Below are 43892 nucleotides of genomic sequence, written 5' to 3' on the forward strand. Positions count from 1 at the left end.
AGCGTTTTGCTATGTTAGGTGCTTCTGCTGCTTTGATAGGTTTTATGTTTTCTCAGACTATTAAATCCATTAGGGAATATAAGAAGATAGCTGCGGAAAAGGCTAATTTCTTTGAGAAGGGTAAAGCAGAAGGCAATATTATGAATGATGGTGGAAATAATATTATGAATGATGGTGGAAATAATATTATGAATGATGGTGGAAATAATATTATGAATGATGGTGGAAATAATATTAAGATTGAGAGTACAAATGATATTGTGAATGATTTTGGTGGTAATGAGCCGAATTTGTTAATAGAAGAAAATGAGATTAGTGATAATTTCAACGATATGAATAATTATTATAATGATATTATCGGGGAAAAGTCTGATGCTAGTATCATATCTGATGTTCAAAGTGAAGGTGGGGATCTTGTACGGCCTGTTGGAAAACCAAAGCCATCTTTTGGAAAATATACTGACTATGATATATCCAATAATAACATTGGGCAGATTGCTGTAGGACCAGAATCTACTAAAATATATACTATAGATGGAAAGGTTATCGACCAGGTTAAGTTTGAAGATGCAAAATTTAATGCTTATACAGCAGATGGTGAAAAAATTTATGACGGGATGACCCTATATGATGCTGATGGAGCTCCAATAAAATTTAATGAGAAAAACTTTTGTTCTCAAGAAAGAAGTGATATTGTCTCTCATATATTTACTGATAAAAACAATGTTCTTTATGATAGCTGTGGTAATCCATTTTATGCACATAGAAGCAATGTAAAAATTAAATATGTGGAAGGCAATGACTATTTTACTCAAACTGGAAAAAAAGTTGATCCTAAAGAGATTGTGCTTAATGATGATGGTGTCCCTTATGATATGAAGGGTAATCCACTCTATAGGGTTCGTATTGGAACAAAAAATTATGATGTTGGTAGATTAAGAAGTATAGAGTTAATTAATTATAAGGGTGAAACTGTACAATCTTTTAAAAGCGACGTTCATGGCTATGTGCATGATAATGCAGGTAATCTTCTCTTAGATCCTAATGAAATTAATCGTCTCTTAAAGGTTATTGATAGTAAATATAAGCCAACATTTAAGGATATATTTTGGCCTTGGTATCTTCCAGATGTGTCTTCAAATCCGGATGATAATTATAAAGGTAATTATAGTGGAGATTTAGGTTTGGATATTGATTTGGAGGATGGTGCTTTTGCAAAGTATGTTTCTCCAAATGATGAGCAAGAAGCAATTGTATATCCAATATTATAGGATGTAAGTATCCTATTTTATCATCTCCTTATCATCCTATAATCCTATTTCATTAAGTTTTGTTAATATTTTAGTTTACTGCCTTATTTTTTTTTTTTTTTTTTTTTATTTTGTTTTGGTTTTGTTAATATTTTTAGTGCATTGTCTTTTTTTTTTTATTTTGTTTTGGTTTTGTTAATATTTTTAGTTTATTGCCTTTTTTTATTCTTTTTTATAGTTTTGATAATATTCTATTTTATTTCTATCTCATCACCTATTTTCAAACAGTCATCGAATTCCTTCTTGTCAAATTCCACTATATATTTAGCTGGTCTTTTAGGTACATAATAATTCCAAGGCTTTAAATCTGCTATTTCATAGACAATATTGTTCTTATCAATAAAAACAATAACTATCTCAAATCTCATAAAGAAGCTATGAATCGAAGATCTTTCCTTTTTGCTAAGTTTATTGGGAATTTCAAGCAATAAGGGATTTTTTGCATTTTTTCTAAACATAAGTCCCATTAAACGACTGAAATAATCATTGGCTATTTTTATCTCTACAATTTTTTCATTTGATTTTTTAATATGCAGTGAATACAAATTTTTATTCTTTTTATTTTTCCTATTTTTCAATTTAATATCCATAACTATCTTATTTTCTATATATTTTTGATATTTATAAATATTTTTATTTTTAAAAACTTTTTTACACTTTAAAATCAATTTAACAAGCAAATTATAATTTTTTAATTTCCTCATAATATTATATTTATATAAAAATATTATCGTTATAAAGATTAATAATAATAAAGTTTATTTATATTCAAAATAAGAAATATAAATCATAATAATTTATATTTTCTATTTTGTTTCAATTCATTAAAATCAAATTATTTTCATTCATCTCTATGAATCTATAATTTATTTAATGCATTTATCTAAAATATTGAAGATAATTTTTATTTAATCATTAAAGATTTTAAATCACATTTATTAGGAGAATCGATATGCCGTTAATAGAGGCAGAGAAAAGCTATGACTTTAAGAAAATAGAGGAAAAGGTTCAAAATTTTTGGGCTGATTCTGACATTTATGAAAAAACAAATAAATTGCGAGCTAATGGTCCACAATATTCATTTTTAGACGGACCGCCATATTGTAGTGGAAAAATCCATTTAGGTACTACCTGGAATAAGGTCATTAAAGATACCTTGCTCCGTTATAAGTCTATGAATGGGTTTAAGTTAAGAAGACAAGCTGGTTGGGATACTCATGGATTGCCTATTGAACATAAGGTAGAGCAATTGTTGGGAATTGAATCCAAACAGGAAATTGAAGAGAAGTATGGTATAGACAACTTTATCAAGCAATGTAAAGAATTTGCTATGGAAAATAAGGTTGCCATGACTGAACAATTCAAAAGCTTAGGGGTTTGGTTTGATTGGGATAACCCTTACATGACCTTAGACCCTAAATATATGGAATCAGCTTGGTGGACATTGAAGAGAACTCATGAAAAGAATTTGCTTACCCGTGACCAAAGGGTAATCAGCTGGTGTCCACATTGTCAAACTGCACTTGCTGCAGCTGAAATTGATTATACTGATGGAGATGACCCTTCAATTTATGTACGTTTCCCATTGAAGGAAAAATTGATTACCGATGGGGATTACGCTGATTTGAAACAGTCTTTCCTTGTATGGACAACCACACCTTGGACCCTACCTGGAAACTTAGCCATTTGTTTAAATGAGGATTTCGACTATTCCTTTGTAAAGGTAGATGAAAGATTGAATGATGGCGAAGATGAAATCCTTATCATTGCAAAAGAGTTGTTGGAAACTGTTTTAGGTCCAATTGAAGTCATTCACAAAAACAAATTGCCAAATCCTAAATATGATCCTGAAGATGAAGAGTCAAAGGAAAAGAAATACATCATAGAGGAAGAAAAGGAAGTGATGTATGAAATCATCAAAACCGTAAAGGGATCTGAACTTTTAGGTTTGTCTTATGTTTATCCTTTAGCTGAACAAGTTCCTAAGCAAATGGAAATCGAAGCTGAAAATGAATTGGTTCACACCACTTTCCATGGAGACCATGTAGAATTAGGTGAAGGTACCGGTTTTGTACACACAGCTCCTGGACATGGTCCTGAGGATTTTGAAATCGGTCAAAAAGTGGGACTTCCTATACATTGCCCGGTAGATGAAGTAGGATGTTTCACTGAAGATGGTGGAATCTATGCGGAAGGGTTCACCAAAGACATGAATGACACCATTATTGCTGATTTAATTGCTCAACATTTAATGTATAAACATGATACAATTAATCACAGATATGGTGTATGTTGGAGATGTAAAACTCCTATCATCTACTTAGCTACAGAACAATGGTTTATCAAAGTACCTGAAATCAAAGATAAAATGCTTTCTGAAATTGATAGAGTTGAATGGGTACCTAAATGGGCTGGTGAAGGAAGATTCCATGATTGGGTAGCTAATGCTAAGGATTGGACCATTTCAAGACAAAGATACTGGGGTATTCCTATACCTATTTGGATCTGTCCGGACTGTGGTGAAATCAAGGTAATCGGTTCAGTTGAAGAGCTTAAAAATGAATCAATCAATGAAATCACTGCAAGTGATGAGGATTTGGTTCACAGACCTTATGTTGATGACGTATTGATTAAATGTGATTGCGGAGGCTCAATGGAACGTATTCCTGATGTATTGGATGTATGGATTGACTCAGGAGTTGCAGGTTGGGCAGCACTTTACTATCCTCGTGAAGAGGAAATGTTTAATGAATGGTATCCTTATGACTTTATTTGTGAAGGGCATGACCAAACAAGAGGATGGTTCTATTCTCAATTAGGTACTGGTGTAATTGCTTTAGACCAAGCTCCATACAATAAGGTTTTAATGCACGGATTTGTATTGGATGAAGAGGGCAAAAAGATGAGTAAGTCTTTAGGCAATGTAGTCCAGCCTGAAGAGGTCATTGAAAAATATGGTGCAGATGTACTTAGATTTTACCTCTTATGGGCTTGCAAGCCATGGGATGACCTTAAGTTCGTTTGGGATGAATTGAACAATGTCAAAAAGATGTTCAATATCCTTTGGAATGTATATGTATTCTCAACAACCTATATGGTTCTTGATGAATTTGACCCTGCAAAATGCGTATTGGATGGCCCTGATGCAAATGTGACATTGCGTAATGAGGATAAATGGATATTGTCCCGTGTAAATTCACTTGCTAAGGAAGCAGGAGATGCAATCAACGATGTGCATTTCCACTTGGCTACAAGGGCAATCAATAATTTCATCCTTGAAGACTTAAGCAGATGGTATGTAAGATTAATCAGAGGAAGAACCTGGGTGGAAAGCGATGACCCAGATAAGTTAGGTGCATACTATTCACTTTACACAACACTCAATACCTTAATTCATTTGATGGCTCCAATCACTCCTCATTTATCTGAAGAGATATATGAAAACCTTGTCAAAAACTTAGATGATAATGCTGTTGAAAGTATTCATATGGACGATTGGATGTATGATGAAGCTTTAATCGATGAAGAGCTTGAGGCAAAAATGGATAATGTAAGGGAAATCATCGAAGCAGTTGCAAGGGCAAGGGATATAGCAAGATACAAGCTCAGATGGCCTGTAAGTGACATCACTGTTGTATCTCAAGATGATGAGGTATTGGAAAGTGTATCATCTCTTACAGATGTAATTAAAGATCAATCCAATACTAAAGAGGTTCTTACAGCTACTGAATTTGAAAACCTTACCTTTATTGCAAAACCTAATCTTAAGACTTTAGGTCCAAGGCTTAAAGGAGATATGGGCATTGTGCAAAAGTTCTTTGGACAGGCAAAAGCAGAAGGATTAGGTAATTCCATTAAGGAAGAGCTTGATTCCAATGGCAAATACATTGTCATAGGTGAAGACAGAGAAGGAAATAAAAAGGAAATTGAACTTTCTCAAGATGATGTCCTTTATGAAACTGAACTTCCAGATGATGTTGTAAGTGCAGAATTTGCTGGAGGAAACGTATTTGTAAATACTAAAATAACTCCAGAAATCTTATCTGAAGCTATGGCTCGTGAACTTATCAGAAGAATCCAAGAAATGAGAAAAGAGATGGACTTGGATGTTGAAGCCAATATTGGCGCTATGGTCAATACTGACGGTGAATTCAAAGAGCTTGTAGAAAAGCAATCTGATGTGATAAGTGAAGAGGTCAGAGCAAATTCACTTGTAATATTTGATGGTGATGCTTGTGAAGTTTGTACCGATAAAGGTTTAGGCAGAGAGTATGAGGACATTTCTGTAGAATACTCTAAAGAATGGGAAATTGAAGATCATAAAGTGATTATTTCTGTAGTGAAACTTGAATAATCTATGGATTTAAGATTGTTTGAAAAGATGTGAATAATCATTTAAAATTAAAAAAATTATATATTTATGTTAAATCTATGCTAAGGTGTTAAAATGACTTTAACAGATTCTGAAGTAAAATATATTGAAGGAATTCTTGGTAGAGAAATGAACGAACTGGAGGAGGGCATGTTGGATGTAATGTTCTCTGAGCATTGTTCATATAAGAGTAGTAGGCCAATCTTAAGATTGTTCCCTACTGAAGGTGAAAATATTGTTTTAGGGCCTGGAGATGATGCAGGTTTAGTATCCATTACAGATGAATATGCTCTTGCTGTTGGTATGGAAAGTCATAATCACCCTTCAGCGATTGAACCTTACGGAGGAGCAGGTACCGGTATTGGAGGAATTCTAAGAGACATTATCTCTATGGGTGCAATGCCAATTGCTCTTCTTGACAGTCTTCGTTTTTGTCCACTTGAAGACCAGAAATCAAGATACTTGTTTGAGCATGTTGTAGAAGGTATCTCTGACTATGGTAACAGAGTAGGAGTTCCTACCGTTGGTGGGGAAATCGAGTTTGATGAGTCATTCAGGGCAAACCCTCTTGTAAATGTATTATGTGCAGGGCTTGTTAAAAAGGATGAAATCGTTATGGCTGTTGCTCCAAACATTGGGGATGTTTTCCTCCTTATGGGTGGAACAACTGGACGTGACGGAATTCATGGAGTAACCTTTGCATCTGAAGAATTGACTTCCGATTCTGAAAAGGAAGACCGTCCTGCTGTACAGGTAGCTGATCCATTTACCAAAAAGAGAGTTCTTGAAGCTTCACTTGAAATCCTTGAGAAAATCGATTGTTCCGGTGTAAAGGATTTAGGTGGGGGAGGCCTTACCTGTTGTATATCTGAACTTGTAGACAAGTCAGGAAATGGTGCAGTTGTAGACCTTAGGTCCATTCCTTTAAGAGAAGAAGGTATGACTCCTTATGAAATTATGCTTTCAGAATCCCAGGAACGTATGGTTTTTGTCATCAATCCAAAAGATGTGGAATTGGCACAGGCTATTTGTGACAAGCACGAAATTCCATCTGCGGTTATCGGTGAAGTCACTGATGGAAATCATATGGTAGTTAAAGACTTTGATGCTGAAGTGGAATTGCAGACATTATGTGATGTTCCAACCATTCTATTGGCAGATCCTCCTTCACTCAACAGAGAAATGAGAGAACCTGCTAAATCAGATGATTTAGTTGAAGTGGAAGATGGACCAATTGACGAATCATTAATTAAGGTATTGTCATCACCTAATATTGCAAGCAAATCTTGGGTTTACAAGCAATATGACCATGAAGTTCAAACCAGAACTGTTGTAAAACCTGGTGACGATGCTGCAGTATTGCAAATAGATGATGAAACAGCTGTTGCCTTAACTGCTGACTCAAATACAATCCACACTAAACTCTCTCCATATGATGGTGGAGCAGGAAGTGTAGCTGAAGCCATTCGTAATGTGGTTTCAATGGGTGCAAAACCTTATGCAGTTGTAGACTGTCTTAACTTCGGTAATCCGGAAATTCCTGAAATCCTCTGGCAATTCAAGGAGTGCATTAAAGGAATGTCTGATATTGCAGAGAAATTCGAATCTCCAGTCATCAGTGGAAATGTAAGTTTCTATAATGAGACTGAAGGTATCAAAATCAACCCAACTCCTGCTGTAGGTGTCATTGGGGTTGAAAAGTTAGGAAATATCAGGACACTTCCATTTAAGAAAGAGGGAGATAAGATTATTATCATCGGTAAGACCTATGATGAGGTTGAAGGTTCCGAATATCACAGAGCAGTTCATAACTTGGAGCAAGGTGACGCTCCTAAGATTAGAATTGATGATGAATTGGCTGTTGCAAACACAATTCTTGACTTGATTGAAAATGATGGAGACTACACTAAATTCCTCGAAGGAGAAGAAGAACTTGGCATAACCGCTACCCATGACATATCTGCTGGAGGTATAGCTATTGCATTATCTGAAATGGCTATGTCTGGTAAAATAGGTTGTGAAGTGGACATTAGCAAAGTTCCTGCTGAAGATGGAATCAGTGACAATAACTTATTGTTCTCTGAATCTCATGCAAGATTCATAATAACTGTAAAAGCTGATAAGGCAGATGAAATCATAAATGCCATTGATGTGGATGCTGCAATTATTGGTGAAGTCAAAGGGGATTCATTAGTCATTAAGAATGCAGATGAAACCATCGTAGATTTAGCTGTAGCAGACTTAGATGATGCTTATCATGGCGTTATTGAGAAATATATGGCTTAATCACGTTAATATAAGAATTTAAGTAAGAAAATAAATATTAGAGTTTTTCTCTATATTTTATTTTCAAATTTTTATTTAATCTAATTTAATTATTCTTTCTTATTTTTAGTTAATTATTTAATAAATTGTTGGAGTAATTTATTAAATAATTAATTGATTTTGTTGATTAATTATTGATTGATTGATTATTGATTAATTTATATGATGATTTATGTAGATAATTTGTTGATTGATTATTGATTAATTTATATGATGATTTATTAGATAATTTATTGATTATTTTGATTATCTTAATTGATTTATTAAAATTTATTAAATATTTATGGTATGAGATAATAAGGACGATAATATGAAGTTTATATCAAATTTAATTCCATTGGAAGACGCTTTAGCTAAAATTGATGAGAATCAAAAGATTATGGATATAGAAAAGATACATGTAAGAGATTCTCAAGGAAGAGTTTTAGCTCATTCTATCTCTTCTTATCATAACTCTCCTCCATTTGACAAGTCTGCTATGGATGGATATGCAGTTATTGCAGAAGATACCTTTGGCGCTTCCAATAATGTTATAAAAGAATTAAAGATCATTGATAGAATTGGAGCAGGTGACTTTTCAGATAAAACCTTATCAAATGGCGAAGCTATTGTAATAGCAACTGGTGCACCGATTCCAAATGGTGCAAATGCAGTTTTAATGAAGGAATTCACATATGAGGAAGGAGACAATTTAGAGATTCATTCACAAGTGACTCCTGGTGAAAACATTTCACCAAAGGCTGAAGACATAGCTGAAGGAGATGAAATATTAGGTGCAAATGTTTTAATAAGGCCTCAGGAAATGGGTTTGATTGCTTCAGCAGGTCATAGTGAAGTTGAAGTCTATAAAATACCAAGAGTCAAGTTGATTATCACTGGTAATGAACTTGTTGAACCTTCTCCAAAGCTTGATAAGGCTAAAATAATCAATTCTAATCAATACACCATTGCAGCATTGATTAGAAGTGCTGGTGCCATTGTAGATATAGATCATGGTCCAGATGACTTTGAATCTGTAAAAGATGCAATAGATAAGGCAACAAAGGAATATGATGTTGTAATAACAACTGGAGGGACAGCTATCAGTAAAGGGGATGTAGTTGTTGATGCAGTTGAGGAATTAGGGGATGTATTATTCCATGGTGTAGCAATGAGACCTGGAAAACCTGTTGGTGCAGGAATTGTAAATGGCACTGCCGTATTCATGCTTACAGGTCAGCCTGTAGCTGCGATGGGTCAGTTTGATATAATTGCAAGACGCTACATCTTTAGGATGCAGGGAATCGATTATACCCACAATGTAATTAAAAGGGGTTCCGATACAAAGATTCCATCATCTCTTGGAAGAACTGACTATATTAGAGCAGTAGCAGATGATGAAAAGGTGCATCATGTATTGAATAGAGGTTCTGGAATCATACGTTCTATGGTTGAAGCTAATTGCTATATAATTATTGATGAAAACCATGAAGGTATTGAAAAGGGAGATGAAGTTGATTTAATCTTCTTTAATGATATGGCATGGCCTACACTTTAAATATTTTTTTAAAACAGCTTTTTTTTATATTTAAAAATTTTATAATATTATTATATTTTTTTTTAAAACATCTTTTTTTTATATTTAAAAATTTTATAATATTATTATATTTTTTTTAAAACATCTTTTTTGGCTTTGTTGAAATCATATAAATTTGTATAAAAATTTTTAAAGATAACTGTAAAAAAGCTTTTCAACAGACCTTTTTTTTTAAATTTAAAAAGTTTATAACAATATTATATTTTTTTCAAAATGAGTGTCTGCCAAAACTATAAAAATTATTTCAAAATCATTCTTAAAATCCTTTTATTTAAAAATAAAGAAACAAATTTTTAAAAAAATCTATTTTTAGTGAATACTCAATTAAAAATAGTACATAAAAATTTATCATTTTATAAATTTTGTGTAGTTTATATAATATGTAAATATAAAACTTAATATATAATAATAAATATATTTAAATACACAATAATATGGGGAAAATGAATAATTAGGCAAAACATAGAAATGATATAAAGAAGTAATTTGGGGATTATAAAAAACTTATATATCATATCCAATTAATCACTTGCTTATTTTAAAATATTATTGGAATTAATAATTATAGGATTATATACAAATAATCTGGGGGACTTGTTAAATGAAATTAAAAATACCTGTTGCGCTGGTATTTTTATTGGTTTTATTCTCCATCAGTTTTGTTGGAGCATCTGATTTAAATAGCGATTTTAGGGGTATCGATTCTGATCAAATTCAAATATCAGACAGCAGCAATATAGAAGAATCTATTGATGATGGCATAATTGGTTCTCAGGAGCATTTAGATGACCTTAACAATCAGGAATCTGTGGATGAGGTTTATTCTGATGGCGCTCCATCTACTTTTTTAGACCTTGAAAATCAAGTGAATGCTACTGAAGAAGGAGGAGTATTATGTTTAACCAGTGACTATGTAGCCACTGGCAAAAATTTTGTAGCGGTAAATAAGGTCATTACCATTGACGGGCAAGGTCATACAATTGACTGTGCTAATAACAATGCTTATGCCTTTTGTTCTGAAAAAGGTGAAGTCACATTAAAGAATCTGATTATTAAAAATTCGGCAAACAATTTTACAAAAAATGGAGGGGCTCTATTTATTGCATGGACTGCTGAATGGACATTAATTAATTGTACTTTTGAAAACAATTTAGCTCAGGAGTATGATGGGGCAATTTATCATATGTCCTCTGGAACACTTACCATTATAAATTCTACTTTTAAAAATAACAAGGCTCAAGAAGAGGATGGAGGTGCTATTTTCTCTAAAGGGGACCTTGTTATAGAGGGGTCTTATTTTGAAGGCAACAGTGCTCTTGTTGATGGAGGTGCTATTTATTGTACAAAAACTCTTGAAGTAACTGACACTGAGTTTGTTAACAATAAGGCTTTCGGTGCAAAAGTGCATAAATGTTATGGTGGTGCCATTTGCGCTAAAGATTATATAATGGTGGATTCTTGCAATTTCTCAAATAATATTGCTGAAAACTATGGTGGAGCGATCTATGCTCATAAGGAATTGAATCTTATTGCTTCTAATTTCACCCAAAATTCCGCTAAAGAGGGTGGAGCCATTTATGGAGGTGGCTCTCGTGTAATCGTCGAGGGTTGCAGTTTTATAAAAAACTCTGCAAATTCCAGTCGTGCTGGAGCAATTTATGCTAACGAGTGGTTATATGTAGGCAGGTCTATCTTTGAGAACAACACTTCTCAAGGTAAATGTGGTGCCATTTATTCAGATTATATTCAATTTGATGGTGAGAGTAAGTTTATTGCTAATTCTGCTAAAAGCCATGGTGGTGCCATTTACACTTGTAAAATTGCAAATAAAGTAACTAACTTAATATTCGATGGCAATCATGCCAATGATGATTTTGGTGGTGCCATTTACATTAATGATGTGTGCCATAATGTAAGTTTCCATTCATGTGTATTTAAGAATAATTATGCACAAGCTGGAGATGGTGGTGCTATTCATAGTGACAGCAGTTCCACTGATTTAACTTTATATGATTGTACTTTTATTAATAATCATGCTACTGGAGGAGTTAAAAAGAGATATGGTGGTGCGATTTGTTCCTTTGGAACTGTTAATGTTAACAATTGTACTTTTAATGATAATTGGGCTCAAAATTATGGTGGAGCAATATATTCCTATAATACAGTAAACTGTTATAACTCTCATTTCAAGGCTAATAAGGTCTATGTCGATGGTGGAGGATCAATTTACACAGAAAAGTTAGGTGTAGTTAAAGATTCAACATTTGAGTCTGGATATTCAGAAGGTGATGGTGGAGCTATTTATGTTAATGGTTATGCAGACAAGCATTTCCAAATTCATCATTCCTATTTTAAGAATAATCATGCCAAAGGTCGTGGAGGGGCCATTTATACTGATCAATCTGCATCCCATTTAGATTTATATAATAATGCTTTCATAGGTAATATTGCTGATGATCAAGGAGATGATGTTTTTGTTTCAGGGGAATATTCCAAATTGCAAAACAATTGGTGGGGAACTAACAATCCTTCATTTAATAGTCAAAAATTAATGGAATATAAAGTCTTTGGAAGCAATAAAAAGCATTCTGACAGCAATTATATATCAAGCAGTTTGTCTGGTAAAAGTGATGGTGTCAATTATCTTCCTGTCCATTTAAAAATTAGTTTCACATATGATGTGCCTAGTTATTTGGCTAATGATGTTTTATTTAGCAGTGATAAGGATGGAGCTTTCAGTATCACTGCAGTAAACAGCAAATCATTTGAATTTGATTATATTCCTAATGATGCAGGTTCTCATAAGATTACTGTAAAGATTAACTCTCAAGTCTTAACTTATAATTTAAATATTCAAAAGACCAGTGTTTTTGGTGAGGATTTTGTTAAGATATATGGAAAAGGGGATGTTTATTCTGCGGTATTTTTAGATTCTGAAGATAATTTCTTGCCGATTGGAACAATTGTCCAGTTCGATTTGAATGGCACAAAATACTTATCTCATGTTAAGGATAATGGTGTTGCTAAGTTGTATGCTAATTTAGAACCTGGAGAATACACGGTTAAAGCAATTAACACTGTCACAGGTGAATCCTTTAGCAATCAGATAACCGTACTTTCAGCTGTGTCAAATGCTACTTTTAATATCAATGACACTTATAAAATCAAATTTTTAGTCAGTGATAATGAATCTGCAAAGGGCATAGTCACTTTCAGTATCGATGGCAAAAATCACACCTCTAATATTACTGAACATGGATGGGCTTTATTAAGACTTGATGTGGCTCCTGGAAATTATACTGTCACTGCAAGTTATCAAAATATAAGCGTCAAGGATAAAATTACTGTAATCAATCAATATTCAAAACTGATAGATCATCTAAATGGTACCAGTTATGGTTCATTATTGCCTATTTATAATAATGAGTCATTTATGGAATTAGAAAATGTCACTTATAGTGTTATAGGTGAAAATACTTATCGTTATATTTTGCCTTCCCTTCAATCATTTATTTTATATAATGTAACAGTTTCCAATAGCACTGAACTTACAAATGTTTTAAGGAAAATGTCAAAAAGGGATTATAATGTTGATGTCACTGTCATAAATCTTAAAAAGGGAACTTATACAATTTCTGAAAGCTTTTGGCATGATAGGGATTGGGATTACCTTATCCATTTAAGCCATGGTAAATTATTCATAAATGGTAATGGAGCTACAATTGATGATGGGTATAAGCATAACTTTATTTATGGCAATCCGAATACCGTGATTTCAATTAGTAACCTCACTTTAAAGAAATTCGCACGTTGTTTTGTAAACTATGGTGAGTTGTATTGTGCCAATTCAACATTTGTTAGCAATAATGCTAAGAAATGGTCTACTGAAACTTTAGGTGCTGTGGCTTATAACTTAAACAAGGCTACATTTGATCATTGTATTTTTGACAATAATGATAATTTCCAAGCATATGTCTCTGCATTTGGCTATCAAAGTGAAGAGGGTACAAAGGCTGGTGTTTTATATGCTGAAACCAATTCATTAACTAATTTCATACTTTGTAAATTTTTATCAAAAACCGATAACATTTATGCTTCCAACAAGTCTATGGTTGTTTTCTATGATGATGATTTTCAACTTTATCAGTCCATTGTAAAGAACAGTTTCTTAAGCATTGAATCATCAGTTAGCATGAGGGGCATCAATAGCTTAAATGGGAATAACACATTCGTTTTGTATTATCCTGATGCCAAATCCTTTTCAACTGTCTTTAATGATATTCATATGATTAATGATGCTTCAGGATATATTATTAAATTAGAAAACAAGGTTTATAATTTCAGTGAAAGCGATTATAAGCAAATGACTACTAATCTTAATGAATGGCGTACTCCACTTATTGATCCTGGAATTTATTATGTTGCACATAAGGATAAGGGAATGTTGGATATGGATTCTAGAGCCATTGTAGTTAATGGAAATGGTGCTACCATTGACCTTAGTGGAAATAGTCTGGACAATGATTATCATTTTGCCATTGTTCCTAAGCACGGCAGTTTGACTTTAGTGAATTGACCTTATCTGGTTTCAATAGTGCAATTTTAAATTATGGTACTCTTTTCATTATCAATTGTACATTTGTAAACAATTGCTATCACACTCTTATGGATGTTGATTATGGTGGAGCCATAAAGAATTATGGTGGTGTATATTGTTATAACTCAACTTTCACTTCAAATAAGGCCTCTAAAGGTGCAGCAATCTATAGTGAAGGTGTTTCTGCACAGGGATTATTTGTCAACTGTGATTTTTCAAAAAATCAGCGTATAGATGTGATGGGGAAGATGATTTATTTAGAGAGCAACTTCCATATAACTCGAAATTCTGTTATAAAATTAGTTAATTGCAGTGGTGTTTATGCATCTACTATCCATACGGAAAAGGATGGCTTATGCTTGATAAGGGATACAGTAAGTCCTACCATTTATAATGTGGTTATTGATAGTGTCAGCTCTTTAATGAGGCTTTCTAATTTAGTTAATAATAATGATGAGTATGATATTATAAATGTCACATTTGAAAAGGGAGATTATATGGTTTTCCCTGATTCAAAGGTTTTGTTTGAAATGGATTACGGTAAATTGATCATTAATGGTAATGATGCTCGTGTGTTTGTTCTCAATCCAAATTGTAAGGATGAGACTCAATTTTTAACTACAACTCTTCGTTCTTATGTTGTTATTAATGGTTTGGTCATTGAAGGTTTCAATATTGCAATTGAGAATTCTGGATATTTGGAGATATATAACTCAATTTTTTACAAGAATGAGGTTGATTATCTTGTTAAGGATGATTATGGTGGCGCTATTGTTAATGATGGTTCTTTATATGTTTTCAATTCAACTTTTAAGAGTAATTGGGCTAAATATGGTGGTGCGATTTATAATACTGGCTATGCTTGTATCATAGATTCCAGTTTCATTAGTAATGTTGGCTATAATAACTATTCTGATACCCATCTTGATATTTATAATCATGAAGGTAATATTGAAATCATTTCTTTAGGTGGAGCATATCCTAAAACCATTGAACACTTCCCTATTGCTCAATGGAAAGAGAATTTGTACCTGTCAATTACTTATGCAGTTTCTTCAGCGATTCTTACAGCAACAGGTGCTGGTTTGAAAGTATATGGAGTTCCGCACTGGGCTATAAGCATAATTGGAGGTATAATTGGCGGATCCTTTGGTACCGTTACTGGTGCAATCTACTCTGAAGATCATCAGGATTATAGTAGCTTTTGGACTTCAGTATTTGCAGGTGTTACACAAGGTATGGATATGACTGCATTTGGTGAGGATTATGTTGATTATCGTAGAGTTTAGCACATTGGGACATCAATCAAAGAGAGGATTGGAAGGAAGTTTATGACTGGTTTGTTCGTGTCTCATTCCTTGGTAATTTATATGAGTTGTCTTCAGATTGGATTAAGGAGAATATTTTTGGTGATACTGTATTTGGTTCAAATGATGAGGATATTAATGTAATCTAATGTTCCTAATATAATTTAGATAATTTTTGCAAGATAATATAATGGGGTTAATTAAGGATACTTGAAATTTGGGGAAGTGAGAAAATGAAATTCAAATATATTTTTTTGGTTCTAATATTTTTATTCCTATTAGGTTCAATCGCTTCTGTCTCAGCGAGTTGTTATGAGGATATTAGTACTGTAAGTATTGATGATTCTGTTTTGAATGATGTGGATGCTGTTGGTACATTTGATGAGGATTTGTATGATGTGTCAGATAGTTCCAATTCTAAATTAAAAGATGATGGTGATGCGGAAAAACTTTCGCTGATTTGGTAAATGAAATAGAAAATGCTAATGAGGGGGATGAAATTAATATAACTCATGATTATTATATTGAGAATGAAACATTTGGTATAAATGTTTATGCAAATAATCTAACCATAAATGGTAATAATTATGCATTTTATGGTGGCGAAAATCTCATTAACTTCAATTTAATCACTGTGTATGGCTCAAATCTTGTCTTAAAGACTCTCATTTAATTCTATGGTGTTCAATGAGTCTCACAATGCAATTCAGTGTTATGGAGGGAAAGGAACAATGTCTTCCTGTATCTTCTCCAATAACGCTGCCTATAATGGGGGTGCTATTGATTGGTCCGGTTCAGATGGATTAATAGAAAAAAGTGAATTTTCATATAATTATGCCCTTTTTGATGCTGGTGCCATATATGTTAGTGGAAGGAATTTAACTATCAATGAGACCTATTTTGGAGTCAATTTAGCTGAAAATAATGGTGGGGCTCTTTATATGGATAATAGGGACTATATAATAGACTCCTGTACATTTGAATACAATATCGCTAAGGAAGGTGGAGCCGTTTATGCTTCCGATAACGATGGTACTGTCATCAACAGCTTTTTCTCATATAATAATGCTAATGAGGGAGGAGCCATTAAATGGACAGGTAACTATGGTAAAATATCCAGTAGCCTATTTGAAAACAATAATGCTACTGAAGCAGGTGCCATCTCCATATTAGGTTCTGATGTGATAGTGGATAATGTCATATTTATCAACAACACCGCTGATGATGGAGGAGCCATCTCAAGTAGGGACAATCATAATTTAACTATCATGAATTCAAGTTTTAATGATAATCGCGCTCAGCTTGGTGGTGCAATTTCCAGTGATTCAGATATTATTCTCTTTTCAGTTTTCGACAACAATCAAGCTGATTTTGGTGGCGCTGTCTATTCAACAGAGGAATTCCAAGCTGCAAATTCCACATTTAAAAACAATAATGCAAGCACATATGGGGGAGCACTTTACCTTGATGAATGCGGTGAAATTCTTTTATGTGAGTTTTTCAACAATTCTGCAGATCTTGCCGGTGCAATTTTTGTTGTTAGAGACCTAAATGTAACAGATTCAGTATTTAAGGATAATGTTGGAAAATTATACTCTTCAAATAATGTTATTTCCTATGATGGTACCGTTACATTAGATAATGTAAGTTCTGATACTCCAATTTCTTTAAAACTAGTTCAAATGAGTTTCATATCCATTAAAAACAACACTTATGGCTATAATACTGTCATTAGTTTTAATGTAACCGATTCACAGGGATTATCTGCAAACCCTAATGCTACTGTATTGCTTACAATCAATGGCAAAACATACTCTGCTAATGCAAGCAGTGGAATTGCAGTTTTCAAAATTTCCAATTTAAATGCAGGTAAGTATAAGTATACCGCTATTTATAAGTGCAATGGCTTTATGGAATATTGCGAGAATGGAAACTTTACTATCAATCCTTTAAGTGCAAGCATAAGCGCTAAAGCAGCTAGATATGTCATAAATTATGGAGGCAATTATAGAATTACTCTAAAAGATAAAAATGGCAAATTAGTTCCATCTCAAAAGGTAACCTTCATTTTAAATGGCAAAACCATTGGTTCTGCAAAAACCAATTCTAAAGGTGTTGCAACTATTAAATTAACTGCAAAAATTTTAAGAGTTGCAAAAGCAGGTACTAAAAAGCTTGTTATTAAAGTAAATAGCAATAATTATAAGGTCAGCAGCAAAACTGTGAAAATAAAGATTTATAAGGAAAAAACAAAAATAATTGCTAAAAAGAAAACATTTAAAAGATCTACAAAAGTTAAAAAATACACAGTAACTTTTAGAAACAGTAAAAACAAAGCAATCAGAAATGTTAAACTTACTTTAAGGGTTTATGGTAAAACTTACAGGGCCAAAACCAATAGAAAAGGTCAAGCAACCTTTAAAATCAAAAACTTGAAGAAAAAAGGAAAATACACAGCAGCAATCAAATTTGCAGGAAGCAGGTACTATATAAAATCAACTAGAAAAGTAAGAATAACTGTAAAAAGGTAGGATATTTAATCTACTTTTTCTTTGTTTTATTTTATCTATTTTATTTTTATATTTTTTTCCTTTTTTTTATTTCATTTTTTTTTATTTAGAACTTTTCTATTATATTCTTTTTTTAACGACTTCTTCTACCTAATCTATAGAACATATAGTATGCAAAGTAGTCATCATGATTGTTTCTGCTGTTTATGCTTCCTTGAGTGTATCCATTGTTATACCCTCTATCATAGGCATAATCTTCTTCATATTCTTTTTGCTCTTCAATATAGTCCTCTTGCATCTTATTTAATTTTTTATCAAATTTTTCCTTTGAAAATTTGGATTTAGGACTGTATGAAACAATCTTTTTAATTGTATCGTTAACATCATTTCCATCATAGGACAATGCATATATTGTCTTGTTTGATTCAAAGTAGAGATAGGTTACATCATGTTCACAAATTGATCTATGGCTATAGTATGCAACTGCATGATGTCCGTCAATTTCCATCTCTTCAGCATCGTAATTTTCATCCAATGTAGACTCATAGCCATAATTGTGTTTAAGTGACTTGTCATCTTCCAAAGCTACAAGTCCGAAGGTAAATACATTTGTCTTAACGTAATTTCCTCCTGAGTCACTTCCCCCTCCATGCTCTGGCGGAATCTGGAAATTGGTGTTATATACAGTTATATTCACCCAATCTGAAGTGTCCACATCACTTCCTGCGCTTGCTATGCTAATTGATATAAGTGCTATAATCCCCATTGCACATGCTAAAAAAATTATTTTTTTATTCATGATTTATTCTATTTTCTTAATCTTTTTTAAAAATTTCTTTTTTTATTTTAAAATTTTATTAAATCATCATCAAATAAAATTATCAATCAACTTTAAAATGGCGGTCATGACTTAAAATACTTTATATATAAATTAAATAATTAGTTTTTTATACTATAAAAACTTAATAATATTATTCATTACTTAATGTATTTTTTTCAACTAAATGTTTTATTTTAAAGGATAATTCATTGGTTGATGGTATTTTCCTATTATGTTTTATTTTAAAGGATAATTCATTGGTTGATGGTATTTTCCTATTATGTTTTATTTAAAAAAGAATAATGTGTTATTATGAATGGTATATGGTATTATGTAATAACCTTCTTTATTATTTGGACTATTGCACTTGTATTTAAGGATAAGCTTACAGAATATGGAGTTCAAGTGAACTTTCCTCTTTTGATGTGGAAAACTCAAAGATTAAGAGGTTTCATTGATAGAATCGCAAAAAGGGCTCCTAGATTTTGGAAATGGTATATGAATGTGGGAATTGTAATATCCACTGGATTTATGATTCTTATGGCGGTTGCCCTAATCTATTCCCTAAAGACACTTATGGATGCTCCTTCAGTAAGTTTGGTAGTTCCAGGAGTTGAAGTTCCAGGGTCTCCAATATTCATTCCATTCTTAAGCGGTCTGATTGCACTTGCAACAGTTTTGATTGTTCACGAATTCAGTCACGGAATATTGGCTAGAGTTGAAAACATAAGCTTAAAGTCTATAGGGCTTCTCTTGTTTGCAATTCTACCAGGTGCTTTTGTAGAGCCTGATGAAGAGGAAATGAATGAATTGAATCGTCCTGCTAAAATGAGGATTTATGTTGCAGGGTCTATGGCCAATTTGACATTGGCCGTTATTGCACTGATTCTTATGATGCTCATATCATCCTTTGTCATGCCTGCTGTATTTCATGAAGATGGTGTTCAAGTCAGCAGATTGACTGAAGATGGAAATGCCATAAAGTACTTGTCACCGGGAATGATCATTAAGGAAATAAATAATGTAAGTTTAAATGACTCTAAAGCCTATCAAAAAGTGGTCACTACCTTAAAGCCAAATGAAACGGTTGATATTAAGACGGATAAGGGGGACTATAGTTTCAAATTGAAAACAAATCCTCAAAACAAGTCTTTAGGTTATATGGGAATACAAGCAAAATCAAACAATGTCATTGCAGAGCCTTTTGACAATCAGTTCTACACTCCATTATTGTGGATTTTCATGCCATTAAGTGAATTGCTGTTTTGGATATATTTCCTTAACTTTGCAATAGGAACCTTTAACCTGCTTCCTATGAAGCCATTGGATGGTGGCCATCTCCTTGAAAACTTATTGTCTTATGTAATGCCTGAAAGTGCTTATAGGCCAATAGTATTGTTCTTGTCATTCTTTATGGCAATAATTATTGTAGTTAGTCTTGTTGTTGGATTACTCGGCTTTCCCGCTTAAATAATTATTTCCTATATTTTTTTCACAATAAAATTTGTTCGTATTTCATAAAACCAAAACTTTATATATATTAAAAACCATATACATAAATGTTTAAGCATTTACGAACTAATAATACTATTATTGGGAAAGATGCTAAAATGCAATACGAAAAATACTGATTTTTTTAAAATTGATGTATTTAAAATATTTAGAGGTTATAAAATGAAAGCAAAAGCTGAAAAAATAGGTGATGGAGTATACTGGATTGGTGTACTTGACTGGGACTTAAGATCTTACCACGGTTACACTTTAGATGGAACCACTTATAATGCATACATTGTATTTGGTGAAAAGGTAGCTATTATCGATAACGCTTATCCTGGAAAAACTGAAGAAATGATGGCTCGTATCGAAGATGCATTTGAACAAGAAGGCAGAGAAGTAAAAGTTGACTACATTGTTCAAAACCACGTAGAAAAAGACCACAGTGGTGTTTTATACGACTTATGGAAAAGATTCGATGCACCAATCTACTGCAGTAAAATCGCTCAAGGCGGATTAGTCAGACACTACCCTAAATTAGAAGGTGCAGACTTTAATATCGTTGGAACTGGCGACGCTCTTGACTTAGGTGGAAAAACCTTAGCATTCTTAGATGCATTCTTGCTTCACTGGCCTGACAGCATGTTCACCTTACTTGCAGAAGATGGAATCCTATTCCCTAACGACGCATTCGGTCAACACTTATGTTACGCAAAAAGATTAGACACTGACATTCCAGAATACGTTCTTATGGATGCAGCACAAAAGTTCTACGGTAACTTAATCACCCCATTATCCAAAAAGGTACTTAATAAATTTGATGAAATCATTGAATTAGGCTTATTGGAACAAGTTAAAATGATTGCTCCTTCCCACGGTCAAATCTGGACTGACCCAATGAAAATCATTGGCGCTTACAGTGACTGGGCAACCGGTAAAAGAGCTGAAGACAAAGTGACCATTGTTTACGATACTATGCACTACTCTACCCAAAAAATGGCTCACGAAGTTGCTGAAGGAATCATTGCAGAAGGATACGATGTGGAAATGTACTTCTTGCACGAAGATGAAAGAAGTGAAATCGTAAAAAGCATATTGACCAGTAAGGCTGTTGCTTTCGGTATTCCTACAATCAACGACTTCCCATTCCCAAGCATTGGTGACCTCATCTACTACTTAAAAGGTCTCCATTTCAACAGAACTGGATTCAAAAGACCTGCTGTTACCTTTGGTTCCATGGGTGGAAGAGGTGGAGCTGTCGAATTCATTGCAAATGAACTTGCTGATTGTGGATTCGAAGTTCTTGACCAACAAGAAATCTACTATGTACCTGCAGATGAAGACGATGACACCAGCTTCAAGTTAGGTCAAAAATTAGTAGAAGAAGCTAAAAAATTAGAACTTTAAGTTTTTAAAGTTCTTTTTCTTTTCTTTTTTTTTTTTTTAATTTATTGTCTCTAATTCTTTTTTTTAATATTTTTATAATTGTTTAAGCTATATTTTTTTTATTTTTTAAGAGATTTTTAAGTTTTTTTTTTAAAAGGTTTGTATATTTTTTTTATTATTTAAGAGTTTTTTAAGATTTTATTTTTTTTTAAAAAAGATCGGAAATTGTTTTTTTTTAAAGAGCTCTAAAATTTTATTATTTTAAAAAAGATTTAGAAAATTCATTTTTAATAAAAAAAGTAAAAAAAAGTAAAAAAAGAGTAAAAAAGAGTAAAAATACTCTTTTTTTAAACAATTTTTAATTTATCAGCTATTTTATTACTATTCCTAAATTTCTATTTAGTTACTTTTAGTTTTTTAGCTGTTGTATAGTCTACTTTTCCAGTTACTTTTAATTTTCTTGATTTTTGGAATTGTTTTACTCCTCTTTCTGTGTGTACTCCAAAAATACCATCGACTTTCAAGTATCTGCCTTTGTAGCTAAGATAGTATCCGTTATTTTTCAAGGCTCTTTGGATTTTTTTGACTGTTGCCTTGTCTTTGCTACCTCTTGCTACAGTTTTCCATGCAGGTGCTTTGACTATTATTTTTACCTTTTTGTTTAGTTTTTTGTAGTATTTGTCTCCTGCATAGGTGATTGCTGCTGTGAATTTGCCTTTTTTGGTCAGTTTGGTTAGTTTGAATGTTGCTACGCCTTTGCTGTTGGTTTTTGCGGTGTAGGTTTTTCCATGGACCTTCAAGGTGACCTTTTTGTTTTTCATTACTTTGTTCTTGTTGTCCTTTAAAGTAATTGTGTACTTTTTGGTCTTGTCCTCAAATTTAAAGGTTTTTGCTTTTGCAGTAATCTTAGGAGTTGCCTTTTTAACAACCACTTTGGCAGTTGCAGAGGAAGCCTCATATACACTGTTTCCAGCAAAGCTGATTTTAGCGGTATAAGTTTTAGGCACTAATTTGCCAATAGCCACTTTTACTTGACCGTTCTTGTCGGTTGTGTATTTCTTGTTGCTTCCTAAGTTAACTGTTACTTGCACTCCACTTATTGGTTTTCCTTTGTTGTCCTTAAGTGTTTTTACAAGGTTTTTGGCAACGTTGTATGTTGTAGTAACTGAAGCAGCAGTGATTTTTGTATCTTTTTTGCTAACTGTAACTGTTACTGTTGCATTAGGAGCTTCATAGTTGATGCTTGATAATGCAAGTGTTATTGTTGCTGTACCTATAGCCATTGCATTCATTGCACCAGTTGAATCAACGGTAGCTACACTTTCATTGCTGCTTGTAAAGACAATGTCTCCTACAGCATCTTCTGGATCAAGACTGTATCCGATATTGGATGTGTCCCCTATATTTATATTGATTGTATCTTTTGTAGGGATGATTTCGGTTTGGATTTTTTTGACAGTCAGTGTTCCTGTTGCATTTGCCTCAATATAGTTTTCATCTCCTAGATATTCTACAGTTACTGTGTATGTGTCACTGTTGATGTCTCCAAGGGAGAGTACAGTGTTCAACTCCAAATCCCTTAATGTGTAGTTGAATTGTTCACCTTCAAGTTTCACATTCACTTTTCCGGTAGCTTCCTCTTTGTATTGGATATTGATTGTTGCAGATTTGTTGTATGTGGTTTCCTGATCTTCAAAGCTTAAATCAGGGTTTTGTCGTATGATTTCCAGTTCAATGGTCTGTTCAACATTCTCAATCATTGCAGTTACGCTACCTGATCCAAGGGCATTTGGAGTATATGTAATGATTTCATCTAATCCTATATTCTCCTTGTCAATTGTTCCTTTTGTTGAGCTTAGTGTTAGGTTGATTGCAGGCAATAGTGTGTGGTCATATTCTGTTATTTTTTCTTCTGCAGTTTCATTGTATAGATATAGCTTGAAACTGATTTCTGATGTGCTTATGAGTTCCATTGGGTTTGGGTCTGCAGTTGCATTTAAGAACAGCCAATTATCACAGTACTCGTTTGGTTTGTCTGCATAATTTGAAGCATTATTGCCCCACCAATTACAATCAATATTATTGCTTGATACTTGAGAACTGATAGTATTTATGTTGTTTAAGAAAATGTTGTTGTTAATCTTTGAACCTTCACTATCCAAGTGGATTGCCCCTCCTAGATTCTTTGCAGTGTTAGCTATGAATTTGGAGTTGCTTACAATACCATTGTCTCCCAATAACTCCATAGCTCCTCCATCGGTTGCGGTGTTTTCTGTGAAGTTGGAGTTGTTTACGGCACCGTTAATAGCAGTTTCATTCCACTATATCGCTCCTCCAGTTTTGCTTGCATTGTTGTTGTTGAAGTTAGAGTATTCCACTTTACCATTTTCACCAATCCAGCATATTGCTCCTCCTTCGTTTGCTGTGTTGTTTGTGAAGTTAGACTTGTTTAGGGTTCCGTTTTCACCCCACCAGCGGATTGCTCCTCCAAATAATGCTCTGTTGTTGTTGAAGTTGGAGTTGCTTACAGTGATATTATCTCCATTAAATACTGCTGCTCCTCCAGATTTATCTTCTGTTGTGTTGTCTGTGAAGTTGGAGTTGCCTACACTGCTATTATCACCCCATAAGAATATTGCTCCTCCATCACTTTTTGCTGTGTTGTTGTTGAAGTGGGAGTTGCTTATCATAAAATTCATGGCTTGACTGTAGTTTGCTCCTCCAAAATCGATTTCTGCTGTGTTGCTTGTGAAGTTGGAGTTATTTATTTGTCCATTAACAGCACCTACATCCCATCTTATTGCACCGCCAATTCCTCTTTCTGTTGTATTGTTTTCGAAAGTAGAGTAGTTTATTTGTCCATCAAATCCGTCCCATTGGATTGCTCCTCCATCTTCTGTTGCTGTGTTGTCTGTGAGGTTGGAGTTGTTTATGGTACCATCATTTCCAGTCCATTGGATTGCTCCTCCTTCGTTTGCTGTGTTGCCTATGAAGTTGGATTGGCTTATTTGTCCACCATTACCAATCCAGAGGATTGCTCCTCCCTTATTTATTGCTGTGTTGTCTGTGAAGTTGGATTGGCTTATTAATCCATTATCTTTACTCCAGTATATTGCTCCACCATAACTAGCGTTGTTGTTTGTGAAGGTAGAACTGACCAATTGGCTGTCGTCACCAGCCCAGTAGATTGCCCCTCCCCTTTCTGTTGCTGTGTTGCCTGTGAGGTTGGAGTTTTCTAATTTACCATCATAACCATTCCAATATACTGCTCCTCCATCCTTTTCTGCTTTGTTGCCTGTGAAATTGGACTTTTCTACTTTACCGTTTTCTATTCTCCAGTAGATTGCCCCTCCACTTTTTGCATCGTTTTCGATGAAGTTGGAGTTGTATACTTTACCATTTTCACCATTCCAATATACTGCTCCTCCTTCCTCATCGGCATGGTTTTGTGTGAAAGTGTTTTCTTCAACGTTTGCATAAATAACAGACAACTGGATTGCTCCTCCATTGCCACTTGCGGTGTTTTTGTTGAAGTTGTTGTTTGTGATTGTTGGGTTCCTAGCCCACCAGTAGACTGCTCCTCCATAGTCTGCAGTGTTGTTTGTGAAGTTGTTTCCTATGAGTTGTCCATTTGCACCGCTCCATTGGATAGCTCCACCGTTTTGAGCATGGGTTCCGTTAACGAAGTTGATGTTCATTATTGTTACGCCACCAGAATTTACATCGAATATTCTTGCCAAGTTTGATCCGCTTATGGTGTGGTATTGACCATCAATTGTCACTTTACGGTTGATTTCAATACCATTTATAAATGCCCCATCTGTTGAGCTGTCGAAGGCATAATCATCGTTTAAGGTGATTGTATCTATAAAATCATAAGCATTGATTTTAGTATTTAAATCAGTAAAGCTAGCGGTCTTGCACTTAGTGGTGTTTGATCATCGCTTTCGTCTAAAACTACTTCTTCATTGCTTTCCAATATGTCCTTATTGCTGTCGTCTAATATTATTTCCTCATTTGCACTATCGATGATAGTGTCGTCTATACTTGTGCTGAACGTATCTCCTATGACATCATCAGCAGCGCTTGCTGCAGAAATGCTAATTATGAAGATGAGAAATATCAGCATAATATAAAAGTAGTTATTTAATTTCATAGTTTTTCCTCATTCTTTAATAACTGATTATACTATTTATTATATATATTATAAATATTCCTAAATTTTTTCAGGTATTGTCTTTTTGCATTTTTTTATGAATTTTTTTCAGTTATTGTCTTTTTGCATTTTTTTATGAATTTTTTTCTATCATTATCTTTTACATTTTTTTTAGAAATTTTTTCAGCTATTCTCTTTTTACATTTGTTATAAAATTTTTAAAAACTAATAATAATTTATATTTTTTTAAATTTGTTGTATTTTTTCCCTATTTAGGATGTTTTATAACGAATGTTCGTATTTTTTTCTAAAAATTCATATTAATTTTATAAACTGTTCGTACTAAAATTTAAAATAATAAAACATTTTGTCAATATAAGAACAAGTATATAAATAATAAGATTCATACTATAAGTATAAAACAATTTTTGTTTTAATTATGTTCAAAATTTTTATGAGATTTTTTATTAAATTATACAATTTTAAAATTTTTTTATTTTTGAGGGTTTAAAATGGAAAATGAAGAAAAAACTATTCAACCAAAGGCAATTCAAATTTTTGCAAAGGCTCCTGGTGAGCTAGGTGTAAATGTAGTTAAAAGCCCAGTAAAATTAACCATTCTTTCCATGTTAAAGGATACCGATATGGAATTTGATGAAATTGTTAAAAACACTGGAAAATCCAAATCAACTATTTCTGTTCATTTAAAATCATTAAGAGAAGATGGAATCGTTAGCTACAGATTCGATGCAAACGATCACAGAAAGAAAATCTTCTATATCAATTCTAAATTCTTAGGAGAAGTCCAATCTGGAGATGAAAAGGAATTGGAAGAAAGACAAGCTGAGTTCTTGGTTAAAAACATTATGGATGTAGACAACTTCAAGTTCTCATTCCTTTTATTCCACACTTTAAGATCTAACCTAATCCAAGAAGGAATCAACATCAACCCTGTATTGAACCAATCTGGTAAGAATATTGGAGCAGCAATGTATGAAAAGCTTTATGATGATGATATAAACAAGTTCTGTGACAATATCATTCAATTCTGGGAAGACAATGGTTTAGGCAAACTCGAAATTGCATTAGGAGATATCATTAACATTACTGCTTATGAATGTTTCGAATGCAGTCTTCTTCCTAAAAAAGGAAAACCAACCTGTTACTTAGATGCAGGTATTTTTGAAGCATTGTTTGCAAACTATCTTAAAAAGGATGTTGAAGTAACTGAAGTAAAATGTTTCACCATGGGTGATGACTGCTGCAATTTCTTGGTAGAATCCCCAGATGGAGAAGCTTTTGCTTATTAACCAAACTTTTACACCAAACTTTTACTCGCCTTCGGCTCGCAAAAGTTTGATCAAAATTATTTTCACTGGGTTGGAGTGTTACTCTTAATCTATTTCTTTTTTTATTTTTTTATTTTTTTACTTTTCTTACTTCTTTTGCTCTTTTGATATTTTATTTTATTTTTTTTAACTTCTTCCCACTCTTCATCTTCTTTTTTGATTTTTAATTTTAAAATTCCTTTTTTTATTTTTCCTTCTTTTTAAGTGTAGTTCTTTTAAGCATTTTGAAAATTTATCATAATAATAATTATTTATCATCAAGATAATTATTTATCCTCAACATAGTTTTTTCTTATTTTCATTAGTTTTGATTATTCTTATCATATTTTCTTCCATTTTTGGGTATTTTCCATCAAAATTCATTTTTCCTTATTTCCATTAGTTTTCATTGTTCTCATTATTTTTTATTCTACTGATTAATTTTTCATTCTCTTTATCATTATTTCATCATCATTTTTATTTTTTTCTCATTATTTGTCATCATTTATCATGATAATAATTAATTTTCTTCAATTTTTTCTTCAATTTTCAAATCTTCTTTAAATTACTTATTTAATTCAATAAATAATTTAATAATTATTAAATATTATTTATCCAATAATTAATTCTTTTTTAATTATTTACACTTTATTTAAATCTTAAAATTATTCAATCTCAATAATTATTCATTTATTTTTTTGGATTGATTTTCATTTATAATGAATAATCGTGATAAATTATAGAAAAGTTTTTTAATAAGAAATTAAATATTCATATTTAGGTAGGACTTGGATAATTTTTAATATTGATGATATTAATTAACTTTATTAATGAATTGTCAGATATTCTATATTTCTAAAGCCCTTTGGATTTTTTGAATTTTTGACATTTATTAAATATTATGTCATGTCGCAATTTTTTATTTTTTTTCATGTCGCCTCTTATTAATGATTCTCAATATTTATTAAATCTTTGCGGCTCTTTAATGACTATTGCCTATACTATTAATATTTATTGATATTTTAAATTATCTAACCTATTAGTAACTAAATTCTCCTTTTTTTTTCAAGCTGAGATGTTTATGTTATTAATTAGTCTCAAAGCCCTATCTCAAATGTGTCAACTTCTTATTTAAATCGGTTAATCCGATTAAAAAAATTTTTGGAGATTGAAAATGCTAAAAATTAAACATACTATTTGTCCTTCTTGTTCTGTAGGTTGTGGGATAAATATTGTTTCAGGTGAGGGTAAAGTCTTGGGAACTTATCCTTACAAGAGACATCCGATTAATGAAGGAAAGAATTGTTTAAACGGTCGTGGTTCTGTTGAACAATTTGAAAATAGAATCTGCTCTCCTTCATTGGTTAAAAACAATGAATTAGTTGAATCAGATAATGAAACAGTTATAAATCTCATTAAAGAGAAATTAGGTTCCATTAATCCCTTGGATGAAGATGCAATGGATGATGTAATTGAAACGGATTAAAGAGAAATTAGGTTCCATTAATCCTGATGAACTTTGCATTCTTTGTTCTGGAAAAAACACAATCGAGGAATTAGAAGCTATAAAACAATTTGCTGAAGGTTATGGAACTGATAAAATAGGATTTTATGGATATAATTTCCCTAATGATGATGTGGAAGTGGCATCCTATGATGATGTTTCCAATGCAAAAACAATTTTAGCTATTGGAGATATTTTAAGAGACAATCCTTTAATTGGTAGAAGAGTAATCATTTTCAAGGAAAATGGCGGTACTCTTATTTCAGTAGACACTGTTGAAAAATCCAATACCCTATTAAATGCTACTGAATCTGTTAAAGTCGATTCAATCAGCGATTTTATTAGTGATATGGGAGATATAAAGGGTAAATTAGATGGTGACGCTGTAATATTAATCAATAAAATGGAAAATAAGGATGATTTTAATAGCTTAAAAGAATTGGCTGTTGAAACTGGTGCAAAATTACTTCCAGCATATAAACAAGCTAATATAAAAGGAGCTATGGGAATATTAAGCTCTTTGGATGCAGAAGAAATTAAGGAATTCCTTTCAGATTCTCAAGCACTTATCACTGTCAATGCAGATCCATTGGATTTCTTGTCTAAAGGTGATGTGAAAGGAAAATTCATAGTGAACATCTCTAACTTTGATAATGATTTCACAAAACTTTCCGACGTGGTGCTTCCAGGAAAACCATGGACTGAAAAATGCGGCAGCTTTATAAATGCAGAAGGCTTAAAACAAGAATTCATTTCCTCAGTATTTTCCGATGATGAAAATTTAAGTGAAATAGAAATATTTGAGAAACTTGCTTAATTGAATTTTAGGTGATTTTATGAGTGAAAATTATGTTCTTGCAAAAAGTAGTGAAGCTGCAATAACTGAAAATGGGGCTTGTGGTGGTGCAGTAAGTTCTATTTTCCAATATTTGCTGGCTAATGATATTGTAGATGGTGTCTTGACCCTTTCAAAAGGAGAGGATGTCTATGACGGTATCCCTAGATTTGTCACTGACCCTGCTGAAATTCTTGAAACCTGCGGTTCACTTCACTGTGCTCCAACTATGGTTGCAGACTTGGTTTCCAAGTATCTTTCAGATAAAAGAGTTGCTGTTGCAACAAAGCCATGTGATGCTAAGGGAATCAATGAGCTTGTAAAAAGACACAGAATAGATCCTGAAAAGATTATCACTGTTGGATTGAACTGTGGTGGTACTGTTATTCCTGAAACAGCACAGCAAATGATAGAAAAATTCTATGATGTGGATCCTTCCAAAGTAGTTAAAGAGGAAATTGATAAAGGTCAATTCATCATTGAACTTGAAGATGGAAGCGAAAAAGGCATTAAGATAGATGATTTAGAGGAACAAGGTTACGGTCGTCGTACCAATTGTCAAAGATGTAACTTAAAGGTCCCTCGTAATGCAGATATTGCTTGTGGTAAATGGGGTTCAGAACCTGGATGGACATTTATAGAAATCAATTCAGAAAAAGGTCAGGAAATTGTCGATGGTGCTAAATCCGAAGGATTCATTGAAACAAAAGGTCCTTCTGAAAAAGCTATTGAAATCAGATCAAAAGTTGAAGGCATCATGATTAAAATGGGTAAGAGATTCCAGAATACTCAGTTTGAAGACAATTACCTAAGTGCGGAAGAATGGAAAGAGCAATGGAATAAATGTATTAAATGCTTTGCCTGTAGAGATGTTTGTCCTATTTGCTGGTGTAATGAATGTGAACTTGAAAAGGAATACTTCAAAGACAGTGAAGATTCAGCACCTGACCCATTAGGATTCCAAGGGGTAAGATTATCTCACATGAGCTTTAGCTGTATTAATTGTGGTCAATGTGAAGATGTATGTCCTATGGAGATACCTGTCTCAAAGATTTACCATAAATTGCAATGTGTTTATAACGATTTAACTGGATATGAAGCAGGTCTTGGTGATGAAAAGCCTCCATTATACAGTCCACAGAAAGAAAACTTTTAATTGGAGTTGAATATTATGGCAGAAGATGTTAAAATAGTAGGTTTTTGTTGTAATTGGTGTTGTTATGGTGGTGCAGATACTGCAGGTACCGCACGTATGCAATATCCTCCAAATGTCCGGATCATAAGGGTTATGTGCTCTGGAAGAATCAATCCTTCCTTGATTTTCAAGGCATTTAGGGAAGGTGCTGATGGAGTATTTGTAGGAGGTTGCCATATTGGAGATTGCCATTATGATGCTGGAAACTATAAATGGAATAGGAGGGCTTTAATAACTAAAGCAATCATAAAGGAATTTGGAATTGATGAAGAAAGATTCCGTTTTGAGTGGATATCTGCTTCTGAAGGTGAAAATTCCAAAGAACAATGAAAGAGTTCCATAAGACAATTTCAGACTTAGGACCTCTGGAATATTAGGATGATTTCATTGGAATATCTGTAAAATGCTGTTGAATTATAAAAATTATTAAAAAAAAAATAGATTTTAAATCATGTTTTTTTCACTTATCTTTTAGGATAATTGTTAGATAAAACATTCTAGGTTTTCACTTATCTTTTAGGATAATTGTTAGATAAAACATTCTAGGTTTTCACTTATCTTCTAAGATAATAGTAAAGACAAAACATTTCGAGTATTTTCTTCAAAAACAAATCGCCAATAAGGCCTCCAAATCAAAAGAAGTTTTAAGTTTAATTTAGCTCATAAATGATTAGGAATTATCCAATCATGATTAAAGTTAGCAAATCAAATTCACTAACTTCAATCAATTTCACAAAAATAATTATTTATAAGTAGACTTTAATAAAACTTTCTTTAGGTCTTATTTTTCATTTTTTTTAAGTTTTTTTCTAATTTTTTTTGTTGTTTTCAGTTTTTCGTTTTTTTTTTTAAGTTTTTTTTTTCTAATTTTTTTTGTAGGTTTTGGTTTTTGGTTTTTTTTTAAGTTTTTTTCTTGTTGTTTTTGTATGGTTTGGTTTTTTATACGTAAATCCTCTATTCTCATTTTTTAATTTTTTTAACTATTTTTTATCATTCCATTTCATTAGATTTATTCTATTTCTCTTCATTTTTCTATTGTGATTATAATTTAACGACTGAATTATAGTTTAACTGATAAAAATCAATATTTTAATGAATTTATTACCTTTCAAGTGCTCTTTCTAAAACCTTTTTATATAACTAATTTCTAATATAATTGTAATGTCAGATTCAATATTTTGTCCCAACTGTGGGATGCTTAAGAAAAATTGCGTATGCGGAACATACGTTGCAGAAAGAACTAAAAAGCCTTATGTAAAGAAGGAAGACAGAAATAAGGATTCTTCTAAAAAAAAGGAAAGGAAAACATATACATCATCTAAACGGTCTAAAGGTAATTATTTTACAAGAAATAACAATTCAAAAGGCTCTTCTTCAAGTGGCAATGGTGCAAAAGGTCTTTATCAATATGAAAACCGCAAGCCTATAACTGTCACTGAAGAATTGGATGTTCCAAATGCTGAAGTTTATGACATTGCTGAACATGATTTGCCTAAAGAAGTGATAGACAGATTAAAAGAGGAATATCCGGAAATTCCAGAACAGATTATAGAGAATTTCCCTTTTGAAAATCCAAGAGAAGGTCAATTGGAGATTATAGCAGACATTGAAGAAGCTATTTCCAAAGGATATAAATACATTATATTGGAAGCAGGTACAGGTACCGGTAAATCTGCTGTAGCTACTACATTGGCGAGAATGTACGAATCTGCATACATTTTAACAATGACCAAGCAGCTTCAAAAGCAGTATGCAGATGAATTTGATTTCCCTCTTGTAAAGGGAAGAGGAAACTTTGACTGCCTAAAGGATGGATTTGAAGTTACCTGTGATATGGGAGCATGTAAGACTGCACCTAAATCTGCCAAATTCTTCTGTCCATATGGAATAAGCAAAAATCCAACTTTAACTGGAGATTTAGCTTTCCAAGATTCCTTTGGTGGAGACATATTCTTCCAAACCACTGACCACTGTAAATATTGGCAGCAAAAGGCAAATGCCATCAATTCACCCATCACTTTAATGAATTATGATTATGCCATTTTAGAGTTGAATCATGTAAAGCACTTTGGAAAAAGGACCTTGTTGATTCTTGACGAAGCCCATAACATTGAAGACAAGCTGATGAGAACAATGGAAATCAACTTATACAACAGACAGCTTGAAAGGGACATTAAGAAAGTCATAAGTCCTCAAACCCTTCAAAGTGCTGAAAAAGGCGAATGGATAATGGAAATAGATGCAATTCAAGGCCATTACTCTGATATTGAAATAAAGGATTTGCCTACAAATAAGGCAGACAGAATCAACTCTACAATTTCAAGATTAAAGGTTCTTAAGACTAATCTTGAAAAAGAACCTGGAAATTGGGTTATTGATGCAGATGAGAATGGAGTATCCTTTAAGCCTCTTAGGGTTAACCATTATGCTGAAGACTATCTCTTTAAGCATGGAGATGTAGTAATATTTTTAAGTGCAACAATCCTATCCCATAAGATGTTTTCAAAATGGCTTGGATTGGATCCTCGTGAGGTTTATCACATTCAAGTGGACAGTCCATTTTCAGTTGAAAAAAGGCCTATTGAATTAAGCTTAGCTGGAAAGATGTCTAAAAGCAGAGTTAAGCAGTCTGCCCCTAAATCCATTGAGATTTTACAGAAAATCCTTAAAAGACATGAGGGAGAGAAGGGACTCATTCATACAAACAGCTATAAGTGTCAAAAGTACATCACTGACCATTTATACAATTCCAGACTGATTTCCCATGGTTCCAACAATAGGGAAAGAGTTTTAAAGTTCTTTGAAGATGATGACAATCCATTGGTCCTTGTAAGCCCATCCATGAGTGAAGGTGTGGATTTGCCTTATGACAAGTGCAGATTCCAAGTGATCTATAAGATACCTTTCCCATATCTTGGGGATAAGCAAATAAATATGAGGAGAAAAAAGGATCAGCGTTGGTATGCTTATAAAACTGCAATGACTCTTGTCCAAACTTATGGTAGAGGAATGAGGGCAGAGGATGACTCTTGTGTCACTTATATCATTGATTCAGATATAAAGATGATTCTTAACAGTCCATTGTACAAGTCATTGATTCCAGAGTTCTTTAAGGAAGCTATTGTAATTAATGATGACCGTATAATTTAACTCAAGCTTTTCGCCCAAGCTTTTCCGCCCCTTCGGGGCGCAAAACCTTGACCAAAATATTTTCACTGGATAACTAGGGTCAAGGGCTGTAAATTATTTGGGTTGTTAGTAAGGGGAATATTTTTTATTTTAATTTTATTTTTTATAATTTTAATTAATTTTTTCTTATTGTGATAATATGGTAGTGAGAGAAGAAATTGAAATAGAAGGAATTTCAATAATTCTGGAAAGGAAAAACATAAAGAATCTATACCTTCGGATTAAGCCTGATGGTACTGTAAAGGTTTCTTCTCCTATGAGATTATCAGATGAGGTTATAAATGACTTTGTTTTATCAAGAATAGATTGGATTAGGGATACAAGAGCTAAAATGCTTGAAAAGCCACTTAAACCTCAATTAAAATATGTGAATGGAGAAACCCATTATATTTGGGGAGAACCTTACACTCTTCAATTAATCACCAATGAAATTGTAAAAAAAGCTATTTATGATAGTGATGAGCATGTAATTTACCTTCCAGTTCCTAAAAGGTCTAATATAAAGCAAAGGGAAAAAATCTTATTTGAACTTTATAGAGATGAAATGAATAAGAATTTAAGCTATTTCTTAGAAAAGTGCACATATTTTGTTGGTAAGGAACCGAAGGAAGTTAAAATAAGAAACATGAAGAATTGGGGAAACTGCAGAAAGGATAAAAGAATCACCTTAAATTTGAAGCTTGCTAAAAAACCACCAGTATGCACAGAATATGTTTTGATTCATGAATTGTGCCACTTGATTGAATTCAATCATGGTCCAAGATTTAAAGCTCTTATGGATAATTTCTGTCATAATTGGAGAGAAATAAAAAGAGTATTGAATGAAGAGCAATAATCCTATGGACTTCATTATTTTAATTTTTTTGCTGAATATTTTTTGTATTTATGCTTGCTGTTGTGTTTGAAAATGTCGTTTTTGTTTCATTGAAAAAGATGAAAAGGTGATTTTAGAAGAATCCAAAAGTCAACCCTGCTTTTTTGCAAACACAGTATCTGCAAAGGGAATTTTCATCCTTAAGATATTTTATCCTATCCTTGCAGAAGTACTCTTCATTTAAAAGATACATGTTATCTTTATTAGGATTGTTTCCAAAAGGATGCAATGGCTTCTTTGCAATTAAGGAAAGATATAAACATAAATTTCTTGTAAAATCCCTGTTTTCATCATCATATGGATCATAGATGCTGAAATAATAATTTACATCATCCTCTATTTTTTTAACCAATGAGTCCTTTATATCAAAGTCATCTTCAATTTCCTTATCAAAGATCTCATCATAAATAGAGGAATTATAAATTGCCAATCGTTTTGTAATGCTGTCAGGATACCTGTCATCTTGGGCTTTGTTTTTTAAATATTCTATAGGGTAATCCTTTAGGTTTTCTCTAATATATAAAATCAGTTCTGAAGCTTTCATATTATCACAACATAAAATGAGAAATAGATATCAAAAGATAGAAAAAAATTAACTCTGATTTAAATCATAATATTATTTATTGATTAAAGTATAAATAATTAAAATGCTTATTTAATAAGTTTTTTTTAAATAAAAATTTGGGGGATATTTATGGAATTATTAGGTTACCAATTAATAAAAATAGATGCAACTCACTATGATGCAAGTGTACTCGCCAGATATGAGGAGTTAGGAGATATTTTATCTGCATGTGCAGAAAATGGATTGGATATAGTATTTTATAATGATGGACAATTAATTTTACAAGTAATTGAATAAAAAAAGTTCATTTATTTAATATTTAATTTTTTTAAAAGCGGACCTAGGGGGATTTGAACCCCCGACCTTGGGATCCGAAGTCCCACGTCATAATCCTGACTAGACTATAGGCCCAAAATTTTTTTTTTAAAAAATTAGTGTTATACTTACTATACTTTATTTCTTATCTTTTTTAAAATTTTAGTTTTTTTTTTTCATGATTATTTTTTAGTTAAAGATATTAATTATATAAAATAAAAATACAATTAGTTTATGAATCGCTTAAATTTCATTTAAATTTAAAAAGATAAAATTATTTAAAATGCTAAAATATTTTAAAATAATTAAAATAATTTAAAATAATTAAAAAATTTAAAAAATTTAAAAGATTTAAAAGATTTAAAATAATTAAAATCATTTTTAAGATTTAAAATATATAAAATATTTTTTGTGATTATCATGCTTACTAAAAGAATTATTCCTTGTTTAGATTGTGATTTGCAGGTTCCAGAAGGCAGAGTAGTAAAGGGAGTTGAATTCAAGCAGATTCGTTATGCTGGAAATCCTGTTGAACTTGCTACAAAATATTATGAAGATGGAGCAGATGAAATTGTAATATTGGATATCACTGCTTCCCATGAACGAAGAGGAACTATGGTGGAGGTTATAGAAAGGCTTACAGAAAATGTATTCATCCCAATATGTGTAGGCGGCGGAATAAGAAAGGTAGAGGATTACACTCGCATGCTTAAGGCAGGAGCAGACAAATGTTCTACAAATACTGCTGCTATCCACAATCCACAACTTCTCACAGATGCATCTAAAGTTGTAGGCTCACAAGCTGTAGTTATAGGAATAGATGCAAAAAGAAGATATGTGGAAGAGGATAAGGAAGCTGCAAAAGGAAAAACAATTGTTGATACAGACAAAGGAGAAGTATGGTTTGACTGCAGTATCTATGGAGGCAGAGAATTCACTGGAATGGATGCCATTGCTTGGGCACAGGAATGCCAGGACAGAGGTGCTGGAGAAGTTCTTCTCACATCTATGGATGGAGATGGAACAAAGGATGGCTATGATCTTGTTTTAACAAAGGCCATCAACGATAATGTAGACATTCCAGTCATTGCTTCTGGTGGTGTAGGAAACCCAGAACATATTCTTGAAGCTTTTGAAGTAGCTGATGCAAGTGCAGCCCTTGCAGCAAGCATTTTCCACTTTGATGAATACCCAGTTCCAGTAGTTAAAAAGTACTTAAAGGAGAAAGGAGTTCTAATTAGAGAAACTTTCTAATAATCTGAACCGTTATTGATTTTAAAATTAATTTTTATTATAATTTTTATTATAATTTTTATTCGAATATTAATTGATTTTTTATTTAACTTTTATTTTCATTTAATATGCAATGTGATTTCATGTCAAATTCAAAATTTAATTCATTAATCAATCTTAACTTGACTCAAGAATCAGGTCAAACTTCACAGGCTCCATGGAGGCATAATTCAATTGGAAATATTGATGAGTTTAGTGAATTAATTTACTTAAAAGTTCCTTCAATTATTGAAGAACTTAATGATGAAACTATCAATTTAAACAGTCTTCCAATTCTTTTAAAGCTATCACAAGATAAATCTAATTATAATGAATTCGCATACCTATATAAGTTTCCTAAAAAAATAGGAAATAATCAATTTTCCAATATTATGGATGTTGAAAACCTGTCAAAGAATGATATCAAAACAATTGAAAATGAAATTAGGGATGAGCTGACAAAAATCTATGACTTGGATTTTGATTTGGAAAAATTCTATAAGTTTCTGTTGGATGATGAGAAATTAGCACCTTCAGTTGAATTCTGCAATGGATTAAGATTATTCATTGCAAAGGATCCATTCGAATGCATAATATCTTCAATTTGTTCTGCCAACAATTCAATCAAGCGCTGGACCCAGTCAATTGATAAGATAAAGCATAATTGGGGTGAAAGGATAGAGTTTGATTCAGGTGCTTTTTATGGATTTCCACGACCTGAACAGTTTTTAGACTTTTTTGAAACTCCAATTGAAGAGGCAGATTATGATGGGCACTGCTATGAAATTGGCTGCTATAAGAAAAACCTAAAGTCATGTGGTGTTGGCTATAGGGCTCCTTATATGAAAAAGGCAAGCCAAATGTTGATTGAGGATATTAATATTGATGATATATTTTCTATGGATTATGATGAGGCATTTAATCTGATTTTAGGATTGCCTGGAGTAGGTCCAAAGGTAGCTGATTGCATCTTACTCTATGGATTTGGCTTTGAAGAGGCATTTCCATCTGATGTTTGGATAAAAAGAATAGTGTCCCATTTGTATTTTGATGGAGAGGAGATTTCTGCTGACAAGACAAGGGACTTTGGCATAGAGCAATTTGGTGATTATGCAGGTTATGCTCAACTTTATTTATTCCATTATGCACGTAAGTCAGGTTTAATGGAGACTATTAAGAAATGATTGTAAATTAGTGTTATGGGGGGATTTTATGAGAAAAAGATTTTTTATATTGATTTTATTAAGTTTATTTTTAATAATTTCAACTTCAAGCGCTGAAGAGATTGTTTCAGATGGTTCTGATTCAGCTATTGGTGTTCTTAGTGATGTGTCTGTAGATGATTCAGCTATCAATGATGGGTGGAATGATTCAAATAATATTGATATTGGTTCTGATTCAGCTATTCTCAGTGATGGGTTGGATGATTCAAATAATGATGATATTAGTTCAGATACTGATGCTTCTGGTGATTCTCATGACGTTTCTCTTGATTCTAATTTATCAAACAGTTCTGATGCTAATTCAAGCCTTCAAGTTAACAAGACCCCTTATAAATGCACCCAATCAAAAAACATTACTTCCACTTATGGAAAAAAGGTTAAATTTTCTGTTAAGGTGCTTGACAAAGATGGAAAAGCCATTAATAATACATTGGTAAAGTTTAAGATCAGAGGAAAAATATACAATCGCTATACAAACGCAAGTGGAATAGTATTCCTCACCCTTAACCGCAATGCAGGAAAATACGGCATTTACTATTATGCTGGAAATGTCTCTGGAAAGATGGTATACACTGTAAGGAATTATCATAAGATTACATATTACAAGTGGAAATCTGGTGCTAATGTATTGAGGAACAAGAGAATCAAGGCAAATGTTCCAAATTCTGCAATTGTAAGAAAGATGATCAAATATGCCAAATATGGAACTCCATTGATAAAATTTAAGGGAGGAAATGGAAAGGTTGTTTTCATCACCGCGGGAGTTCATGGAAATGAGATTCCTTCTCAAGTTGCTGCAATGCATTTGATAAAATATTTAGAGACTCATCCAATCAATGGAACTGTTTATGTAATGCCATTTATGAATCCTAAAGGAACTGCAGCAAATGTAAGGGATTATAATGGCGTTCACTTAAATAAGATTGCCCATAAGAAAGGCACAATTTCATATAATGTAGTTCAGATGATTAAAAGCTTCAAATGCAATTCCTATGGCGATTTCCATGCTACAAGGCCTGGTGGAAAGCCTGGAAAGGATGTGGCTATGGGAACTTCCAAGCCTACTAAAGAAAGTGCAGAAATTGCAAAATACATTTCCAAAAATGCTAAGGTAAAATGCATAATCTATAAAAAAGTGGGATCAGAGTATCCTGGAGCTTTAGAAGATGTTGTTAGCGTGAAAGGAATTCCTGCAGTCACTTGTGAAGTCATCAGCCCTCACGGCAAGATAAAAAAAGGAGCTGTTTCAAAATCATTATTGATGATGAAAACACTTTTAAAATATAATTCTCTTTTTTAAAAATAGATTTATAAGGTCTTTAAGACCTTATTTTTTCTTTACTTTTTTTATTTCTTTTATTTGAATTAAAATTTTAGTTTGATAAGCATTGCCTTGTTTTTTCTTTTTTATTCCTCATCAAACTCTTTTTCAAGAAGTATTGTTACAGGACCATCGTTTAGCAAACTTACCTTCATGTATGCTCCAAAGATTCCTGTTTCAGTTTCCACAGTTTCACTGCATTTTTCAACAAAATAATCAAATAGTTTAGTTGCTTGATCTGGAGCTAATGCCTTATGGAAGGAAGGTCTGTACTTTTTTGTTTGCCCATATAATGTAAATTGTGGAACAAGGAGAAGTTTTCCACCAATATCCTGTACAGAACGATTCATTTTTCCTTCATCATCTTGGAATACTCTAAGTTTGGTCACTTTTCTTGTTAAGTAGTCAACTTCCTTTTCAGTGTCATTCTGGCCAAATCCTACTAAAACCATTAACCCTTCTTCAATTTGGCCTGTAATTTCTCCTTCAACTTCTACACTTGCATTTGTTACTCTTTGAACGACTAGTTTCATTATGATTCTCCAAAATTTTCTTATATATTTATTTAATTTTTACTAATTTAAAATTTTACTTTAGCCTTTTTTCTTTTTTAATTTTTACTATTTAAAATTATACTTTAGTCATTTTTTAAACGCATTGTTTCATTTATAACTGTTTCAAAAGAAACAATTATATATCAAAACTAACCAATTATTAATTATCTAGAAAAATTTTTATAAATTGTTTAGGTGAAAATATGGAAAGTGAAAGCTTTCAAGGAATAATGGATAGTTCCCCTTTAATCGCTTGGATTCATAATCTATCTAAAAATCATTTTAAATATCTCAAATCAAAGATTGCTGAATTTGATTTAGGCCATGAAGTAAGGTATATCATGATGATTTATGATAATCCTTGCATTTCACAGGATGATTTGGTGACAATGTCTGGCCAGAGCAAAGGAAACATTGCCAAATTCTTAAAGAAATTAGAGGATGAAGGATTTATTAAAAGGGAAGTCAATCCAGAAAATAGAAGAAAATACATGTTAAGGACAACTTCCAAAGGTGATGAGTTGGTTCCTAAGGTTAGGCAAATCTCTAAGGATTGGGAAAAAGAAGTTGGAATAACAGAAGATGACCGTGAGGTAATTGAAAGGATTAAAGAGATAACTATCAATGGGATGAAATTAGTTGAAGACTTATGAATTAAAGATTTTTCACTAATTTGATTTTTGAATTAATGTTTATTAAAGGGCGATAATATGAAATTAGATTCAGAAACATCTGTAGTGCTTGTATCATTTCTTACATCATTTTTTGCAGTGTTTTTATCTGCAGGGATACTTATAGGGGTTCCTGCCATTGCAATCGATTTTGGAATGAACAATGTTGTACAGAATTGGATAATTACAATTGCCTTGCTTGTCGTGGCAATATTCACCCTTCCAGCAGGACAGATATCCGGTAAGTTTGGTGTTAAGAAGGCTTTAATAGCAGGGGTTCTCATTTTCCTGTTTGCTTCAATTGGGGCATGTTTGGCATTTTCTGCTGAATCATTTTTATTCTTTAGAGTAGTTCAAGGCATCGGAGGAGCATTTTCAAATGTTGCAGCTATGGCTATGGTTGTACAGGCCATTAACCCTAAAAATAGGGGAAAGGCTTTAGGACTTACTGTAACTGGAGTTTATTTGGCAGGTTCCCTATCTCCTGTAATATGTGGATTTTTGGTTTATAACTTTGGATGGAGATCCATGTTTTACTTTACAATTCCATTTTTCGTGCTTTGTATTGCACTTATGGTCTTAAAGATTCCAGGGGATTGGAAAACATATGAAAACGATAAGATTGATACACTCGGCTATATCATATATGGAATAGGCATTTTATTATTCATTTATGGATTTACAAGTCTAATGAATATGACAGGAAAGCTTTGTGTAGTGATAGGATTTATTCTCCTCATTGTATTCGCATATTATGAGACAAGAGTGGACACTCCAGCCTTCAATATGAGATTATTTAAAAACAGGAAGTTCTCTTCATCTAATATTACTGCCTTATGTAGTTATCTTGCAGTTGCAGCACTTACCACAATATTGAATTACCATTTCCAATATGTTAGGGGGTGGAATGCTCAAATGGCAGGACTTATCTTAATAGTCACCCCTATCATCATGGCATTTATGGCTCCTAATTCTGGAAAATTGTCAGATAGGATACATCCTCAAAAATTGGCAGCTATTGGAATGGCTATTGCAACATTGTCACTTTTGATTTTAATATTCTTAGATGCAAACACTCCAATTTGGCTTATAGTCATTGCAATGATCTTGCAGGGTGTTGGTATGGGATTGTTCACAAGTCCAAATACAAATGCAATCATGAGTTCTGTACCTCCTAATGAAACTCCAAATGCCTCTGCAGCACAGTCTGCAATGCGAACAATTGGTCAAACCATGAGTTTAGGTTTGCTCACCCTTGTATTCGCATGGATTATGGGAAGCTTGCCACTTGCAACCAAGTATGCTGGCATGGTGGTTCAGGCATCTCAAATTGTTTGTATAATCTGTACATTCTTATGTGTAATTGCAATTTTTGCTTCATTGGTAGGTGTTAAGTCAAAAGATGAGTTTAATATAGAAAGTTCAAGTTAATATTTGTTTTTTTAATTTTGGGATTGTGTATGTTTAATAATTTAAAAAAAAATAAAGTCATGATTTAAAAAATATTTTAGTACAATAAGAGGGATTGTTATGAAATTTGATTTAGAAACTGTTGTAGTAGCGGTATCATTTATTACTTCATTTTTTGCAGTATTCTTATCCAATGGGATTATCATTGGTGTTCCAGCTATTGCACAAGAGTTTGCAATGAATAATGTTATTCAAAATTGGGTTCCTACCATATTTTTCCTTGTGGTTGCTGTGTTTACAGTTCCTGCAGGGCAGATATCAGGTAAGTTTGGTGTTAAGAAGTCTTTGCTTGCAGGAGTATTGGTCTATTTATTCGCTTCAATAGGTGCTGTGCTTTCATTTTCAACAGAATCATTCCTGATTTTCCGTATTCTTCAAGGTGCAGGTGTAGCATTCTTGAATGTATCTGCAATGGCTATGGTTGTACAAGCTGTCAAACCTCAAAACAGAGGTAAGGCATTAGGATTCACCGTAACTGGGGTTTACTTGGCAACCTCCTTGTCTCCTGTAATCTGTGGGTTCCTGGTACACAACTTAGGCTGGAGATCCATGTTTTACTTTGTGATTCCATTACTAGTACTTTGTATCGCACTTATGGTTTGGAAAATTACAGATGAATGGAAAACATATGAAAATGATAAGATTGATACAATTGGGTCTGTTTTATATGGTATTGGTATTTTAGCGTTTATTTATGGATTTACAACATTGGCAACAAGCACAGGTCTTATATTGACCATTGCAGGTCTAATCGTTCTTGCAATATTTGGTGCATATGAGCTTAGGCAAAAGTCACCGGTATTCAATATGAAGCTATTCAAAAACAAGAAGTTCACTTCCTCTAATATTGCTGCATTATGCAGTTATATTGCAGTTATGGTAGTGACAACCATTCTAAATTACCACTTCCAGTACGTTAGAGGATGGGATGCACAAATGGCTGGTATGATTTTGATTATCACACCTATAATCATGGCTATTATGGCTCCTAATTCAGGTAAGCTTTCAGATAGGATACATCCTCAAAAATTGGCAGCTATTGGAATGGCTATTGCAGCTGTAACTCTCCTTATCCTAACATTCTTGAATGGAGACACTCCAATTTACATAGTTATTTTAGCTATGGTCTTGCAGGGTATTGGTATGGGACTTTTCTCAAGCCCAAACATGAATGCAATAATGAGTTCTGTTCCTCCAAAGGATGCTCCAACAGCTTCCGCTTCTCAAGCGACTATGAGAACAATTGGTCAGACCATGAGTTTGGGTCTTCTCACACTTGTATTTGCATGGGTCATGGGAAGCTTGCCGCTTGCAACCAAATATGCTGGTATGGTGGTTCAAACATCTCAAATCATTTGTGGAATCTGTACAGTTGCTTGCATCCTCGCTGTATTTGCTTCATTGGTAGGTGTAAGATCCAAAGATAAGTTCAATACAGATAGACCAACTTAATTAGGAATATGATTTTTTAAATTATATTCTTTTTTTCTTTTTTTAAATCAGGATAAATAGTTTTTTTTTTTTTTTAAGAGTTTTTCCTTTTTTTTTAAATCAGGATAAATAGTTTTTTTTTTTAAGAGTTTTTCCTTTTTTTTAAATCAAGATAAAATAGTTTTTTTTTAAGAATTTGAGGGTGTGTCACGATTATGACCATCAGTCACTTTTTTTCTTAACTTATTTTCCTTTAAATTTATATACAATGAAGTACAATCTATTATTATAG

Annotated in this window: 32 protein-coding genes, 1 tRNA gene and 1 pseudogene; 25 read left to right on the plus strand and 9 right to left on the minus strand. The window is 32.7% G+C overall.

All coding sequences use genetic code 11. The annotated features are described in order from the left end of the window. Positions 1–1271: hypothetical protein (locus QZV12_RS07715; RefSeq protein WP_295619784.1), on the plus strand; the 1271-nt coding region annotated here is incomplete at its 5' end. Positions 1272–1501: 230 nt separating this feature from the next. Here QZV12_RS07715 and QZV12_RS07720 read toward each other — a convergent pair. Continuing rightward, complete coding sequence (locus tag QZV12_RS07720; RefSeq protein WP_295619787.1) at positions 1502–2014, minus strand: DUF192 domain-containing protein; 513 nt, start codon at positions 2012–2014, stop codon at positions 1502–1504. A 248-nt stretch (positions 2015–2262) separates the two neighbouring features. Between QZV12_RS07720 and ileS the strand changes: the two genes are divergently transcribed. From ileS to QZV12_RS07760, 8 genes are all read left to right on the plus strand, one after another. After that, positions 2263–5664, plus strand: a complete 3402-nt coding sequence (gene ileS, locus QZV12_RS07725) for an isoleucine--tRNA ligase (protein WP_295619791.1) — start codon at positions 2263–2265, stop codon at positions 5662–5664. Between the two features lie 93 nt (positions 5665–5757). Next, positions 5758–7968 carry a phosphoribosylformylglycinamidine synthase subunit PurL gene (gene purL, locus QZV12_RS07730; protein WP_295619794.1) on the plus strand — a complete coding sequence of 737 codons (2211 nt, stop codon included), beginning with the start codon at positions 5758–5760 and terminating at the stop codon, positions 7966–7968. Between the two features lie 349 nt (positions 7969–8317). After that, a complete protein-coding gene (gene glp / locus QZV12_RS07735) occupies positions 8318–9544 on the plus strand; it encodes a gephyrin-like molybdotransferase Glp (protein WP_295619798.1) in 1227 nt (408 codons plus the stop codon). Between the two features lie 640 nt (positions 9545–10184). Continuing rightward, complete coding sequence (locus QZV12_RS07740; protein ID WP_295619800.1) at positions 10185–14159, plus strand: right-handed parallel beta-helix repeat-containing protein; 3975 nt, start codon at positions 10185–10187, stop codon at positions 14157–14159. After that, positions 14156–15469 carry a hypothetical protein gene (locus QZV12_RS07745; protein ID WP_295619803.1) on the plus strand — a complete coding sequence of 438 codons (1314 nt, stop codon included), beginning with the start codon at positions 14156–14158 and terminating at the stop codon, positions 15467–15469. The genes QZV12_RS07740 and QZV12_RS07745 overlap by 4 nt, the downstream gene beginning before the upstream one ends. A gap of 251 nt (positions 15470–15720) precedes the next feature. Further along, entirely contained in the window at positions 15721–15954 is a 234-nt protein-coding gene (locus QZV12_RS07750; protein WP_295619806.1) for a hypothetical protein, read from the plus strand. After that, on the plus strand, positions 15948–16160 hold the full coding sequence (locus QZV12_RS07755; protein ID WP_295619809.1) for a hypothetical protein: 213 nt from the start codon (positions 15948–15950) through the stop codon (positions 16158–16160). The genes QZV12_RS07750 and QZV12_RS07755 overlap by 7 nt, the downstream gene beginning before the upstream one ends. A gap of 268 nt (positions 16161–16428) precedes the next feature. After that, on the plus strand, positions 16429–18018 hold the full coding sequence (locus tag QZV12_RS07760) for a hypothetical protein (protein WP_366925552.1): 1590 nt from the start codon (positions 16429–16431) through the stop codon (positions 18016–18018). Positions 18019–18130: 112 nt separating this feature from the next. Here QZV12_RS07760 and QZV12_RS07765 read toward each other — a convergent pair whose 3' ends face one another. After that, the gene (locus QZV12_RS07765) at positions 18131–18763 is read right to left on the minus strand and encodes a hypothetical protein (protein WP_295619815.1); all 633 of its coding nucleotides are present in this window, start codon (positions 18761–18763) and stop codon (positions 18131–18133) included. A gap of 366 nt (positions 18764–19129) precedes the next feature. Between QZV12_RS07765 and QZV12_RS07770 the strand changes: the two genes are divergently transcribed. Beyond that, positions 19130–20287, plus strand: a complete 1158-nt coding sequence (locus QZV12_RS07770; protein ID WP_295619818.1) for a site-2 protease family protein — start codon at positions 19130–19132, stop codon at positions 20285–20287. A gap of 204 nt (positions 20288–20491) precedes the next feature. Then, positions 20492–21718 carry an FprA family A-type flavoprotein gene (locus QZV12_RS07775; RefSeq protein ID WP_295619821.1) on the plus strand — a complete coding sequence of 409 codons (1227 nt, stop codon included), beginning with the start codon at positions 20492–20494 and terminating at the stop codon, positions 21716–21718. 374 nt (positions 21719–22092) lie between these two features. Here QZV12_RS07775 and QZV12_RS07780 read toward each other — a convergent pair whose 3' ends face one another. From QZV12_RS07780 to QZV12_RS07790, 3 genes are all read right to left on the minus strand, one after another. Further along, on the minus strand, positions 22093–23943 hold the full coding sequence (locus QZV12_RS07780; RefSeq protein ID WP_295619824.1) for a peptidoglycan-binding protein: 1851 nt from the start codon (positions 23941–23943) through the stop codon (positions 22093–22095). 75 nt (positions 23944–24018) lie between these two features. Continuing rightward, on the minus strand, positions 24019–25479 hold the full coding sequence (locus QZV12_RS07785) for a hypothetical protein (RefSeq protein WP_295619827.1): 1461 nt from the start codon (positions 25477–25479) through the stop codon (positions 24019–24021). A 113-nt stretch (positions 25480–25592) separates the two neighbouring features. After that, positions 25593–25853, minus strand: coding sequence for a hypothetical protein (locus QZV12_RS07790; RefSeq protein ID WP_295619830.1), 261 nt, complete (start codon positions 25851–25853; stop codon positions 25593–25595). Positions 25854–26365: 512 nt separating this feature from the next. On the opposite strand from QZV12_RS07790, the gene QZV12_RS07795 reads away from it, so the two are divergent. From QZV12_RS07795 to QZV12_RS07815, 5 genes and pseudogenes are all read left to right on the plus strand, one after another. Then, the gene (locus QZV12_RS07795) at positions 26366–27163 is read left to right on the plus strand and encodes a V4R domain-containing protein (RefSeq protein ID WP_295619833.1); all 798 of its coding nucleotides are present in this window, start codon (positions 26366–26368) and stop codon (positions 27161–27163) included. A gap of 1192 nt (positions 27164–28355) precedes the next feature. Continuing rightward, the gene (locus QZV12_RS07800) at positions 28356–28667 is read left to right on the plus strand and encodes a hypothetical protein (RefSeq protein WP_295619836.1); all 312 of its coding nucleotides are present in this window, start codon (positions 28356–28358) and stop codon (positions 28665–28667) included. Further along, a complete protein-coding gene (locus tag QZV12_RS07805) occupies positions 28654–29502 on the plus strand; it encodes a molybdopterin-dependent oxidoreductase (protein WP_295619840.1) in 849 nt (282 codons plus the stop codon). The genes QZV12_RS07800 and QZV12_RS07805 overlap by 14 nt, the downstream gene beginning before the upstream one ends. A gap of 19 nt (positions 29503–29521) precedes the next feature. Beyond that, entirely contained in the window at positions 29522–30676 is a 1155-nt protein-coding gene (locus tag QZV12_RS07810) for a Coenzyme F420 hydrogenase/dehydrogenase, beta subunit C-terminal domain (RefSeq protein WP_295619843.1), read from the plus strand. A gap of 15 nt (positions 30677–30691) precedes the next feature. Next, positions 30692–31092 (plus strand): annotated as a pseudogene (locus QZV12_RS07815) (hydrogenase iron-sulfur subunit). Positions 31093–31496: 404 nt separating this feature from the next. Here the strand turns inward: QZV12_RS07815 and QZV12_RS07820 are convergent. Further along, a complete protein-coding gene (locus tag QZV12_RS07820) occupies positions 31497–31679 on the minus strand; it encodes a hypothetical protein (protein ID WP_295619849.1) in 183 nt (60 codons plus the stop codon). Positions 31680–31909: 230 nt separating this feature from the next. On the opposite strand from QZV12_RS07820, the gene QZV12_RS07825 reads away from it, so the two are divergent. Continuing rightward, on the plus strand, positions 31910–33865 hold the full coding sequence (locus QZV12_RS07825; protein WP_295619853.1) for a helicase C-terminal domain-containing protein: 1956 nt from the start codon (positions 31910–31912) through the stop codon (positions 33863–33865). A gap of 178 nt (positions 33866–34043) precedes the next feature. Then, positions 34044–34739: a M48 family metallopeptidase gene (locus QZV12_RS07830; protein WP_295619856.1), complete on the plus strand. Its 696-nt coding sequence runs from the start codon at positions 34044–34046 to the stop codon at positions 34737–34739. Between the two features lie 112 nt (positions 34740–34851). Here the strand turns inward: QZV12_RS07830 and QZV12_RS07835 are convergent, their stop codons facing one another. Then, complete coding sequence (locus QZV12_RS07835) at positions 34852–35322, minus strand: DUF2115 family protein (RefSeq protein ID WP_295619859.1); 471 nt, start codon at positions 35320–35322, stop codon at positions 34852–34854. Positions 35323–35472: 150 nt separating this feature from the next. On the opposite strand from QZV12_RS07835, the gene QZV12_RS07840 reads away from it, so the two are divergent. After that, positions 35473–35640 (plus strand): hypothetical protein, encoded by a 168-nt coding sequence (locus tag QZV12_RS07840; protein WP_295619864.1) that lies wholly within the window; start codon positions 35473–35475, stop codon positions 35638–35640. A gap of 38 nt (positions 35641–35678) precedes the next feature. Here QZV12_RS07840 and QZV12_RS07845 read toward each other — a convergent pair. Then, positions 35679–35754, minus strand: a tRNA-Arg gene (locus QZV12_RS07845). Positions 35755–36078: 324 nt separating this feature from the next. Between QZV12_RS07845 and hisF the strand changes: the two genes are divergently transcribed. From hisF to QZV12_RS07860, 3 genes are all read left to right on the plus strand, one after another. Next, positions 36079–36912: an imidazole glycerol phosphate synthase subunit HisF gene (hisF, locus tag QZV12_RS07850; protein ID WP_295619867.1), complete on the plus strand. Its 834-nt coding sequence runs from the start codon at positions 36079–36081 to the stop codon at positions 36910–36912. Positions 36913–37034: 122 nt separating this feature from the next. Further along, positions 37035–38114 (plus strand): DNA glycosylase, encoded by a 1080-nt coding sequence (locus tag QZV12_RS07855; protein ID WP_295619870.1) that lies wholly within the window; start codon positions 37035–37037, stop codon positions 38112–38114. 28 nt (positions 38115–38142) lie between these two features. Beyond that, a complete protein-coding gene (locus tag QZV12_RS07860) occupies positions 38143–39453 on the plus strand; it encodes a succinylglutamate desuccinylase/aspartoacylase family protein (RefSeq protein WP_295619873.1) in 1311 nt (436 codons plus the stop codon). 107 nt (positions 39454–39560) lie between these two features. Here QZV12_RS07860 and dtd read toward each other — a convergent pair whose 3' ends face one another. Next, a complete protein-coding gene (gene dtd / locus QZV12_RS07865) occupies positions 39561–40007 on the minus strand; it encodes a D-aminoacyl-tRNA deacylase (RefSeq protein ID WP_295619876.1) in 447 nt (148 codons plus the stop codon). Between the two features lie 224 nt (positions 40008–40231). Here dtd and QZV12_RS07870 point away from each other — a divergent pair, with 224 nt between their 5' ends. The 3 genes from QZV12_RS07870 to QZV12_RS07880 all read left to right on the plus strand — a co-directional run bounded on the left by QZV12_RS07870 (position 40232) and on the right by QZV12_RS07880 (position 43621). Next, complete coding sequence (locus tag QZV12_RS07870) at positions 40232–40681, plus strand: MarR family winged helix-turn-helix transcriptional regulator (RefSeq protein WP_295619879.1); 450 nt, start codon at positions 40232–40234, stop codon at positions 40679–40681. A 57-nt stretch (positions 40682–40738) separates the two neighbouring features. After that, positions 40739–42130: an MFS transporter gene (locus QZV12_RS07875; RefSeq protein WP_295619882.1), complete on the plus strand. Its 1392-nt coding sequence runs from the start codon at positions 40739–40741 to the stop codon at positions 42128–42130. Positions 42131–42229: 99 nt separating this feature from the next. Continuing rightward, complete coding sequence (locus QZV12_RS07880; protein ID WP_295619885.1) at positions 42230–43621, plus strand: MFS transporter; 1392 nt, start codon at positions 42230–42232, stop codon at positions 43619–43621. Positions 43622–43892: the final 271 nt, after the last annotated feature.

Origin of the sequence: uncultured Methanobrevibacter sp., assembly GCF_902769175.1 — an archaeon.
Lineage (GTDB): Archaea > Methanobacteriota > Methanobacteria > Methanobacteriales > Methanobacteriaceae > Methanobrevibacter.

Bases quoted from the DNA above. Each gene is read 5' to 3' on its own strand.
- QZV12_RS07720 (WP_295619787.1), bottom strand. From the start codon at position 2,014: ATGAGGAAATTAAAAAATTATAATTTGCTTGTTAAATTGATTTTAAAG.
- ileS (WP_295619791.1), top strand. From the start codon at position 2,263: ATGCCGTTAATAGAGGCAGAGAAAAGCTATGACTTTAAGAAAATAGAG.
- purL (WP_295619794.1), top strand. From the start codon at position 5,758: ATGACTTTAACAGATTCTGAAGTAAAATATATTGAAGGAATTCTTGGT.
- glp (WP_295619798.1), top strand. From the start codon at position 8,318: ATGAAGTTTATATCAAATTTAATTCCATTGGAAGACGCTTTAGCTAAA.
- QZV12_RS07740 (WP_295619800.1), top strand. From the start codon at position 10,185: ATGAAATTAAAAATACCTGTTGCGCTGGTATTTTTATTGGTTTTATTC.
- QZV12_RS07750 (WP_295619806.1), top strand. From the start codon at position 15,721: ATGAAATTCAAATATATTTTTTTGGTTCTAATATTTTTATTCCTATTA.
- QZV12_RS07760 (WP_366925552.1), top strand. From the start codon at position 16,429: ATGGATAATAGGGACTATATAATAGACTCCTGTACATTTGAATACAAT.
- QZV12_RS07765 (WP_295619815.1), bottom strand. From the start codon at position 18,763: ATGGGGATTATAGCACTTATATCAATTAGCATAGCAAGCGCAGGAAGT.
- QZV12_RS07770 (WP_295619818.1), top strand. From the start codon at position 19,130: ATGAATGGTATATGGTATTATGTAATAACCTTCTTTATTATTTGGACT.
- QZV12_RS07775 (WP_295619821.1), top strand. From the start codon at position 20,492: ATGAAAGCAAAAGCTGAAAAAATAGGTGATGGAGTATACTGGATTGGT.
- QZV12_RS07780 (WP_295619824.1), bottom strand. From the start codon at position 23,943: ATGGAGTTATTGGGAGACAATGGTATTGTAAGCAACTCCAAATTCATA.
- QZV12_RS07790 (WP_295619830.1), bottom strand. From the start codon at position 25,853: ATGAAATTAAATAACTACTTTTATATTATGCTGATATTTCTCATCTTC.
- QZV12_RS07795 (WP_295619833.1), top strand. From the start codon at position 26,366: ATGGAAAATGAAGAAAAAACTATTCAACCAAAGGCAATTCAAATTTTT.
- QZV12_RS07800 (WP_295619836.1), top strand. From the start codon at position 28,356: ATGCTAAAAATTAAACATACTATTTGTCCTTCTTGTTCTGTAGGTTGT.
- QZV12_RS07810 (WP_295619843.1), top strand. From the start codon at position 29,522: ATGAGTGAAAATTATGTTCTTGCAAAAAGTAGTGAAGCTGCAATAACT.
- QZV12_RS07820 (WP_295619849.1), bottom strand. From the start codon at position 31,679: ATGAGAATAGAGGATTTACGTATAAAAAACCAAACCATACAAAAACAA.
- QZV12_RS07825 (WP_295619853.1), top strand. From the start codon at position 31,910: ATGCTTAAGAAAAATTGCGTATGCGGAACATACGTTGCAGAAAGAACT.
- QZV12_RS07830 (WP_295619856.1), top strand. From the start codon at position 34,044: ATGGTAGTGAGAGAAGAAATTGAAATAGAAGGAATTTCAATAATTCTG.
- QZV12_RS07835 (WP_295619859.1), bottom strand. From the start codon at position 35,322: ATGAAAGCTTCAGAACTGATTTTATATATTAGAGAAAACCTAAAGGAT.
- QZV12_RS07840 (WP_295619864.1), top strand. From the start codon at position 35,473: ATGGAATTATTAGGTTACCAATTAATAAAAATAGATGCAACTCACTAT.
- hisF (WP_295619867.1), top strand. From the start codon at position 36,079: ATGCTTACTAAAAGAATTATTCCTTGTTTAGATTGTGATTTGCAGGTT.
- QZV12_RS07855 (WP_295619870.1), top strand. From the start codon at position 37,035: ATGTCAAATTCAAAATTTAATTCATTAATCAATCTTAACTTGACTCAA.
- QZV12_RS07860 (WP_295619873.1), top strand. From the start codon at position 38,143: ATGAGAAAAAGATTTTTTATATTGATTTTATTAAGTTTATTTTTAATA.
- dtd (WP_295619876.1), bottom strand. From the start codon at position 40,007: ATGAAACTAGTCGTTCAAAGAGTAACAAATGCAAGTGTAGAAGTTGAA.
- QZV12_RS07870 (WP_295619879.1), top strand. From the start codon at position 40,232: ATGGAAAGTGAAAGCTTTCAAGGAATAATGGATAGTTCCCCTTTAATC.
- QZV12_RS07875 (WP_295619882.1), top strand. From the start codon at position 40,739: ATGAAATTAGATTCAGAAACATCTGTAGTGCTTGTATCATTTCTTACA.
- QZV12_RS07880 (WP_295619885.1), top strand. From the start codon at position 42,230: ATGAAATTTGATTTAGAAACTGTTGTAGTAGCGGTATCATTTATTACT.